Source organism: Paenibacillus sp. FSL E2-0201 (genome assembly GCF_037963325.1).
In the GTDB taxonomy this organism is placed as follows: domain Bacteria; phylum Bacillota; class Bacilli; order Paenibacillales; family Paenibacillaceae; genus Paenibacillus_AQ.
Window position 1 is genome coordinate 922,742 of the sequence record NZ_CP150154.1, and the last position, 57,671, is coordinate 980,412.

General features: G+C 44.1%; 47 protein-coding genes (2 of these 47 running past the window's edge). 29 read left to right on the plus strand and 18 right to left on the minus strand.

All coding sequences use genetic code 11. The annotated features are described in order from the left end of the window. The 3 genes from NSU15_RS04095 to NSU15_RS04105 all read left to right on the plus strand — a co-directional run. Nucleotides 1-1,415 carry the 3' portion of a DUF3502 domain-containing protein gene (locus NSU15_RS04095; protein ID WP_339268871.1) on the plus strand. It extends 166 nt beyond the left edge of the window, so the window shows 1,415 of its 1,581 coding nt (coding positions 167-1,581); the start codon falls outside the window, past its left edge; its stop codon occupies nt 1,413-1,415. 68 nt (nt 1,416-1,483) lie between these two features. Then, nucleotides 1,484-2,512, plus strand: a complete 1,029-nt coding sequence (locus NSU15_RS04100) for a LacI family DNA-binding transcriptional regulator (RefSeq protein ID WP_197069744.1) — start codon at nt 1,484-1,486, stop codon at nt 2,510-2,512. Between the two features lie 38 nt (nt 2,513-2,550). Next, entirely contained in the window at nt 2,551-3,438 is an 888-nt protein-coding gene (locus tag NSU15_RS04105; protein WP_076121418.1) for a sugar phosphate isomerase/epimerase, read from the plus strand. A gap of 81 nt (nt 3,439-3,519) precedes the next feature. Here NSU15_RS04105 and NSU15_RS04110 read toward each other — a convergent pair whose 3' ends face one another. The 6 genes from NSU15_RS04110 to NSU15_RS04135 form a co-directional block, all read right to left on the minus strand. Beyond that, complete coding sequence (locus tag NSU15_RS04110) at nt 3,520-4,260, minus strand: fused MFS/spermidine synthase (protein WP_231574043.1); 741 nt, start codon at nt 4,258-4,260, stop codon at nt 3,520-3,522. A gap of 13 nt (nt 4,261-4,273) precedes the next feature. Beyond that, the gene (locus NSU15_RS04115) at nt 4,274-5,773 is read right to left on the minus strand and encodes a response regulator (protein ID WP_339289300.1); all 1,500 of its coding nucleotides are present in this window, start codon (nt 5,771-5,773) and stop codon (nt 4,274-4,276) included. Further along, nucleotides 5,774-7,627, minus strand: a complete 1,854-nt coding sequence (locus NSU15_RS04120) for a sensor histidine kinase (RefSeq protein ID WP_339289301.1) — start codon at nt 7,625-7,627, stop codon at nt 5,774-5,776. Between the two features lie 30 nt (nt 7,628-7,657). Further along, the gene (locus NSU15_RS04125; protein ID WP_042124279.1) at nt 7,658-8,491 is read right to left on the minus strand and encodes a carbohydrate ABC transporter permease; all 834 of its coding nucleotides are present in this window, start codon (nt 8,489-8,491) and stop codon (nt 7,658-7,660) included. A 2-nt stretch (nt 8,492-8,493) separates the two neighbouring features. Further along, on the minus strand, nt 8,494-9,387 hold the full coding sequence (locus tag NSU15_RS04130) for a sugar ABC transporter permease (protein ID WP_042124281.1): 894 nt from the start codon (nt 9,385-9,387) through the stop codon (nt 8,494-8,496). Nucleotides 9,388-9,505: 118 nt separating this feature from the next. Then, nucleotides 9,506-10,858 (minus strand): extracellular solute-binding protein, encoded by a 1,353-nt coding sequence (locus NSU15_RS04135; protein ID WP_042124283.1) that lies wholly within the window; start codon nt 10,856-10,858, stop codon nt 9,506-9,508. Nucleotides 10,859-11,238: 380 nt separating this feature from the next. On the opposite strand from NSU15_RS04135, the gene NSU15_RS04140 reads away from it, so the two are divergent. The 3 genes from NSU15_RS04140 to NSU15_RS04150 all read left to right on the plus strand — a co-directional run bounded on the left by NSU15_RS04140 (nt 11,239) and on the right by NSU15_RS04150 (nt 17,149). Continuing rightward, nucleotides 11,239-13,791: a glycoside hydrolase family 2 protein gene (locus NSU15_RS04140; RefSeq protein ID WP_339289304.1), complete on the plus strand. Its 2,553-nt coding sequence runs from the start codon at nt 11,239-11,241 to the stop codon at nt 13,789-13,791. Between the two features lie 25 nt (nt 13,792-13,816). Beyond that, the gene (locus tag NSU15_RS04145) at nt 13,817-15,970 is read left to right on the plus strand and encodes an alpha-galactosidase (RefSeq protein WP_339289305.1); all 2,154 of its coding nucleotides are present in this window, start codon (nt 13,817-13,819) and stop codon (nt 15,968-15,970) included. A 201-nt stretch (nt 15,971-16,171) separates the two neighbouring features. Further along, on the plus strand, nt 16,172-17,149 hold the full coding sequence (locus tag NSU15_RS04150) for an alpha/beta hydrolase (RefSeq protein ID WP_339291239.1): 978 nt from the start codon (nt 16,172-16,174) through the stop codon (nt 17,147-17,149). Between the two features lie 76 nt (nt 17,150-17,225). Here the strand turns inward: NSU15_RS04150 and NSU15_RS04155 are convergent, their stop codons facing one another. Next, nucleotides 17,226-18,059 carry an AraC family transcriptional regulator gene (locus tag NSU15_RS04155; protein WP_052414455.1) on the minus strand — a complete coding sequence of 278 codons (834 nt, stop codon included), beginning with the start codon at nt 18,057-18,059 and terminating at the stop codon, nt 17,226-17,228. Nucleotides 18,060-18,229: 170 nt separating this feature from the next. On the opposite strand from NSU15_RS04155, the gene NSU15_RS04160 reads away from it, so the two are divergent. From NSU15_RS04160 to NSU15_RS04175, 4 genes are all read left to right on the plus strand, one after another. Further along, the gene (locus NSU15_RS04160) at nt 18,230-20,281 is read left to right on the plus strand and encodes a beta-galactosidase (protein WP_339289307.1); all 2,052 of its coding nucleotides are present in this window, start codon (nt 18,230-18,232) and stop codon (nt 20,279-20,281) included. A gap of 180 nt (nt 20,282-20,461) precedes the next feature. After that, nucleotides 20,462-21,436, plus strand: coding sequence for a phosphotransferase (locus NSU15_RS04165; protein ID WP_339289308.1), 975 nt, complete (start codon nt 20,462-20,464; stop codon nt 21,434-21,436). A gap of 90 nt (nt 21,437-21,526) precedes the next feature. Then, nucleotides 21,527-22,075: a GNAT family protein gene (locus NSU15_RS04170; RefSeq protein WP_339289310.1), complete on the plus strand. Its 549-nt coding sequence runs from the start codon at nt 21,527-21,529 to the stop codon at nt 22,073-22,075. A gap of 97 nt (nt 22,076-22,172) precedes the next feature. Next, nucleotides 22,173-23,159, plus strand: a complete 987-nt coding sequence (locus NSU15_RS04175; RefSeq protein ID WP_339289311.1) for a phosphotransferase — start codon at nt 22,173-22,175, stop codon at nt 23,157-23,159. Here the strand turns inward: NSU15_RS04175 and NSU15_RS04180 are convergent. Then, nucleotides 23,145-23,333, minus strand: coding sequence for a hypothetical protein (locus NSU15_RS04180; protein WP_339289313.1), 189 nt, complete (start codon nt 23,331-23,333; stop codon nt 23,145-23,147). The two genes, NSU15_RS04175 and NSU15_RS04180, sit on opposite strands and share 15 nt — an antisense overlap. Before the next feature lie 112 nt (nt 23,334-23,445). Between NSU15_RS04180 and NSU15_RS04185 the strand changes: the two genes are divergently transcribed. From NSU15_RS04185 to NSU15_RS04205, 5 genes are all read left to right on the plus strand, one after another. After that, nucleotides 23,446-23,949: a CYTH domain-containing protein gene (locus NSU15_RS04185; RefSeq protein ID WP_042124295.1), complete on the plus strand. Its 504-nt coding sequence runs from the start codon at nt 23,446-23,448 to the stop codon at nt 23,947-23,949. Nucleotides 23,950-24,052: 103 nt separating this feature from the next. Then, on the plus strand, nt 24,053-25,441 hold the full coding sequence (gene thrC / locus NSU15_RS04190; protein ID WP_076119813.1) for a threonine synthase: 1,389 nt from the start codon (nt 24,053-24,055) through the stop codon (nt 25,439-25,441). Nucleotides 25,442-25,702: 261 nt separating this feature from the next. Next, entirely contained in the window at nt 25,703-26,689 is a 987-nt protein-coding gene (locus NSU15_RS04195; protein WP_042124299.1) for a Gfo/Idh/MocA family oxidoreductase, read from the plus strand. 19 nt (nt 26,690-26,708) lie between these two features. Further along, nucleotides 26,709-27,584 carry a radical SAM/SPASM domain-containing protein gene (locus NSU15_RS04200; protein ID WP_339289316.1) on the plus strand — a complete coding sequence of 292 codons (876 nt, stop codon included), beginning with the start codon at nt 26,709-26,711 and terminating at the stop codon, nt 27,582-27,584. Nucleotides 27,585-27,711: 127 nt separating this feature from the next. Continuing rightward, entirely contained in the window at nt 27,712-29,781 is a 2,070-nt protein-coding gene (locus NSU15_RS04205; protein WP_339289317.1) for a class I SAM-dependent methyltransferase, read from the plus strand. 99 nt (nt 29,782-29,880) lie between these two features. Here NSU15_RS04205 and NSU15_RS04210 read toward each other — a convergent pair whose 3' ends face one another. Together NSU15_RS04210 and NSU15_RS04215 are read right to left on the minus strand one after the other, a co-directional pair. Then, nucleotides 29,881-30,639, minus strand: a complete 759-nt coding sequence (locus tag NSU15_RS04210; protein WP_076119815.1) for a hypothetical protein — start codon at nt 30,637-30,639, stop codon at nt 29,881-29,883. 124 nt (nt 30,640-30,763) lie between these two features. Then, on the minus strand, nt 30,764-31,654 hold the full coding sequence (locus NSU15_RS04215; protein WP_339289318.1) for an AraC family transcriptional regulator: 891 nt from the start codon (nt 31,652-31,654) through the stop codon (nt 30,764-30,766). Nucleotides 31,655-31,781: 127 nt separating this feature from the next. On the opposite strand from NSU15_RS04215, the gene yicI reads away from it, so the two are divergent. Both yicI and NSU15_RS04225 read left to right on the plus strand, forming a co-directional pair. Beyond that, on the plus strand, nt 31,782-34,103 hold the full coding sequence (yicI, locus tag NSU15_RS04220; RefSeq protein WP_339289320.1) for an alpha-xylosidase: 2,322 nt from the start codon (nt 31,782-31,784) through the stop codon (nt 34,101-34,103). 123 nt (nt 34,104-34,226) lie between these two features. Beyond that, nucleotides 34,227-35,393: a GDSL-type esterase/lipase family protein gene (locus NSU15_RS04225; protein WP_339289321.1), complete on the plus strand. Its 1,167-nt coding sequence runs from the start codon at nt 34,227-34,229 to the stop codon at nt 35,391-35,393. Nucleotides 35,394-35,496: 103 nt separating this feature from the next. On the opposite strand, the gene NSU15_RS04230 is transcribed toward NSU15_RS04225, so the two are convergent. Both NSU15_RS04230 and NSU15_RS04235 read right to left on the minus strand, forming a co-directional pair. Continuing rightward, nucleotides 35,497-37,158, minus strand: a complete 1,662-nt coding sequence (locus tag NSU15_RS04230; RefSeq protein WP_339289323.1) for a helix-turn-helix domain-containing protein — start codon at nt 37,156-37,158, stop codon at nt 35,497-35,499. Continuing rightward, a complete protein-coding gene (locus NSU15_RS04235) occupies nt 37,155-38,975 on the minus strand; it encodes a histidine kinase (RefSeq protein ID WP_339289325.1) in 1,821 nt (606 codons plus the stop codon). The genes NSU15_RS04230 and NSU15_RS04235 overlap by 4 nt, the downstream gene beginning before the upstream one ends. Nucleotides 38,976-39,110: 135 nt before the next feature. Here NSU15_RS04235 and NSU15_RS04240 point away from each other — a divergent pair, with 135 nt between their 5' ends. The 4 genes from NSU15_RS04240 to NSU15_RS04255 all read left to right on the plus strand — a co-directional run bounded on the left by NSU15_RS04240 (nt 39,111) and on the right by NSU15_RS04255 (nt 44,306). Further along, nucleotides 39,111-39,992 (plus strand): sugar ABC transporter permease, encoded by an 882-nt coding sequence (locus NSU15_RS04240; protein ID WP_042124318.1) that lies wholly within the window; start codon nt 39,111-39,113, stop codon nt 39,990-39,992. Further along, on the plus strand, nt 39,992-40,825 hold the full coding sequence (locus NSU15_RS04245; RefSeq protein WP_042124320.1) for a carbohydrate ABC transporter permease: 834 nt from the start codon (nt 39,992-39,994) through the stop codon (nt 40,823-40,825). Before NSU15_RS04240 ends, NSU15_RS04245 begins: the two co-directional genes overlap by 1 nt. Before the next feature lie 61 nt (nt 40,826-40,886). Further along, on the plus strand, nt 40,887-42,188 hold the full coding sequence (locus NSU15_RS04250) for an ABC transporter substrate-binding protein (protein WP_042124322.1): 1,302 nt from the start codon (nt 40,887-40,889) through the stop codon (nt 42,186-42,188). A gap of 126 nt (nt 42,189-42,314) precedes the next feature. Continuing rightward, a complete protein-coding gene (locus tag NSU15_RS04255; RefSeq protein WP_076119820.1) occupies nt 42,315-44,306 on the plus strand; it encodes a beta-galactosidase in 1,992 nt (663 codons plus the stop codon). A gap of 667 nt (nt 44,307-44,973) precedes the next feature. Here the strand turns inward: NSU15_RS04255 and NSU15_RS04260 are convergent. Beyond that, entirely contained in the window at nt 44,974-45,807 is an 834-nt protein-coding gene (locus NSU15_RS04260; protein ID WP_249923561.1) for an AraC family transcriptional regulator, read from the minus strand. 118 nt (nt 45,808-45,925) lie between these two features. Here NSU15_RS04260 and NSU15_RS04265 point away from each other — a divergent pair, with 118 nt between their 5' ends. Continuing rightward, a complete protein-coding gene (locus NSU15_RS04265) occupies nt 45,926-47,956 on the plus strand; it encodes a beta-galactosidase (RefSeq protein WP_076119823.1) in 2,031 nt (676 codons plus the stop codon). Nucleotides 47,957-48,028: 72 nt separating this feature from the next. Here the strand turns inward: NSU15_RS04265 and NSU15_RS04270 are convergent, their stop codons facing one another. Continuing rightward, nucleotides 48,029-48,694 (minus strand): hypothetical protein, encoded by a 666-nt coding sequence (locus NSU15_RS04270; RefSeq protein WP_042124331.1) that lies wholly within the window; start codon nt 48,692-48,694, stop codon nt 48,029-48,031. A 176-nt stretch (nt 48,695-48,870) separates the two neighbouring features. Here NSU15_RS04270 and NSU15_RS04275 point away from each other — a divergent pair, with 176 nt between their 5' ends. Further along, complete coding sequence (locus NSU15_RS04275; protein WP_042124333.1) at nt 48,871-49,428, plus strand: DUF1273 domain-containing protein; 558 nt, start codon at nt 48,871-48,873, stop codon at nt 49,426-49,428. A gap of 86 nt (nt 49,429-49,514) precedes the next feature. Here the strand turns inward: NSU15_RS04275 and NSU15_RS04280 are convergent, their stop codons facing one another. Beyond that, nucleotides 49,515-50,972, minus strand: a complete 1,458-nt coding sequence (locus NSU15_RS04280) for an amidase family protein (RefSeq protein ID WP_339289327.1) — start codon at nt 50,970-50,972, stop codon at nt 49,515-49,517. Nucleotides 50,973-51,137: 165 nt separating this feature from the next. Between NSU15_RS04280 and NSU15_RS04285 the strand changes: the two genes are divergently transcribed. Continuing rightward, nucleotides 51,138-52,265, plus strand: a complete 1,128-nt coding sequence (locus NSU15_RS04285; protein WP_339289328.1) for a copper amine oxidase N-terminal domain-containing protein — start codon at nt 51,138-51,140, stop codon at nt 52,263-52,265. A 91-nt stretch (nt 52,266-52,356) separates the two neighbouring features. Here the strand turns inward: NSU15_RS04285 and NSU15_RS04290 are convergent, their stop codons facing one another. From NSU15_RS04290 to NSU15_RS04300, 3 genes are all read right to left on the minus strand, one after another. After that, nucleotides 52,357-52,851, minus strand: coding sequence for a hypothetical protein (locus tag NSU15_RS04290; protein WP_042124337.1), 495 nt, complete (start codon nt 52,849-52,851; stop codon nt 52,357-52,359). 69 nt (nt 52,852-52,920) lie between these two features. Next, the gene (locus tag NSU15_RS04295; RefSeq protein ID WP_339289329.1) at nt 52,921-54,336 is read right to left on the minus strand and encodes an ATP-binding protein; all 1,416 of its coding nucleotides are present in this window, start codon (nt 54,334-54,336) and stop codon (nt 52,921-52,923) included. Next, nucleotides 54,324-55,004, minus strand: coding sequence for a response regulator transcription factor (locus NSU15_RS04300; RefSeq protein WP_339291241.1), 681 nt, complete (start codon nt 55,002-55,004; stop codon nt 54,324-54,326). Before NSU15_RS04300 ends, NSU15_RS04295 begins: the two co-directional genes overlap by 13 nt. Before the next feature lie 149 nt (nt 55,005-55,153). On the opposite strand from NSU15_RS04300, the gene NSU15_RS04305 reads away from it, so the two are divergent. The 5 genes from NSU15_RS04305 to NSU15_RS04325 form a co-directional block, all read left to right on the plus strand. Next, the gene (locus NSU15_RS04305) at nt 55,154-55,867 is read left to right on the plus strand and encodes a YceI family protein (protein WP_339289330.1); all 714 of its coding nucleotides are present in this window, start codon (nt 55,154-55,156) and stop codon (nt 55,865-55,867) included. Nucleotides 55,868-56,032: 165 nt separating this feature from the next. Next, entirely contained in the window at nt 56,033-56,428 is a 396-nt protein-coding gene (locus NSU15_RS04310; RefSeq protein ID WP_339289331.1) for a (deoxy)nucleoside triphosphate pyrophosphohydrolase, read from the plus strand. A 39-nt stretch (nt 56,429-56,467) separates the two neighbouring features. Then, complete coding sequence (locus NSU15_RS04315) at nt 56,468-56,794, plus strand: nucleoside triphosphate pyrophosphohydrolase (RefSeq protein ID WP_339291243.1); 327 nt, start codon at nt 56,468-56,470, stop codon at nt 56,792-56,794. 38 nt (nt 56,795-56,832) lie between these two features. Next, nucleotides 56,833-57,183: a DUF1648 domain-containing protein gene (locus NSU15_RS04320; RefSeq protein ID WP_052414457.1), complete on the plus strand. Its 351-nt coding sequence runs from the start codon at nt 56,833-56,835 to the stop codon at nt 57,181-57,183. Between the two features lie 43 nt (nt 57,184-57,226). Then, a protein-coding gene (locus NSU15_RS04325; protein ID WP_339289333.1) for a Gfo/Idh/MocA family oxidoreductase crosses the window boundary here: on the plus strand, nt 57,227-57,671 show its 5' end (the start). It continues 554 nt past the right edge of the window; 445 of the gene's 999 nt are visible here — the first part of the coding sequence; the start codon lies at nt 57,227-57,229; its stop codon lies off the right edge, out of view.

A 57,671-nucleotide genomic window follows, 5' to 3' on the forward strand; every position in this document is an offset into this window, starting at 1 on the left:
AAGCTAAGCTGACGTACTACTTGTGGGGCAGTGAAGGTGTTCAAAATAAGGCGATTCTAGCTGAGATTAACAAAAAACTCAAGGCAGATATCAATACAACTTTAGAAATTAAATATATCGACTGGCCAGATATTGCAACGAAATATCCATTGCTATTTGCTTCTGGTGAAACATTTGATTTGTCACATGCTTCTCCTGGAGCACCGGTAAACTACTATACATTAGCAAGTGAAGGTGCATTGGTAGACATTACTGACATGCTCGACAAAGTTGCTCCTAAGCTGAAGGCAGAAATTCCAGCAAGTGTGTGGGAAAATACGAAGGTCAAAGGTAAAATCTATGGTGTTCCGAGTCTTTATAGCGAATATACACCAAGCGGTTATGCTTATCGTGTAGACTTGCTGAAAAAATACGGCATGGAAAAAATTGCATCTATCGACGATATGGTTAAATACATGGACAATGTAGTTGCCAATGAATCATTCCCACCTATTAATGGTAAAGCTGAAGATGCACAAAATATGTTCAGAATGCTCGTAGATACTACTGGTCAGTGGCTTAATGCACCAGGGATCTCAACAAATGAAATCAATTTAGTGACTAAGAGCGCAGAGGACTACAAAACAGTGTTCTCTCCAGCCTACACCCAAGAATTCGAAGATTGGGCTGTGAAGATGCGTGAATGGGCAGACAAGGGATACTGGGGCAAAGATGTACTGTCCTCATCACTTGGAAGCAAGGATAACTTCAGAGCAGCAAACTCCGCGGGTTACTTGACGCATACTCAGGACTGGCTCGGTCAATATGGCGGGGATAAGACTGCACTACCAGGGGTAGAAACTGATTTCTATACTTTTGCAGAAGCTAACAAGAAGATTAAACGTAAAATGGGTGTTGATAACTCTACCGTAATTAGTGTCAACTCTGAGAATCCAGAGCGTTCTTTGATGGTAATCGAGAAGTTCATGACTGACGAAAGCTACTACAACCTCATCCAAAACGGTATTGAAGGTAAGCAATATGTCATGGAAAATGGAGTTAAAAAGCAGCCTGCAGGCTTTAACGAAAAAACAGACGGCGGAGGTTTCGCTGCTTGGTCACTTCGTAATGACAAATTCGTAGTTCCTACGGACACAGAGAACCCAATCCGTAACTCTCTGTTCGCAGAGTGGGATAAAGTGGCTATCAATGATCCATACAACGGCTTTACTTTCGATCCAGCGAATGTAACTACAGAAATTGCTTCCATCTCCAACGTGAATTCCCAGCTTGGTATTCAATTGATGCTTGGTAAAACAAGCAAAGATCCTAAAGCTGCTGTAGCGGATTACCGTGAGCAACTGAAAAAAGCAGGAATTGACAAGGTTATTGCCGAAGTAGAAAAGCAATTGGCTGAGTTTGTTCCGGTGAACTAAAGAACGTTAAAAGGTGTGAGGGAGCTATAGTTTCATATAGCTCCCTTATTCATAAGTGGGGGAGTATAGTGGACGTAAATATCAAGGATATCGCGCGGATTTCCGGTGTGGGCATCTCGACGGTTTCCAGGGTCATCAACAACAAGGGGCTGGTGAGCAAGGCTACACGGGAAAAGGTTCTAAATGTTGTAAAGGAATATAATTACATTCCCAATTCGAATGCAAGAAATTTAAAAACTACGGAGTCTAAGAACATTGCACTTATGGTCAAGGGGATTACGAATCCGTTCTTCTCCAATATGATCAAAGAAATCGAGCGCCAGGCTAATCTGCGAGGTTATCCTTTCCTTATTCATCAGGTAGAGGACGGTACGGATGAAATCAATGCGGCGATTCAGCTGATCAAAGAAAAAAATCTATGCGGGATCATCTTCATGGGGGGAACCTACAATCATTCCGAAGAGAAATTCAAGCAGCTGACGGTTCCGTTTGTACTGACGACGATCACCTCCACGCAAGAGGTAGACCCGGATATCTTTTCTAGTGTCACCATTAATGAATTGAAAGAAGCATATAAAGCCACAAATTATTTGATCTCACTTGGGCATGAGAATATTGGTTTTCTAGCCAAATCCCCACTGCTGGATGAAACTACAGGGAACCGGCGATATTTGGGCTACAAAAAAGCACTGGAAGAACATAATCTGCCTTATGATCCACAGCTGGTAGAGGATTGTGAATACAGTCCTAGCTCGGGATTTGATGCAGCACGAAGACTGCTTAAAAGGAATAAGGGAGTAACCGCAATATTTGCGGCTTCTGACACGATTGCTATCGGTGCTGCCAAAGCTGTACTTACCGCGGGGTTGTCTATCCCGGATGATATTTCAATCATTGGCTTTGACGGAATTGAGATGGCTGAATATTTTCATCCTTCACTCGATACGATCAGCCAACCGGGTACAGAAATGGCCTTATCTAGCGTGGGCGTCCTGTTTGATCTTATTTCTGGACGATCAGGCCATCAGCATATTGTCTACGATGCGGTATTGCTCAAACGAGGCTCTTGCAAGATGCTCAAAACACTTAAGGTATAATACTGACTATAAACGCTATCATTGGAGTGGTAACCCAAATGCAAGACACATTAAGAATAGGTACTCTAGTTCGTGGCGGGGAGGCCGTCGCCGTTATTCCGCAAATTGTTCAGCATGGGTTTGAGTCCTTTAACTTGAACTTTTGGCAGACCACCGGTGAAACCAATCTTGTAGAAACAGCTGCACGACTTAGGGAACTGGCTGCTGAACATGATTTTGTCATCTCTTCTGTTGGGATTTATGGCAATCCACTATCAGGAACAGGCGACAACGCTGACACACTCGCCAGCTGGGAGCGGCTGATTGATCATGCGCATTTATTCGGCACAGATATTATCGGCGGATTCACCGGACGTCTTCCAGGTTCTTCGATTGACGAGTCGATTCCGAGATTTGCAGAGGTGTTTAGTGAATTGTCCAAAAGAGCAGCCGATCGAGGCTTAAGAATTGCTTTTGAAAATTGCTCTATGGGTGGAAATTGGCAGGCCGGAGAGTGGAACATTGCTCATAATCCTTCAGCCTGGGAGAAGATGTTCAATGCGGTTCCAGCAGATAATTTAGGTCTGGAATGGGAACCGTGCCACCAGCTGATCGGTCTGATTGATCCGATTCCGCAGCTACGAAAATGGGTGGATAAGGTATTCCACGTACATGGCAAGGATGCCACCATTGCTTGGGATATCGTCAAGGAATATGGGATTCACGGACCTAAGTCTTATGTGTGGGATCGGACACCTGGCTTTGGAGATACGAATTGGGTGGATATCATCACGATTCTGCGCCAAGCCGGCTATAAGGGAACTATTGATATTGAAGGCTGGCATGATCCTGTCTATCAAGGTGAGTTAGAAATGACTGGACAAGTGCATGCGCTAAATTATCTGAAGTATTGCCGAGGTGGCAGTTTTGTCCCTAATCCGGTGTAAAGGATATCAGATAGTAACAGCCCAAAAATGACCTCAACATCCACAATGAAGTGGAGGACGAGGTCATTTTTAATATATACTTTAATCCCGAATAAGATATCCTTGCCCAAGCTGGATTTCATTAAAGCCTGCCATGTGGCGAGCTTGAAAGCGAATCGGCTTAAATCCACCTATAATAATGATGTTTTTGATATCCGCAGCCCCTTCTGAAGCCAGCGCAAAGGATTTGATGTAGGTGAATTCTTCCGCAAGCGTGGTATGAATCGCGTTAATGTGAGGGTCATTTTCTCCTTTTCCCATAAGATTCATAAGGAGATACCCTTCGGCATTCAGTTTTGAATACGCGATGCTGAAAAATTCACTGGAGATTAAATGTCTCGGTGTACCTGCGGCGGTGAAAGCGTCCAAGATGATGTAATCATATTTCTGGTGTTCCTCACCTTCAAGGATCTGACGTCCGTCACCGATCACTACGTTATCTTGTGTGTATCCGAAATAGCGGCGGCTTAATTCGACTACTTCACTGTCCACCTCAGCTACTTTGAATCTTTTGTCTAGAAAATACCCAGCAATCGTTCCAATCCCATGACCAATAAGAAAGGCATCCTCGAAAAAGGGAGCGTTAATTTCCATCAAGTGAATAATGGCTCGCGGATATTCAAACACAACTCGTTCCGGGTGATTGAGATCCATTGCACCTTGAATGGCCTGATTGGAAAACTGCATGACGCGGAACATACCTTTTTCACCATATAGTTCTGTTGTGTCATAGACGGTGATTGTTTCATGATTATCGCTACTCGTGTGAAGCTGTGACTGCAAGTGATCAATCTCCTTATACGATAGAAATTCGTTTATATTCATTGGGTGTAACACCGACTACACGTTTAAAAAGCTTATTGAAGTAGGCTGGATCGCCATATCCAACTTCTGCACCAATCTCGTGAATCTTTAGATCAGGGGCATTCTTAAGCAGATGCTTGGCTTTACGTAGCCGAATTTCCGTGATGTAGTCCGTTAAAGTAAGTCCAGTCTCTTGTTTGAACAGCTTACTTAGATAGCTTGGTGTCAAAAAAACCATATTCGCCAAGGTATTTAGATCGGCATGTTGATTATAGTTGGCTGATATCCAGCGCTTTATGGTTTCTACAGCTGTACCGGACATCTCTAGGCGATGGGCTCTGATCTCAAACAGAATGCTAGAGAATTGGTCGGTGAAACCACGCTCAATTTCACTGAAGCTCATACTGGACGCGATGCTTTCATCCAGCCCGAAAGTGCGAGCATCTTTGTAGAGGGTCTCGAATTCTTGCAGTTCTTTCTGCGCAGATTCAATAACCCATCCACAGACACGGAGAATTTGATCGGGCGCAGCTTGTTGTGATCTCAGTACTGAGAATAAGCTATGCACACGTTCTAAGGCACCCTCCATATTTAGAATCTGCAGATCATGGATTAAGGGTTCCTTGATCGCATTAAAAGGCTCTAGAATATTTATCTCAGGCTGTCGAATGTCCTGAATATTCACATAATGCAGTCGATCTGGATTATAAATACCGACACTGCAGGCTAACTTAGCATCTAGATATGCTTGTCTAAGCTTGGTGGTATCATTATATGAACGGCTAGCACCTATATGCAATATCATACCATTGGCAGAGATACGGATCCTGTCACCCATGTCATTCCAATCGCTGTTTGAGAGTGGCTTCGTAGAATACAGGATACAGACGTGCAGACCATTCTGAATCTCTAAGCTGTCGATGCTAAATGTCCTCTCTTGCCTCAGACTGTCTACACAGAAACAGACGGTCTCTCGGGGTCTTCCTTTGAACACAAAGACCGAGAAATAAGGCTGGGGCAAGATAAGACTCGACAACAGCAAGGGGGAAGGGGGCTCATCGACTTGAAGTAGGGTCAGCAAGAGACCAGAACGGTGACGTACCTCCTTGTCACGAGAGAACTGTTGCTCTTCCTCCAATTGATAAAGCAGCTCGAATAGTTGCTCCTTATCGATCGGCTTTAATAAGTAGTCTACTGCAGAGCTGCGTATGGCTTCTCTGGCATAATTAAATTCAACAAATCCACTCATCAGAATGGAGCGGATTTGAGGGTGACTGGTTTTTAACTGTTTAATTAATTCCAAGCCGTTGATTTGCGGCATACGAATATCAGTAATCACAACATCAAGTTGAAGTGAAGGTAACTCGTCAAGCAAGTGTTTCCCATCGGAGTAGGTGCCGATGACCAGGAATTCAGTGTTTTCTTTGCTGATCATTCGGGCTAGACCTTCGCGGATCAGGATTTCATCGTCAACAATTGCAATTCGCAGCAATCAGAGCATCTCCTCTCCGTAATTCATGTCATCTTCACTATGCGTAGTGAAGGTAATGTCCTCAATGCGTAGCGTAACACGAGTACCCACTCCGAGCGTACTCTCTACAAGGAGCCCGAATGAGCTGCCGTAATGCAGGCGGATTCTCTCATTCACATTTCGTAGACCAATTCCGAACATTTCACTTTCAGTCCCATTTTGCAGACTATTATTTAAGGATCGAAGGGTAGCTTCATCCATCCCGATCCCATCATCTTCTACACAGAATACGACTTTTCCATGCTCACTCCATGCGGTGATGCGCAAGGTGCCGAGCCCTACTTTTTGATCCAAGCCATGAAAGACCGCGTTCTCCACAATCGGCTGAAAGACAAGCTTGATTACAGGAAGATGTAAAAATTTCTCGGGCACATCAATGTCTAGACTAAACTTATCTGGGAACCGGATTTGCAGCAGATGATAATAATTTCGTACATGATCCAGCTCTTGTCTGATCGTAACGTCTTCTTCGCTTCGGACAATACTGTAACGCATCTGAAGTCCAAGCAAATAGGTAAGCTTCGCTACACGTGGGTCATCATTACTCTCTGCCAGCATACGGATAGACTCCAGCGTATTATAAATAAAATGTGGATTGATCTGGTTCTGAAGTGCTCTCATATCAGCCTTCTGCTTACGCTTCTCGGTGAGGGATACTTCCTGCAGCAGATCCTTGACCCTTATGATCATTCGATTAAAATGACTGCCGAGCATACCGATCTCATCATTGTATTTGGAGTGCTGCCAGACATCCAGATTACCGTGCTGTACCCGTTTCATTAGACGGACTAAAGATTTAAGAGGTTTGGTCAGCGCATGTGAGATAATCGTCGCAACACAAAGTGCAAAAGCAATAATGATCAGTGTAGTCAATATAAGAGCATTGCGATTCTTTTGTACAGGTGACAGGATACGGGCCAAAGGAATCGTAACCATTGTCGTCCAACCTGTCTGTTTCGAAACGGTATACACTGCAAGATAAGACTGGCCATTGATTTCTATTTGAAAATGATCCTGTTGCTGATTCACATGCTGCAGCAAAAGCTGCGTGTTCAGACTTTGCTCCTCGCCAGCTTGCATCGAGTCTGCGGACTCTTCACCTGCATAGATCAGTTCTCCGTTATTATCTACAATTAGTGTATTGCCTTGCGTTACCGCATTTACGGGATCGATGATCCCCTTAAACAAGTTGATGTCTACATCAAATACGAGAATTCCTATATTATCTAGCGTGCTTACAGAATTAATGGTACGAAGTACACTGATAACCTCTCTATGGAGATTGGAGTTTACACGAATCGTATGTTTGCCTTGAATGACAGGAGCGGCCCCAGCTTCTTCACTTAAGGTCCTCCACTCAGCTAATCGTTCCTCAGGATATAGCTCGTGGATTCCTGGGACTCTATCATAAAAAACAGAACCGTATTGATCCACCATGTACACGGCGATGATCTCTTCCTTCGTATGCTTCAAGTAGCTCAGGAACATCGCCATGCCAGTATTTTTATCCCAGTCGGTATTTTGCTGAGTAAGGTAGAATTGTACATCGGTATTATACAGCGGCAGCGCAGTATATCTTTTTAGATCGGCGACATAACGGTCAATGGTATCAGAGGCGTTCGATGTCATTTGGTTCGCGCTTTCCGTTGCATTCACAAGAACAGAATTGAACATGGAGCGGGAGGACAAATAACTAACATAAGTGATTGGAAGCGAGATCAAAAAGATAAATACGACGATCAGTTTCCGCTCCATCGGAAGATTGGCAAGGAACAACCACATTTTACGTAAGACTAGCCGGATGAATGATACCATTTGCGTTGTCCTTTCTTAAAGTGAGCTGCCTTATTTAACTGCACCGCTGGTTACGCCTTCAAAGATATAACGTTGTAGGAAGAAATATAGAATTATTGTTGGAAGTAAGATAAGTAGAATGGCCGCACAGATCAAATTCCACTCTCCTGAATTGACCCCCTGAAAACGCATCAGTATCGTCGTAACTACGCCCAGGCTTTGTTTTGGCATATATAGATAAGGGATGTACATGTCATTATAAATACTAATCGTCTTCAAGATAATCAAAGTAGCTGTAGCCGGCGTCAATAATGGGAAAATAATCGAGCGATAGATTTTGAAAAGAGATGCGCCTTCAACCATCGCATTCTCATCGAGATCTACGGGAATATTACGGATAAATTGCAAATAAAGAATAATTTGAATCACATCTGCTCCGATGTAGAGCACGATAGGTGCGCCGAGCGTGTTATAAAGCCCCATGCTTTTGATGATACCAAAAGTCGCTACTTGTGTCGTGATGCTTGGAATAATAGTGGCTATTAAATAAGCACCGAAGACAACAGGTTTTAATTTAAAAGAGAAGCGTCCCAGTACAAATGCTACCATAGTTCCAAATAGAATGTTCAGAATTAAAGTAATAGCAATAATAATTAACACGTTACCAAAGCCGTTAAGTAGACCCCCACGCTGGAAGACTGCAATGAAATTATCAAAGTTTAAAAAGCTTGTCGGCAACGCCATGGAGCTACTGCTGTTGAATTCATCAGTTGATTTGAAGGCGTTTACGATAACAACATAAGGAGGAAAGAGTACGACAAATACGCCGATTATTAGCGAGAAGTATTTAATGAAGTCTGTGAAGCGAAACTTGGAGTGTGTCATGTCTATTTGTCTCCTCCCCGGCTAAGAACTAGTTGTTGAATTAACAGTACGATAACGACAAAGAAGAGCAGGATAATACTCATGGCAGAAGCGAGACCATAGTTGTTGTAAGCAAATGCAGTATCTACAACTTTCTGAACGTAAGTTTCGCTGGCACCTGCAGGGCCGCCCTTGGTCAGTACGAAGGGGAGATCGAATACTTCCAGTGCCCCGGTGACGGTGAGAAATAAGTTAAGCTGGATGACTGGCTTCATATTGGGTAAAGTGATTCTCCAAAGCGTCTGAAAAGGTCCGGCACCATCGATCTTTGAGGCTTCATAGATATCGTTTGGTATGGCCTGCAAAGAGGCGATGTAGATGACCATGTTATAGCCCATGAAACGCCAAAATCCTGTGGACGCCAGAGAGTAGTTGACCAGACCTTCTGTTCCGAGCCAGCTGGTCTGTCCTAGTCCGGTTAGACCGATGCTATTCAGGAACATGTTCAATGAGCCGTTAGTAGTGTCAAAGACATAACCAAACATAAAAGCAACGGCAACCCCGTTCATGATGTAAGGAAGGAAAAGTAAGATTCGGAATGCATTTTTACCTTTGAGTTTACTATTCAAAACAACTGCAAAATAAATGGCGACAATGTTCTGAATAATTCCCATAGCGAAATAAGCAAAGTTATGTGTAAATACTTTGAAAATATCAGGATTAGAGAAGACCTCGCGGTAATTAGCAAGACCAACCCAAGGTTTCTCAGGGCTATAGCCATCCCAGTTGGTAAAGCTGTAATAGATCAGCTTAAGCGCTGGATAATACGTAAACGTCGCAAGGAGCAACAATGGGATCGTGAGGAATGATACGATGATTATCATTTTCTGTTTGTTATAGGAAAGTGTTCCGAACATCGCTAGCCCTTCTTTCATAAAAGCTTGATATGGAAAGGCAAAATGGATTATCCGTAAGGGCGATAATCCATTTTGCGCCGTAGTGTACTTCTATTTCATGAGTGAAAAGATGCCTTAATTAATAGCCGAGGTCTTTCTTGGCTTTTGCCCAAGCCTTGTTCCACTTGTCTATTACAGATTGTGGGTCCTTAGCAAGCACGAATTCTTGAACTACTGCTGGAAGATCCAGCTGTGCCTTATTGCCGATCTCTGTAACCTTCGCATCATCGACAGTTCCTTCTATAAGCTCTACTCCAGTAGCCTGGAATTCTTTTAGCTGAGCCAGATTAGACTCTTTTCCTTTTAATGGAGAGATAAAGCCCGCGAAATCCTCATATCCCGAATCCTCAATCATCCATTTTACAAAAGCTTTTGCTGCCTCTAAGTTTTTACTGTTTTTGGCGACAGCATAGAAGAAGTCAGGGCTGAGGGTAGCAGATGGTTTGCCCGAATTATCATAAGGCAACGGGAAGAAGCCAACATTGTCTGAAGGAGCTCCGACTCCAATAACTTGGTTAATAACCCAGTTTCCGAGATAGTACATGGCGAACTTGCCGGAAGCGATGTCTTTTTTCGATTGCTCCCAGTTAGTAGAGTTGATGTCTTTTTCCAGATAGCCTTTTTCGTTAAGCTCTCTCAGCAGACTAAAGGCTTTCCCATAGCCGTTATCCATCGTGAATGGTGTTTCTGTGTTCAATTTCTCGTTAGGGAAGTCAGGATTACCTGCAATCAGGCGGGGTGTATCATAAGCCCATGTACCAAGCGGCCATTTATCTTTGAAGTTAGAAGCCAGTGGAATGACACCTTTTTCTTTCAGCTTCTCGCAGGCAGCCAAAAATTCATCCCAAGTCTTTGGTGTTTCTGTGATACCGGCATCGGCAAATGCTTTTTTGTTATAAACAATCCCGGATGTAGAGTTCCCTGTGGTAATTCCGTACAGCTTGCCATCAAAGGATTTAAAGTCTTTAAAGGTGATTTGATCGTTCAGACCAAGATCATCCAGTGAAGCGAAGTATTTCGGCAGGTCGGAGTTAGGGATGGTAGGCACGAACATAACGTCTGGAAGCTCGCCGCTGGCCATTCTGACTTTAGCTTGTTGATTATAGTCGGTCTGAGAAGCTTCGAATTCGACTTTAATATTCGGGTATTTCTCATTAAAGCGCTTTAAATATTCGTCGTATTCTTTACCAATCATGTCTGTTCTGTTGGTCAGGAAGGTGATTTTTCCGCTAATATCAGCTCCCGCTGCAGGCTCAGCTGTTGCGGTGTTTGTTGAATCACCACTTGTATTTTCTGTATTCGTTGCTGCGGGCTTATCTGTTGCGGAAGCCCCGTTATTTGTACTGTTGCCGTTGTTCGAGCCGCAGCCAGCAAGCGTTGATGATAAAACCATGATCATAACAAAAGATAACGAAAATAACTTATTTCTCATAACTTAATCCCCTTTTCATTATTTTGTTAGCGTTTACATGAACATTATAGCTTTAAATAAAGCGTTTAGAAATGTATTGTATTATTATTTATTGTCTTTATTTGTTTTGTTTGAGCGATTATAATTAGTGCATTCCTAACGAATGGATAACAAAATACAAAGAATATCAATTGACTTCAATGAAATGCTAGAAGAGGTATGCTATTTTGAAAGATGAATAGGCTTACAAAACTTAAGCTGCTGCTTTCGAAGCGAGTTTTGTACGAAGTCGTTCAAAGAAGCATATGCTCTACAAAACTTTAAGCAAATGCTTTCGAAGTGAGTTTTGTATGAAGTCGTTCAAAGAAGCATATGCTCTACAAAACTTTTAGGAGGATAAAATGAAACAGCTAGAGATGAAGCTTGCAAAGTGGGAATTTAGAGGTTGCGGAGATGAGGAGTGGCTTCCAGCTACTGTGCCAGGCACGGTCCATACGGATTTACTGAAGAACGGAAAAATTGAGGATCCCTTCTATGGAATGAATGAACATAATCTACAGTGGATTGATAAGAAGGATTGGGAATATCAAACGACTTTGCAGCTTGGTGAAGAGTGGTCGGGGCTTTCTTGCAAGGAGCTGATCTTTGAAGGTCTTGATACCTATGCTGATGTTTATGTGAATAATGTACATGTACTCGCTGCAGATAATATGTTTTTGGCGTGGAGAGTGGATGTCAAAGATCAGCTGAAGATTGGTGAGAACAATATTAGAGTGAGGTTCCGCTCTGTAGTCAAAGAGGATTTGCCTAAACTAGCAAAGCTGGGGTATACGTTGCCTGCACCGAATGATCAATCCGAGCTTGGGGGGCTGGATGAACAGCGGATTAGTGTTTTTGCCCGCAAAGCTCCTTATCATTACGGCTGGGACTGGGGCCCGCGTTTCTTGACCAGTGGCATATGGCGTGAAGCCTCCCTTGAGGGACGTGACGAAGTTCAAATCACAGATCTCTATATCCGTCAAAATGTGATCACCAAGGAAGAAGCTCGACTGACCGCAATTATTGAAGTGGATGCTCCTACTGCTTGGCAGGGAATGCTGCGTATAAGCGCCGATGGCTTAGAATGGATGCGAACAGTTACATTAGAGGGTGGCAAACAGCAAGTAGAGATGGATATCGTGATAGATCAGCCGCAGCTCTGGTGGTGTAGAGGGCTAGGCGAACCTCATTTATATACTTTCCAAGCCGATTTGGTGCAGGGTAAGGAAGCTATAATTAGCAAAAGTGTAAGAACCGGACTGCGCAGTATTCAATTGATTCGGGAACGCGATGCCAAGGGAACTTCATTTTCTTTCGCGCTGAATGGTGTGCCGGTCTTTGCTAAAGGTGCCAACCATATTCCGAATGACAGCTTCATCACAGAAGTTACCGAGGAGCGGTATCGGCATGAAATTGTCACGGCGGTAGAATCAAACATGAATATGCTGCGCGTATGGGGCGGCGGTTTTTATGAAGAGGAGATTTTTTATAAGCTTTGTGATGAATATGGTCTGCTGGTCTGGCAGGATTTTATGTTTGCTTGCAGCATGTATCCGGGGGACGAGGCGTTCCTTGCAAATGTGAAGAAAGAAGCGGAGTATAACGTCAAAAGATTGCGCAATCATCCCTGCATCGCCTTATGGTGTGGCAATAACGAGATTGATTCGGCCTGGTCACAGTTCGAGGAAAATATGGGCTGGGGCTGGAAAGAAAAAATCGATGCTGAACATAGAGCGAGCATGTGGGCTGATTATGAGAAAATATTCCACCATATTCTGCCGGAGGCTGTTACCGCTTTCCATCCAGGAGTAGACTATTGGCCGTCTTCGCCGCTGCGGGATCTGACGGGCAATATGGATCAGCATGCGACGCGGATGGCGGGGGATGGGGATGTTCATTACTGGGGCGTGTGGCACGGAATTGAGCCTTTTGAGAATTATAATACAAAGGTTGGCCGCTTTATGAGTGAGTATGGCTTCCAGTCGTTCCCGGAACTGAAAACCGTAATGAGTTATGCCGAAGAGCAGGATTTGGAGCTTACTTCAAAGGTGATGCTGGCTCATCAGAAGAATGGCCGCGGTAATCTGCTGATCAAAGAATATATGGATATGTATCTGCCGCAGCCGAAGGATTTCAAAGCATTTCTATATATGAGTCAAATTTTGCAAGCTGAAGCGATCCGAATTGCGATTGAAAGTCACAGAAGAAATAAACCTTATTGTATGGGCACTATATATTGGCAGATGAATGATTGCTGGCCGGTTGCTTCTTGGGCGGGTATGGATTACAACGGGCGCTGGAAAGCTTTGCAATATACCGTACGCTCAAGCTTCAAGGATGTCTTGTTGTCTATTGATGGTACAGACCGTGAGCGGATTGACGTTCATGTCGTTTCTGACTTAAGAAGAGCAATAACTTCTGAGCTGATGCTTAGGCTGTATAAGTTTGACGGCTCGGTGCTACGAGAGTGGACACATCCGGTTGAGCTCGGAGCCGATTCTACGGCTATTGTATTCTCGTCTCCTGTGGTGGAATTGCTAGAAGGTCATGGATCAGACGAGGCAGTGTTAGAGATTAACTTGCAGGCTGATGGACAGGTGATAGACCGCAAGGTGCATTATTTTGTCCCGGAAACAGAAATTCCGTTGCAGCATTCAGTGATTAAGATAGAGGAAACTCCGGATAGCGGTGGTTTAAGCTTCACTGTGACAAGTAATGTATTGGCTAGAGGCGTATACCTGATCTCAGAGGATGAAGGTATATTCTCCGACAACTTCTTTGATCTTCTCCCAGGACAGTCCAAGACGATAGTATTCTCTCAGCGGGGCAAGGATGGAAGAGATTGGATTCCGGCCGTTCCTAAGGGGCTAAAGGTTAAATCTATGGTTGATTTTGTTAGCGAAGATTTACTGTAAATCTTAAGGAGAGAAGGACTAGCGCATGGGGATTTTAATTCAGGAAGATCAGGGGCTTTTCCATTTACAAAGTGCAGGAATGAGTTATATTCTTCAGCTTATCAATGATTATCCGGCACATGTGTATTGGGGCAAGAAGCTACGGAGTGACAGTAATTTGGAAGGGCTGTTGAATCTGGGAGGAAATACGGGGCTTGACCGACTCCCGCAGGAATACCCACAATATGGAACGGGAGATTTCAGAACACCTGCTTATCAAGTTCGGCTTGAAGATGGCACTCGTATCACGGAATTGAAATACAGTGGGTACCGGGTCACGGAGGGGAAACCAGCACTTGCTGGGCTGCCTTCAGTATATGTGGAGTCCGACCAAGAAGCACAGACGCTGGAGCTTACGCTCAAGGATGATTATGCCAAGCTAACTGTTATTTTACGATATACCATATATGAGGACTCTAACGTGATTACCCGCTCTGTGGAGTTCACAAATGGTGGAGATGCCCAGCTCCAATTACAACGTGCACTGAGTGCCAGTGTCGATTTCTCGTCTGGCGAAATGGATATGATCTATTTGGCAGGGGCCTGGTCAAGAGAAGGTAATCTGACTCGCAGACGTCTGGTGCAAGGGGGTACGACCATTGGGAGCCGCAGAGGGATGAGCAGTCATCAGTTAAATCCATTTGCAGCGCTGGTGAAACCTGAAACGGATGAAAATCATGGAGAGGCCTACGGCTTCAGTCTTGTATATAGCGGAGGCTTTGAAGCCGAGGCAGAGGTCGATTCTTTCGGGATGACAAGATTTACGATGGGGCTGAACGCTTTTGATTTCTCATGGCTACTGGAGCCGGGAGAACAATTCCAGACCCCAGAAGTAGTTATGGTGTATTCATCTGAGGGGATCGGGGAAATGTCGAGAACCTATCACCGTTTGTACCGGACCCGTTTATGCAGAGGGGTATTTAGAGATAAGGAACGGCCTATTCTGGTCAACAATTGGGAAGCTACCTATTTTAACTTCAATGCGGACAAACTGGAGTCCATTGCGGCCGAAGGCGCGAAGCTTGGGATCGAGCTATTCGTGCTGGATGATGGCTGGTTTGGCAAAAGAGACGCTGACAATTCCTCTCTCGGAGACTGGGTGGAGGATCTACGCAAGCTTCCAGGCGGATTGTCTGATGTTGCCCAGCGCGTGAACCATCTAGGTTTACAGTTCGGACTCTGGTTCGAGCCAGAAATGATCTCGCCAGATAGCGACCTCTATCGTAAGCATCCCGACTGGTGTCTGCATGTGCCGGGACGCCGCCGCAGCGAAGCCCGCTGGCAATTGGTGCTGGACTATACACGGGAAGATGTGCGCCAGTACATTTATGAGTCATTATCCCGAATTTTCTCGACGGTGCCCATTAGCTATGTGAAATGGGATATGAACCGTTGTTTAACGGAGATTGGCTCTGCAGAGTTACCCCCTGAACGCCAAGGGGAGACTGCACATCGTTATGTCCTTGGTCTGTATGAGCTATTGGAGCGAATCACTTCAGAGTTTCCACATATCCTGTTCGAGAGCTGCTGTAGTGGTGGTGGACGCTTCGACCCGGGTATGCTGCATTACATGCCGCAGACCTGGACCAGTGATGATACCGATGCTGTGGAACGGCTAAAGATTCAATATGGAACAAGTCTGGTATATCCGGTTAGTTCGATAGGCGCGCATGTGTCTGCCGTACCGAATCATCAGGTAGGACGGATCACCCCGCTTTCCTTCCGTGGAGATGTAGCTATGTCCGGTAATTTTGGTTATGAGCTGGATCTTACCAAGTTTACTGACGAAGAGAAGGAGCTTGTGAGGGAGCAGATTGCGAACTATAAACAGATCCGCAGTCTTGTACAGCAGGGCAATCTGTACCGTCTGCAAAGCCCGTTCGAGGGGAATGAGACGGCATGGATGTTCGTCTCAGACGATCAACATGAGGCACTAATTTATTACTTCCGGGTAATGGCTGTGCCGCACCCGCCACGCCGCAGCCTGAAGCTGAATGGCTTGAATCCGGAGCTGAATTATACTCTGGAGGCAAGTGGTGAGGTTTACGGCGGTGACCGGCTAATGCAGGTCGGACTGGCTCTGCCGGATATCCAGCAGGATTTTGTCAGCGGATGCTTTAAATTGAAGGTGCAGGAATAGGGAGTTTATTTCAAAAGGAAGCAAGCCATGAGCCCGGCTCTTGGCTTGCTTTTTGTGTGGGTATATAAGTATTTTTTTGTCTGTTCATATTCTGTTCATGATGACGTCATGGGGAGTACATCTTCATTGGTTAGCCTTAGCTTAACAGTGGTTTAGGGCAGTCCAATACACAGAGGATGACAGGAGAAGATACGAGTGAAAATAAGAGAAGCCATAACAACGAAGGCAGGCGCGAGAACAAGCAAGATACTAAATATTCTAGTTAAAATATTAGGAGCAATAATCATAGCCATCGTGCTGTTTCTCGCCATTGTGTATACCGTTAATCTGATCAGCAACAAATCGGAACAAAGAAGAATAGAACCTTATGGTCAGCTAGTACCTGTAGATGGGAAGAACATGAATGTTTTGATTCAAGGGGATGGCGAAGAAACAGTCGTGCTTCTACCAGGCTATGGCACAGCAGCACCAGCTCTTGATTTTAAAGCATTAATAGATGAGCTATCCCCGTTTTACAAAGTTGTCGTGATTGAGCCTTTTGGGTATGGATTAAGTGATCTGACCAAAAAGGAGCGCAGCACAGAGAATATTGTAAGTGAAATTCATGAAGCTCTACAGGGTCTTCATATTGACCGTTATATTCTAATGGGTCACTCCATTTCTGGCCTTTACGGAATAGATTATGTTAACAAATATGAAAATGAAGTGAGTGCATTTGTCGGGCTCGATAGCAGCGTTCCATCGCTAAGTGAGCGGAAGATTGAAGCCTCGGCATTGAGAGCTTTAAATCTACTCAAAAAATCAGGTCTCATCAGATTACAAATGAAACTAAGTGCTGACCCCATTGCTGAACTGCCATTTGATGATACAACAAAAGAACAAATGAGATTGATTAATCGCCAAAACATATATAATCCTACCCAATTAAATGAAGCCGGAAGTATGTATTCTAATTTTAAAGGAGCTGAAAATTTATCGTTTCCCAAAAATCTTCCTCTAATCTTATTTGTACAAGCGAATCATCCAGTAACGGATAGATGGTTACCAGAGCATGTAAAGCAAGTGAAAGACTCTGTAAATGGAAAAGTGATAACCTTTGAAGAAGGACATTATTTATATCGTACGAAAGCAAAAGAGATCGTAGAAAACTTCAGATCATTTATGAAAGAGATTAAATAAATATACCGTTGCACCGAACGTACTTCAGGATTATCTCTGATTGTCGTTCGGTTTTTTCTTGTTCATCGTTTAAGCATTATGATCCAAAAGCCTGTCGGTACTTTACGGGAGACATTCCCTCAAACGTTCTGAACACTTTAATAAAATAGCTGGACTGGGAAAAGCCGGATTGTATCGCAACCTGAGCAATGGAGAGTCCGGTAGAAACCAGTAGAAGCTTTGCTCTGGCCAGTCGACAATCCGTTAAATAACGGTTTGGGGTTTTCCCCATAACCATCCGGAACAGCCGAAGAAAATGATAGCTACTATACCCTGTTAGTCTTGCCATCGACTCGAGTGACCAAGGGCGGGCACATTCGACGTGTATGATATCTGCGGCACTGCGGATAGACTGCCTGACCTCGTGGGGGACGGAGCCGTGAAGCGGTTCCGAGTTCTGCAGCAATTTCACTAGAAGCTCATAGAGTAGCGCGGATAGTCTTGGCTCACTACGTGTTACATAGGAAGCGCTCAGCAAGTACATTTCCTCGAACAGCTCGTCCAGTTTGGCCTCTAAATCAAAAGTGAACAGGTATGCACGTGACTGGTCCACTTCTTCTAATAAGGGGAGTACAATTTCAGTACTAAAATGAACCCAACGAACATCCCAAGGCTCTCCGGGATCAGACCCATACTGCTGATAAGCACCTTTAGGGTAAAGAAAACCTCGTCCTCTGCTCATCGGAATACGTTCACCCTCATGGAATACATAACCTTCCCCACCAAAGATTAAATGCAGGTTATAGCTTCCAAGAAACCCTTCACTTCTTCTCTCAGTATGCTGTGGAAAGTGAGTGTAGTGCCCCAAAAATTCAGGATAACAGACATATTTTGAAAAAGCCGGTGTCGGCAAATACCATTGTTTCTTCATGATTGACAGCACCCGTTTCTATCGCGCTGCAGAGCGCTAGTTGGATTAAGGTAATTAACGCAAGATTGTTATACGATCGCAATATTTTGTTATATAAGCCTTCTTATTACTGATACTACAATAGAATTATAAAATACTGAAAGCATATTTTTAATACTTTGGAGGTAATCATGAAGAAACCTGTCGCAACAGAAAAATTCGAGCTTGGCGTCTGTTATTATCCGGAACACTGGTCTGAAAGCCTGTGGGAGGACGATTATCGCCGGATGCGGGAACTGGGCTTCACGATCATTCGGATGGGGGAATTTGCTTGGTCAATTTTTGAACCTGCTGAGGGTGAATTCCAGTTCGGACTCTTTGATCGGGCGATTGATTTAGCTCATAAAAATGGTCTGCAGGTTGTTCTCGGAACCCCGACGGCAACCCCTCCAGCTTGGCTGACCCATAAGTATCCAGAAGTATTGAACGTGACGTATGAAGGTGTTACCCTTCAGCATGGCATGCGTCGTCATTATAATTACAGTAGCCCCATATATCGGGAGCTGTGTGCAAGGATTACGGAACAGATGGTTAAACATTACGGCAATCATCCAGGTGTAGTCGGCTGGCAAATTGATAATGAGCTCAACTGCGAAATTAGTGAATTTTACTCCGAGAGTGACCATAAGGCTTTTCGGGAATGGCTGCAGCAGAAATATGTTACGCTTGAGCATTTGAACGAGGCTTGGGGAGCTGTTTTTTGGAATCAAAGCTACAGTGACTGGTCTCAGGTCTATCTTCCACGGCCTACTCCAGTATCTAAGCAGCCTAATCCCCATCAGGCTTTGGATGAAAAACGGTTTATATCGGACAATACGATCTCTTTTGCCAAAAACCAAGCGGATATCATTCGTAAACATGCTCCAAAACAATGGGTAACCACGAATGGTCTGTTCGGGCATCTCGATAGCCATGAAATGACGGATGAGCTGCTGGATTTCTTCAGCTATGATTCTTATCCGCAGTTCTCTACTATTTCTAATGACCCGAATGAGCGGAATCCGCTGAATGATAGAGGCTGGGGGCTGTCGTTATCTGTTGTCCGTTCGATTTCTCCGAATTTCTGTATTATGGAGCAGCAATCGGGGCCGGGTGGCTGGGTGAACCGGATGGATATGCCTTCTCCGAAGCCGGGACAGATGCGGTTATGGACTTATCAATCGATCGCTCATGGCGCCGATATGGTGCTGTATTTCCGCTGGCGGACAGCCACGATGGGTAATGAAATCTATTGGCATGGCATTAACGACTATCATAATCAGCCGAACCGAAGAGTACGGGAAGCGGGACAGATCGGACAAGAGCTGGCGGCGGCAGGTCAAGCACTTATCGGCACTCGTAATCAGGCTAACGTTGCTATTGTTCGTGATTATGATAATGAGTGGGATGGAGAATACGATGTGTGGCATGGTCCGTTTATGTGGAAGAGCAACAAGGAGTGGTACAAAGCTCTCCAGCGGAAGCATATCCCGAATGACGTATTCTATTTACGCAAAAAGACAACGCTGGAAGAACTCGCACGATATGATGTGCTTATCTATCCTCACCCAGCGATCATGACAGATGAGACAGCGTCACTACTGGATGAATATGTTCAGCAAGGTGGAAAACTGATCTTCGGATGTAGAACCGGTTATAAGGATGAACGCGGTCAATGTTATATGCGTCCGTTCCCAGGTGCTGCCAGGGATCTATGCGGGATCACAGTCGAAGAATTCACAATGGTTAAAGGCAGTCGTCAACCAACAACGATTAGCTGGTCAGGTGCGACCGAAGTGGTCACTGGGGCAGATGATTTTAATGATATTCTCCGAATTGAGGATGATTCGGCCGAAGTCATGGCGGTTTATGCCTCGGACTATTACGCGGGAAAACCGGCGGTTACGAGAAATCATCGCGGCAAAGGCGAAGTTTGGTATCACGGAGCAGTCTTTAATGAACAAGCAGCGTCTATAATCATTGATCAAATCGGTCTGCAGTCGCCAGCAGAGTGGATCGAGCTTCCAGCAGAAGTAGAGCTGCAAATTCGTAGCGCGGCTAATTCCAGTTATACTTTTTTACTTAACTATAGTGAGACGCCTGCCACCATACATCTACATGAGACCAAAACGGATTTACTAAGCGGAACAACATTATCGGGTGAGGTTACTTTGGAAGGGTTTGGTGTATTGATTTTGCATTAGTGCAATGAATAAAAGCTAATGTAATAAATAGAGTTACGTATTAGGGAACTAATATGTAACTCTATTTTTTTATAAGAGTCATCAAAGAGATAGTTTAAATATAGTTATTTATTCCAACAAAATACAACGAACAACAGGTACAATATAAAGGAAATTCTAGATTCAGAGGAGGGAAGTCTTGTGATTATTGAAGCTGAGAAAGTATTGTTGCAGTATTCGTTTATCGATCCAATCATTGAATTCATTAGACATAATGAGAATATTACATTTAAAGTGACCAACCAGCTGGATAACAAGAAGTACTTATTACGTATACATAAACCAATATCGGAAGGGTTCTCAGGCTTACAACATACTCGAGATGGATTGCAGTCCGAAATGTTTTTTCTGCGGGAAATCGATCAGAAGAACATATTGAAAGTTCAAAGACCGGTTGTAAATCAGAAGGGGCAGCTGGTTACTGAATATAGTTCGGAGCGATTCGGTACCAGTTTGGCAACGCTTTTAGAATGGATTGAAGGCTTTACGCTTACCCAAGATGAAGACAACATTGAACAGATTGTTTATAGATTAGGTAGAAATGTTGCCAGTTTACATGAATTCTCACGAACGCTAATGCCTTTGGAGTTACATAGACCTGTATATAACGTCACAAAGATTGATGAAACTTTAATAGAACTTGGAAAGGGAGCAGACAATGGAGCCCTTAATCAGGAGGATTACGATGTTATTCGTAGCGTTCTACTCGTAGTAAAAGAACAGTTAGCAGAACTAGACGCTAGGGAGAACTCATGGGGATTCATTCATGCTGATTTTCAGCTGGGGAATGTCGTTGTGTCAGAACAAAACCCGATCTTAATAGATTATTGCTTATTTGGTTATGGATATTATTTGTTTGATTTGGGCTCTGCATCTTCTATGCTGAAAAGTGAGCTCCGCAAAACGCTTTTGGAGGGTTATGCTTCTAAATCTAGCTTTTCACTTAATGAGATTCGGTACATTGAAGGACAAATATTTATGGATATTTTTATTAGTTACGTATTTTTTATTCATGATTCTGAGAGGAACGGCTGGATCAAAGAGCACGCCTCCAAAATATGCAGCACCTTATGTCAGGATTTTCTTAAGGGGAAAGAGGTATATTATTCGTTTTAGAGATGATGTGATACTCTAATGGGGAATGATAAATGAAGGGACTGAACTATGCGCAGAGATCATTATTTTTAAACCAACTATTAAAATTTAATGGAGGTAAAAATAATGTTAACTACAGAGTTACACACAGAACGATTACATTTAAGAAAAATGAAAGTGTCGGATTCACCTAGTTTGTTTAAAGTTTGGTCTGATCCAGAGGTTACCAAGTTCATGAATGTTGATTGCTTTACTGATGAAAGTCAGGTAAAAGAGATGATACTACTGCTTGATGAATTTTCTCAAGATAACAAAGCTATTCGTTTCTCCGTAATTGAAAAGGAATCCAATGAAATCATAGGTTCTTGTGGGTATAATTTCTTAGATTTTGAAAATGAAAAAGCAGAGATTGGATATGATATTGCTAGAGCCTTTTGGGGAAGAGGATATGCTTCAGAAGCTATAAGTGCTTTGTTAGAATACGCATTCTCAACTTTGAAGCTGAATCGAATCGAAGCAAAAGTGGAACCCGAAAACGTGAATTCAATAAAAGTCTTACAAAAGCTGAACTTTATGTTTGAGGGAACCTTAAGAAGGTATGAAAAAGTAAACGGGAAGTTTATAGATCTCAATATGTATTCCAAATTAATAACAGACTAATTAGGTTCTATTTATAAAACTTAGATTTATCCAAAAGGTTATATAGGTCTCCATAAGGAATAAAAACTTATACACTCTAAATATAGGAGTTGACCCAATGGAGACTATATTCACAGAGGAAATGATCCTGGAAGACCTAATAAAAACATTTCATCAAAGTTTCGGTCTGAATGTAATAGAGACTACTTCAATAAAACGAGGCTGGTTAAATTTAAAGTGGAAAGTTACGACGGATGCAGGGGGATTTTTATTTAAACAATATAACAAAGAAAGATATAAATTATATAACCCAGAGGAGCTATTGTTAGCACTCTCTCAACAGATTAGATTATATGATCAAGGTCTAGCATGCCCACAAGTGTTAACACAGAATGAAAATATTTTTCTTGAATCTGGTAATGGAGAACGTTTCATAGTGATGGCATATTGCCAAGGAAAAATAATGTCACCAGGTAAAACTAATATCCATCAAATATACGATTTAGGTCGAGCAACAGGAAAAATGCATCGATTGTTAAATGACGGGACACTTGGTATGAATAACAGTCCGCAATTTAATCCCCCCAGCCGGGAGGCGCGTTTAGCACATTGGAATGTAGTTTGGCATGAGTGTAAGGGAATTGGTAAACCTCTGCTACTTGCTGATATAGAAGCTCAAATAAAAGCTACTGAAGAAATGAATATAGAACTACTCGAACTACTTCAAACAGGATGGGCACATCGTGACCTTTGGGTAGATAATCTTTTATTTAATGATAATGGACTATCTGCAATTCTAGATTTTGATCGACTAAAATATGACTATCCGCAGCTTGATGTAGCTCGTGCTGTTATGTCTTGTGCTTTAGATGATGATTTAGATGTCTCTCTGGCTTCAGCGTTTATGGAAGGGTACAGTGAGGAACGTGAAGTGATAGAGGGCTATTTAACACATTCATTACAGTTGTTGTGGTATATGGAAAGCACATGGTGGATTAATGCTAACATGGATCAACATAGTATACCGCCAGCTCGCTTTGCGAAGGAAATGATTTGGCTCGCAGAAAATCAAAAAAATATGTCCTCTTTGTTAGGAAATATTTAAAATGTCCATAATTAGCAGCGACAGTCTAGGGCTTGCTTTTTCACGTCCATGACCGTCGCTGTTTCTATTATTATCCGCGCTGCCTTCTGGGTCCGGATAGCTAGACAATGAGGCCCCCCCGACAATCGTAGATACTGAACCTGGACAGTCACAGGCTGATCGTAACAGTTTCATTTTTTGATAAAAGCATAACCTATTTCTCTGTAATCTACATTGACTTGGGTTTGTCTCACCCCTATGATGATTAGTAATATAAAATAAATGGCACATTGAGGAGCGAAACATCATGGCTTTGGAGATCGAACGCAAGTTTCTGCTGCCGGAATTTCCGGAGCGGCTTATTCAAGAAGGCGAATTGAAGATTATTACCCGGCATAATATCGATCAGACGTATTTGGCGATAGATGGGGGCCAAGAGCTGCGTGTGCGTAAAATTACGGATCTGGACTCAGGCGAAGTAACCTACACGCATACGTTTAAGGACGGCAAAGGGATCAAACGTGAAGAAATCGAATATTTTATCTCAGAGGGTTTATATAATCAGATGATTGAGGCAGTAAATGCGGTAGCCTTGGTCAAAGAGCGGATTACTGCAGTGTGGAAGGGCACAACGGTTGAGATCGACGTGTATTCTCAGCTGAAATTGTCCGTTCTGGAGGTTGAATTTGAATCTTTAGAGGAAGCGGAGAGCTTCAAGGCACCGGAATGGTTCGGTAAGGATGTCAGTACAGAACGGCAATACAGCAACAAAACTGTCTGGAAAGAGCTACAAAATAAGACAAAGAATTAACGGACTTTAGCGCGTAAACGTGGTAGTATATAGGGAAAACAAGCAGCTATAAAGTGAAACTTATAATTTATATATATTTATAGAGGGGTTCAGGAGGATGAGCATGAAGTATATAAGCACAAGAGGCAATGTGGAACCTAAAGGCTTTATCGATACGGTGTTGATGGGACTTGCGGATGATGGCGGATTAATGGTCCCAGCCGAGATTCCTGTCGTTTCAGCAGCTACTTTGGAAGAGTGGAGAAGTCTTAGCTACCAGGAGCTGTTCCTGAAGATCTTCGCTTATTACACTAATGATGAGATTCCTTACGAGGATTTACAGGACATGGTCAACACTAGTTATGGCAATTTCCGCACGCCGGAAGTAACGCCTATTCACCAAGTGAATGATTCCTTATATGTCTTGGAATTGTTTCATGGCCCTACTTTTGCCTTCAAGGATGTAGCGCTGCAGTTTATGGGTGAGCTGTATTCTTATATTTCCAAAAAGCAGAACAAGATCATCCACATCCTCGGAGCAACCTCAGGGGATACCGGGGCGGCTGCCATTCAGGGCGTTCGCGGTAAAGAAGGCATCAAGATCTGTATTCTGCATCCGCATGGGAAGGTAAGTAAAGTGCAGGAGCTGCAGATGACTACGGTAGATGATAGCAATGTACTGAACCTGTCTGTGCACGGTAACTTTGATGATTGCCAGAAGGTAATTAAAGATCTGTTCGCGGATCTCGACTTTAAGGGTCGCTATCATCTGCGTGCAATCAACTCCATTAACTTTGTGCGTATTCTGGCGCAGACCGTCTACTATTTCTATGCGTATCTACATGTCGATGGCAGCAGTGAGAAGAAGATTAACATTAGCGTGCCTTCCGGCAACTTCGGTAATATTTTCTCCGGATATTTGGCGAAGCAAATGGGATTGCCGATTAACAAACTGATTATTGCCACGAATGAAAATAACATCTTGGAGCGTTTCGTGAACACCGGGGAATACAAACCGGGCAGCTTCACAAGCACATACAGTCCTTCAATGGATATCCAAGTGGCGAGCAATTTTGAGCGTTATCTATATTATTTGGTAGGCGAGGATTCCGAGAAACTATCCGCGTATATGTCCAAGCTCCAAACTGAAGGTAAGATTACGGTTGAAGGCGATGCGCTTCAGCAGGTGCAGAAGGATTTTGCAGCGCTGGGTGTGAAGAATGACCAATGCTTGAATACAATCGCTAAGTATCAAAAAGAATATAACTATCTGCTTGATCCGCATACTGCATGTGGAATCGCGGCTTACGAGGCTTTTAATGGCTCGGACGAGATTGGAATTACCTTTGCGACGGCACATCCAGCTAAATTTGATGAGGCGATAACCCTGATCGATATTAAGCAGGAATTCCCGGCACAAATTAAAGCGTTGTTCGAGATGCCACAGCATCAAACCGTAGTGGATCATGACAAGGATGAAATTGTGCGTCAATTACAGGCTTTTTATAAATAAGCAGTAACTCTATATGGCTCATAAGGCTCCTGTTCTTAAGTTAAGAATGGGAGCCTTTTTACTGCATCCTTCGACAAATCATGTCGCAGTCTACCAGGAATAGTTTCTTATCGACAAAAGATGAAGGAGTGGTGCTTTTTTTCACAAGGTAGATCTATCAGAATTTGTCGGAAATTTGTCCTGAAAAGTAGACATTACTACCCAGAGAGTGAGAAAATAGCATATAGAGATTTAGTAAGAACTAAAAAGGACGGGATTATCATGACAATTCGTTTCGGGGTCATTGGAACAAACTTTATTACAGACCGCTTCGTGCAAGCCGGCTTGGAGAATGAGGAGTTTATCCTGACAGCCGTGTACTCCCGCACAATGGAGAAAGGTCAGGCCTTTGCTGCAAAATATGCTGGAGCTACAATTTATACGAATTTGGAAGATATGGTTTCCAGTAAAGATGTCGATGCTATATACATTGCAAGCCCGAACTCCATGCATGCCGAGCAGGCGATTATGTGCTTAAATCATGGCAAGCACGTGCTCTGTGAGAAACCAGCTGCCTCAAACAGTGCGGAGCTAAGAGCAATGATTGAAGCTGCGAAGAACAATGATGTGTTGTTGGTAGAAGCAATGAAATCGACATTCATGCCGAATTTCGGAGTGATCAGAGACAATTTGTATAAAATCGGCCAAGTTCGCCGTTATTTCGCGAGTTATTGTCAATACTCATCGAGATATGATGCTTATCGGCAGGGAACGGTGTTAAATGCTTTTAATCCGGCCTTCTCTAACGGCTCGCTCATGGATCTTGGTGTTTATTGCTTGTATCCTATGGTAGTGTTGTTCGGGAAACCGAATTCTGTACAGGCTGTGGGTCTTATGCTATCTTCTGGTGTGGATGGTGAAGGAAGTATTGTTATGCAATACGATGATATGGACGCAGTTGTGATGCATTCCAAGATCGCTGATTCCTATCTACCAGCCGAGATTCAAGGGGAAAGTGGTACCATGGTGATCGATAAGATCAACCAGCCTTACCAAGTGAAGATTCAGTATCGCGATGGAACCGTCGAGGAGCTTACGCAGCCTCAGGTGTTCGAGTCTATGTATTATGAGGTTGAGGAATTTATTAACTTAATTAAGAACGGTGACCGGGAAAGCAGAATTAACACGCATGCAAATTCCTTGGCGGTAGCAGAGGTTATGGAGGAAGCCAGAGCACAAATCGGCCTCCGCTATGCCGCAGATCTATAAATAGAATGGGGAGCAGCACTTGAAGACTTTTAAAAAGGTATACATTGAGATAACAAGCGTCTGCAACCTGGCCTGCAGCTTTTGTCCACCAACCGCCCGAACGAAGAACTTTATGAAGCTCGATACTTTTAATACGATATTAGATGAAATTAAGCCACATAGTAATCATATTTACCTTCACGTAAAAGGTGAGCCATTGCTGCATCCCAAGATTGGTGAGCTGCTGGATGCGGCACATGCCAAAGGGTTCAAGGTCAATATTACTACCAATGGTACGTTAATTCATAAGGCTGGCCCTAAGATTCTAGGCAAACCTGCACTACGACAGATGAACTTCTCTCTGCATAGCTTTGATGGACATGAAGGATCTGAGAACCGCGAAGGGTATTTGTCGGAGATTATTTCTTTTGTACGGGAAGCCTCTGCGCAAGGGGTGATTATATCCTTCCGATTGTGGAATTTGACGGAGGATAATCTGACCAATCTAGAGAAAAATCGGAACCGTGAGACCCTTGCTGTGCTGGAGGAAGCCTTTAACCTTGATTTCAAGATCGAAGAAAAGGTTATACCTGGCAGCGGCGTCAAGGTTGCCCCACGGGTATATCTCAATCAGGACCATGAGTTCCGTTGGCCTGCACTGAACGAACCGGAAGATGACGGAAAAGGGTTCTGTCATGCGCTGCGCAGCCAAGCGGCGATCCTTGTGGATGGTACCGTTGTACCGTGCTGTCTGGATGGTGAAGGAGTCATTAACCTCGGAAACATTCATGAGACTCCTTTCTCAGAAATCGTAGAGGGTGAGCGAGCGAACAATCTGTTCTACGGGTTCTCTCGTAGAGAGGCGGTAGAGGAGCTGTGCCGCAAGTGCGGATATCGGCAACGGTTCGGAACTTGAGGATTGAAATATAAACAGAACCGGGACATGGCTATTTCATGAATCCTGGTTCTGTTTTTTAATTAACGGGAGTGTATATATAATAATAAGTCTTTATAGTCTCCACTTTGGAGCGAAGGAGGAATATATGCTGAAATCGTTGGAAGCCATCACCTTATACCATGCAGGAATACAAGATCATTTGGAGGATAACCTCTGGCTGAAGCTTATTGTCCAAGCCGAGGAGCAGATTGTAAATATGGAGCGAGTGGAATCTCTGAAGGAGTTGGATCGCAGGAATCCTGTGCTGGATTATGTGGAACGCAGTTTGCAGCTGCTAGACCAGCTTCCCCGTTCAATTTGGATCAAGGAGCTTGTGGAAGAAACATTAATTTGGTCAGAAGCAGCTAAGGGTGGCACATTGAAGGAGCGGTTACTTTGGCAGGAGGAAGGCATTAACTGTTTTGTACATAACATTGGCTCCGCACAGTTATACGGGAAACATTTGAGCGGTACGGTCTCTGACAAAAGTGCACTGGTTCATCGGCTTATTGAAACCCATGGACTGATAGGACAGCAAATCCGTGGGGAGGTGCCTCCGGAAGTAAATAAGCCGCTTCGTGATCTTGTGGAGGAACAGTTACTGACTTCCGAGGAACTTGAACGCTTGCTAACCGTACTTAATTATTGCATCATCGGAGCTGTATCCCCCGAGCTATGGCTGAATGTGGAGCATGAAGTGAAACAGCTTATTACTCTGATTGCATCCGGTGAACTTGCTAGTCCAATGCCGATGAAAGAAAGACTGCGCAGAATGCGGCTAGGTCCGATCTCTAGAGGAGAGGATTTCACTACGGAATGGGCAAAGCTGACACAGGAAGGCTTCCATGGGGAACGGTTGGAGCCTTTAAGTAACACTATCTTCTGGTATGTGGAATCTGCAATGCAAACCTTCTCGTTGGAGCAATTTCTGAAGGTGATGTTGCTTGCTGCCCAAAGGGCTCAGAATGAGCCCCTACGCCATATCAGCTTCGAGCAGGTTATGAACAGCATTTACTATGATTACAAGGGTGTTAAGAAGATCAATGTTTATAAGAAGCGGATTATAGAAAAATATTTATCAGAGCTTACATGGGAGGATATCGAAAAAGCGACTTTACCTGATGAGAATCCTCATCTAATCCTTCGTACATATGCTAAGAAACATCTGCCAGACACGCTGTTTTTTCAGTTCCAATTCTCGGCAGCGGCAGAGAAGCTGATCGAATTCTGTATGGAAGCTGAAAAATCGCCCTTGTATGAACGTGCTGTATTGCTGTTATTCGACTTGTTCGAGCTGCGCAGAGACGCCTTCGACCGTTTTCATAATGAAGATACCTACTTAAGTCAAATGAATAATACAGCAGATTATAAGGCTGTGATTCTGGAGCATGTCATTGGGGAAAAAGTACTGGATATCGGCCCGGGCGGCGGTGTGCTGCTGGATTTGCTGGAAGAGCGTATGCCAGAGGTCACCCCTATCGGCATTGATATATCGAGCAATGTAGTTGAAGCTCTGCGGCAGCGCAAGCAGCGGGAAGGTCGTCAGTGGGAGGTCCTGCAGGGAGATGCGTTGAACCTTAAAGATTTCGTGGTGGCTGGAACAGTGGACACGGTAATCTTCTCTTCCATCTTGCATGAGCTATATTCTTATGTGCCGTTTAATGGTAAAAAGTTCAATCATGACACCGTCTCCGCCGCCCTGCGAAGTGCTTTTGATGTATTGTCAGTGGGCGGGGTTATCATTATCCGCGATGGGATAATGACCGAACCCGCAGCATTGCTGAGGAGAGTTCGCTTTCTGGAGGAGGATGGTCTGGTGTGGCTGGAGCGTTATGCGAAGGATTTTGCCGGACGTCAGATTCAGTATCAAAGATTAGGGGAGCAAGAAGTTCTTATGCCCGTTAATGATGCCATGGAATTTTTATATACGTATACTTGGGGCGAAGAAGCTTACATTCATGAGGTCCAAGAACAGTTTGGATACTTTACCCCTACGGAGTTCGCCTCATTTATTGAGCAGAATTTAGGAAAGCAGGCAAAGATTGAAGTCTTCTGGCATTACTTGCAAGAAGGGTATACCGAAGCGCTGCGCGATAGAGTAAGGTTCATGGATGAGAGCGGACAGGAAGTGGCGCTGCCGGACAGCACCTGCTTTATCGTGATTCGGAAGGAATAGCCGTAGAATAACATCATCTGCATTTAAAAAAGCAATCGGCACAACCTCTGATGCGGAGGAGGTCCGATTGCTTTTTCTATATAGAGAAGTCTGCCCTTGTTAGATTAGTATTTCTAGTTGCGACTTCTCAGAATCTTCGGCTAAACGCTGGATTTCTTGGTAGGTGGCTAATTTCTCTGTCCGTTCCTGATCTTTAATTTTATCTCCGGTTTCTTTTATAGTGTCGCCTAACGTTTCGTTCATTTCCGATATTCTATCTTCGATTTTGGATAACTGCTCACGTTTGGCTGTTGCGGAATGCGTAGAACGAGCTTCATCCAGTTCGATTTCCTTGGTCAGAACTTTTGCCTCGCCATGCATCTTAGTGTGGGTAGAAGAAACTACCTCCATTTGTGAAACATCTTGGCTTATAGAAACAATCGTATTCAATCTTTCATTTTGTATCTCTTGCTCGGTTTTAGGCTCATCCGCTGGATCTTCTTTTTGAGCTTTTTCTAGGTTCTTTTGTTGCTCTTCAAAGGTGTACTTCGCAATTTGTTGGTCAATCGTTTGGAGCTGTTTATCGAATTCTTTAAGTTGATCTTGAATAGAATCAAGCTTATATGAGTTTTTGGTGGTTCTTTCAATCAGGCTGTTTTTGCTATCGATGATACTCTGTTTTTGTTTAAGTAGAGAATCAACCATTCCGCTCATTTTTGATTGATTTTGAAAAGCTGCTTTTGCAGATTTGCTTATCGATAAGTGGTCTCCGCTACCACTTGTCTTGCTGTTTGAATTGATGGTTTTATCATTAGTTTGGTGACTAACAGCTATATTAAGTCTCGTTCCCACAGATGAGGTCATATTCGTTATATGCATAGCTCATTCTCCTCCTACGACGATAAGATCTATCTATAATATATCGGTAGATGAACAGGAAGAATTAATAAAGAGAGCCGTTGGCTTCAGAACGACCGATGAATAGAAGTCGAACAACAAGATGTCAACGGGACCCCTTCCTAAACTCCGAAGGCGAGCATTTCATCGCTCTGCGAAACACTTTAATAAAATAGCTTACATTATCAAATCCGACTTCGAACGCGATGTCGGATATTTTTCTGTCGCTTTGTTGCAGAAGATCGGCAGCTTGGCGAATGCGATAAGAGTTAATGTAATCCACTGGAGTCTTTCGGGTCATCTCTTTGAAAAAACGGCAGAACTGTCCTTCACTCATGGGAATCAGCTCAGAGAGGTCTCGAGTTCGAATCGGCTCCTGATAGTTATCCTGAATATAGAGAATAATCTTCTTAAGACGATTGATCTTAGTAGTATCAGCGTCATCCAGCTGGCTGCGGTTAACAAAACGATCTTCTGGAGCAATCTGGGAGAGCATGATGAGAAGTGTGCCTTTAATAAAAGCTTCAAAACCGGGGGGTTTTGTAGCGTAGGCGTCCATCATACGTTCTAAGTGTTGCAGAAGTTCTTGTTGCCATTGCACAGCTGGTGTAAGGTGGCGAGGAAAGCTCTGTCTTTTCTCCTGAAGGGGTAAAATGGCATTTTGCTGGATCGCATCATATTGAGCGCTAGCCAACAGATCAGGGAGAAACACAAGTGCGCAGAATCTGCAGGGAGTATCTTCATTCAGAACATAGGCGGCATGAATATCACCGGACTCGATAAATACAGCCTCGCCGGCCTTAAGAGGGAAATATTCGGTGTCTACCTGAAACAGAATCTCTCCTTCTAGCAGCATAAAAAACTCCGCTTCTTCATGCCAATGGGTATCGAGTACATGTGTTCCTGCAGGTAATTCGATCCAATAAGCTGCAAGCGGAAACATGCTATCGCCATGCACTCTGTCTTCTTTTAGCAAACTCTGGGTTGTACGGTCCATAAATGTCACTCCTTTCGGATAAAACATCAAAATAGTGTTATAAATGAGCTATATAGTATTAGTTTTGTGTATTTTTTATCGGTATAATGCAACTATAAACACCAAATTGAAAGGTGGCAAGTACACAATGAAATTTACTGATGGTCTCTGGCTGGTGCGTGATGGTATCACGATTAACGGCGCAGTTCAAAATTATGTTGTAGAAAAGACTCCAGAAGGATTAACAGCAATTACTCAAACGACTCCAATCACAGGACGTTCAGCAACGCTGAATTCAACCCTGCTTACTGTAAAATTTCATTCCCCGCTTCCAGGTGTGGTAGGGGTTAAGATTATTCATCATGATGGCGTACAAGAACGCGGTCCAGTCTTCGAACTTACGAAAGGTACTGGAGATCACGTTAAGATTGAAGAAAACGATTCCGAGACTGTGCTGATCAGCGGAGGACTTCGGGTAGTGATTCGCAAAGGCCAGCAATGGGCTGTGGATTTCTATCGTGGAGACGAGAGAATTACAGGCAGCGGTTTCAAGTCCATGGCTTATATCACGGATCAAGACGGCAACACGTATATGCGTGAAGAGCTGGATCTCGGTGTAGGTGAATTCGTATATGGTTTGGGTGAGCGCTTTACCGCTTTTGTAAAGAATGGACAGACCGTAGATCTTTGGAACAAAGACGGTGGTACTAGCTCCGAGCAAGCTTATAAGAATGTTCCTTTCTATGTAAGCAGCAAAGGCTACGGCGTATTTGTTAACCATCCTGAGCTGGTTTCTTATGAAATCGCTTCGGAAAAAGTGAAAAAAGCGCAATTCAGCGTATCTGGAGAAAGCCTAGAATACTTCGTGATTGATGGTCCTACCATTAAGGAAGTTATCAGCAACTATACATCACTCACTGGCAAGCCTGCACTTCCGCCAGCATGGACATTCGGCCTGTGGCTGACGACTTCTTTCACTACCGACTACGATGAAGCAACCGTAAACTCCTTCGTAGATGGTATGGCAGAGCGCGATTTGCCGCTGAGCGTATTCCACTTCGACTGCTTCTGGATGCGTGAATATCAATGGACCGATTTCCAGTGGGATGAGCGCGTATTCCCTGATCCAGTAGGTATGCTGAAACGCCTGAAAGATAAAGGCCTGAAAATTTGCGTATGGATCAACTCTTATATCGGGCAACGTTCCCGCTTGTTTGAAGAAGGTAAGAAGAACGGTTATCTGCTCAAAAAACCTAACGGCGACGTTTATCAATGTGATTTGTGGCAAGCGGGCATGGCGCTGGTGGACTTCACTAACCCTGCAGCTTGTGAATGGTATGCCGGCTACCTGCGTGATTTGGTAGATATGGGCGTAGACAGCTTCAAAACAGACTTCGGCGAACGTATTCCTACAGATGTAGTGTACTTTGACGGATCTGATCCGATGAAAATGCACAACTATTACACTCAACTGTACAACAAGGTTGTATTTGAAGTGTTAGAAGAGAAGCTTGGTAAGAATGAAGCGGCATTGTTCGCACGTTCTGCAACTGCCGGTGGCCAACAGTTCCCAGTTCACTGGGGCGGTGACTGCTACGCAGATTATGAATCCATGGCAGAGAGCCTTCGCGGTGGATTGTCCCTAGGCTTGTCCGGTTTCGGCTTCTGGAGTCATGATATCGGCGGCTTTGAGAACACTGCTCCTGCGCATGTATTCAAACGCTGGCTGGCGTTTGGGCTATTGTCCAGCCACAGCCGTCTGCATGGTAGTACTTCGTACCGTGTGCCTTGGGCTTATGATGATGAAGCTTGTGATGTTACCCGTTTCTTCACGAAACTCAAATGCAGCTTGATGCCTTATCTGTATGATGTAGCAGGACAGGCTCATGAACATGGCTGGGCTTCTATGCGGGCTATGGTTATGGAATTCCCGGAAGATCCTACTTGCGAAGTGTTGGATCGTCAATACATGCTAGGTGAATCCTTGCTTGTAGCTCCTATCTTCCAAGAAAACGGAGAAGTGAAATACTACTTGCCGGCTGGTCGTTGGACGCATCTGCTTAGTGGTGAAACTGTACAAGGCGGATCATGGCGTAAAGAGAAATATGATTTCTTCAGTCTGCCACTATTCGTTCGCCAGAATTCCTTGCTGGCAATCGGCAGTGTGGATAACAAACCGGATTACGATTATGCGAATGGCGTTAAATTTGGCCTGTATTCGCTTGAAGATGGCACTAGCACTACTGCAACGGTTCGCGATCTTAAAGGTACTCCTGAATTGACTGTGAAGGCTGACCGTAAAGGCAGTATCGTAACAGTTACTGCAGAAGGCAGCGGTAAAGAATTCTCGCTTTCTCTTAAAGATCTCGGAACGATCGCTGCTGTAGAAGGTGCAGAGCAAGTAGATGAAACTACAGTAAAAGTAAACGCAGGTGCGAAATCCGTATCGTTTACAATTACACTGAAATAAGCTCGTTTCTCAAAGCATATTGATATAGCCATAACCTCTCTTGTAAACTGGGTGGACGATCCGTTCCCTGGTTTATAAGAGAGGTTTTAGTGTTACAATCTGATTGAATGACGGGGGAACATTATGAATGCTAATTTAACTAAGGGAAGTGGAGTATTGAACCAGACGGATTATACCTCAGCTACGGTTCTTTCAACCGCAGCGAATTTTATAATGAATAGGCAAGAACCGTTTACACATACCTTCAGGACATATATTCGTTTGAGGGAAAATGGTTCGTTGAAGCTAAAATTCTGGCACAGTAACGCGGTAGATTCTACATGGGATCAAGGGCAAGAAGCTGTAGGCAGTGAACCTGGAGGTGACTGGGTGATCGAGACAGCTTATATCGCTGACGGTGGAACCGTACCAGACGGAACGATTACAGAAAAGACACAACATGCGCTTACTTTTGAAGGTAATGTCTCTAAAGCCGTTGCCGCTGGGGAATGCTTCTGGAGTGATGAGGCAAGCATTGATCTGCCGGAGGGTCATTACTTAGCGTTTACGTGGACGATTAAGACGCTCACTGGGGGTAAATCGATTCCTTTCAATGTAGAAGGGATGCTGGCAACAGCCTATGACGCGCCCGGAAATCTTGCTGCGCAGGAATCAGCGGAACGTTTCACAGAATCTGATAAGCTGTTAGTTCTGCCAAGTTTTATCGGATATGAGAAATCTGTTAACAAGAGACTAGTATTCTTGGGTGATTCAATTACTCAAGGTGTGCGGACATTAAAGGATGAGTACGAATATTGGGTCGCAAGAATTGCAGATGGTCTTGGTACAGACATCGGTGTATGGAATATCGGCTCGGGCTGGGCTAGAGCTTATGATGTTGCCGCGGATGGTTCATGGCTTAACAAGGCTAAACAGAGTGATGAAGTAATGATCGTGCTCGGAGTAAATGATATTGATATTGGCTGCCGTTCGGCGGATGAGCTTCTTGGTGATTTGACGACTATTATTTCTAAGATCAAGGCTGAAAATGCAGAAGCAAGTATTATTCTAAGTACAGTACCACCGTTTAATTTTCAGGGTGAAAGAGAAGAGACTTGGCGCAAGGTGAATCAAGAGATCTTGACCAATCCGCCTATAGGCGTGAGCCGTGTGTTTGATATAGCAAGCCTATTGTCGTTACCTGCACCAGATGATCACCGGATCAGACCGGAATATATGAGCGGAACAGACGACCCGCATCCGAACGGCTTAGCCGGTAAGACAGTTGCAGACGCCTTTTTGAAAATATAAGTAAGAATAAGTTTCACGCTATACATTATCCTTATACTTACTTCTACGAGAAACGGTTGTCTTCCATAAAGGATGACAACCGTTTCCTGTAGAGTGATATGAATCAAATCTTAATCTGGTTTCGGTAGTCCTTGGGTGAAGTACCAACCTGTTTCTTGAATACCTTGCTAAAGTATTTCACATCATGAAATCCGACCATTTCAGAAATTTGCGACAGCTTCAAACGAGGGTTCTGCAGCAGCAATTTAGCTTTATCTATCCGCATATTAACGATGAAATCGGAAAAATTAATGCCGTATTCCTGTTTGAACCGACGCGAAATATATTCGCGGCTAACAAAGAACTTTCCGGCTATCTCCTGTAAGGAGAGATCAGAGGCGTAATTGAGTTCGATATATTTCACGATATCATGCATAGGATTGTTTTCTTTAGCCTGTTTAACGGCAATCACTTCTGACATACGCTGCATCAGGTCAAATGACCAGTCACGCCAGGCAAATAAGGAGAACGAGTAACCGTTCGTATAAGGAGCCGGGTGAAGCTGATCTGCCTGTTCTAGCTCAGCTAGTGCGCTATCGGCATCAGGGCCTAACGTTTCCCTTACCAACTGGGAACGGAATAAGAGTGCATCATTCTTCCACGAGTTTAGGATCTCCGGTGTAACCATTCCGCTTCGGCTAAGCTCGTCCACCCAGTGCTGCGCTGCCGAGGACAATACATCAGGACTTCCACTGATGACAGCCATTTTCCAATCTTCCTTCACATGAGCAAAGATCGTAGGCGATGCATTTCCGTGAATTTCTGTCTTCGTGGTTTCATTTCGCTCTTTAAACTCTTCGGAGGAAGTGGAAAAATGGCAGTAATCCTCATGTATTAATAAATTTCGACGCTGTAAGGCTTCGGCTACTTCTGCACGCTGATAAGGTAATTGCTTAGGCAGGTTGCCGATGCAGCTAATCCCGAAATGCATTCTTACCTGCAGAGTAGCGTAGATACCTTGATTAATTCTACCTATAAGCTCAGCAACGGTCGTTTGGATATCCCACAGAATAATAGCAATTTCCGAAGGGCCTCCCCAGTAACGAAAAGCCACACCCTTATACTGTCCTTGTAAAAATTCATTGCAAATATTTACGATAGCGTAGTTCATGAGCCCGGTGTCTCCTCCAAAACGTTTTAGCAGGAGACTATTTCCTGTGTCAGTCTGCACCAGTATTAGGCGTGAATAGTGGACATTTTCCGGGATAATGCCATCGCTACGCAATCTTCGGAGAGATGTTTCCGAGTTGATCGGATCATCGATTAGTGCGGATAGCAGCTTTTCTCCATAGATGGGCTTGAACTCATTAAGCTGGATGCTCTGCTTCTGGCGTTCGCTACGGTCAGCTTCCTCTGAACGCCAGGCTGCCACTGCCTTAGCGACTGCTACATTAATTGCTTCTGCCTCAATGGGCTTAAGGATATAATCGATTCCGCCATGACGTACGGTCTGGCGCACGAACTCGAAATCATTATGTCCGCTGACCACAATGAATTTGATATTGCCGGCGAACTCGTTAACCCATGTCATTAGCTCTACACCATTACCGGATTCCATCATCATGTCCATAATGACTAAGGCTGGCTTAATTTGCCGAATAATCTCAATGGCTTCATTTCCATTTCCGGCTTCCAGAATCTCATCTATTTGATGTGCGTCCCATTCGACAAGAAGTCTAACTGCCTTTCTAACTCTTGCTTCATCATCAACAATCAACGCCTTCATATCGTTTCACGCTCCACAATTATGTCTATTTCCAGTCTTACGATTACTCCACCTGCTCTGAGGTTGTCCACTGTCAAGATGGCACTATCTCCGCATACTAGCTTAAGCCGTGCGAGAACGTTCGGCAGACCAATACCCGATCCTGTGGCTTCCTTGTCTTGCTCTGTATTTCTTAATAAATCTATGTCTGTTCTAGTGGAGTGTTGAAGCTTCTGCCGCAGAATATCCAGTTTCGCTGAAGGAATGGTATTTCCGTTATTTTGAATACAAATTTCCATCCGCTTGTCACCCACTCTTGCTGCGGTGATCTCAATGAGTCCATCTGTGCGGGAAAGATTAAAGCCATGTTTGAAATAATTCTCTACAATGGGCTGAAGAATCATCTTAGGCATAAATGTCTCTAAAAGAGATTCCTCCATATCGTAACGGAAACTGAATTTATTTTCAAAACGCTCCTTCTGTAGTTCGACGTAAGCTTTGACATGGTCTAATTCGTCTTTAACCGTGACGATCTTCTCCTCATTGTACATGCTGTAGCGCATCATTTTTGCTAGAGCCGAAAGAAGAGAATAGATTTGGGGCACTTTAAGCTCCAAGGCAAGTGTACCGATGATCTGTAAGGTGTTGTTGAGAAAATGCGGGTTGATCTGTGCTTGCAAAGCCCGCAGTTCATTCGTTTTATTATTTAATTCCAGCTTGTACTCTCTCAGGATCAGATTATTGATCGTATCCATCATACTGCGGAAGCGTTCTGTAACGACACCGATCTCATCTTTGCCCATGGGGCGGATATCGATATCAAGTTTCCCGGTTTGGACCTGATTCATATAGCGGGTCAACTGCTTAATCGGGGCGGTGATACGAAAAGAGATTAGGATCGTTAGCGTTGTAATTGTAATCAGCAGCAGGACCATCAGTGCTATATTGATCGTTGCCGCCTCATTGGCTTCTCGGAAAAGATAAGATACGGGAATCTGCTTCACCAGCGTCCAATTTAACCCTGGACCCTCGATATTCTGGTAAATAAACATAGCTTGGTCCTCTTCAAAGTATCCTTGTGAGCTTTGCTTGTCCCTAATATTCGTATCGTACCAAGCTGCATTTAGTTTTTTGCCGTATTCTTCACTATTGTCCCCGTAGACAATGTTTCCGTTGCCATCCAGCAGCCAGATTTTCTCCTGCTTCTGATCATATAACTGACTGATGATGTCGGTTAGAGCCGTTAGCTTGACATCAATCGACAGGTAGCCAAGCGCTTTTGTGGTAGGGACTCTTTCGATTCTTCTGTGCAAGGTAAACACTGTCTCCGGTATGAATTGCGGGATCGGTGCCGTTAGGCCGTAGCTATGACTTAAATGCGTACTCTGTAAGGATACCGCAGAATCGGTAGTGATCTTGGAGTCAGGATAAGGTGGAACACCCTGCCAACGTTTCGGTGTATTCTGGGTGAGCAGAGTGGCTTTGCTGTCCTTGACGCCGTATAAATAGACCTGAGATATGTCAGGCATAGATGATGAAATGTAATTCAGAGAAGAATAAATTCGTGCATTTGCTAGCATATCCTCGTATCCAGCTTCGAGTGATCTATAGAATTCTGAGTCTGAATAGACGATAAGGGAGAGTCGATTGATTTCCTGAATCAGACTTTCGATATTTTTAGTGCCCTGAAAGAGAAGATTCGTATTCTCATCTACTGCTCTTGTTCGTAAGGACTGGGTACTAAAGTGATAACTTATAAACATCGTGGTCATAATACAGATTAACGTTGGGAGTAGGATAAAAACGATCATTTTTGTGCGAATCGTGTTCCATTTCATCGAAATTTGTCACATCCGATCAATATTTTACACCTGAAAGATCACTTCCGTAGGTGTGAGGTGCGCTCAAAAAAACAGATAATATGTGTATAAAGCATAAACAAGTAAGTGAGCAAAAGAAAGGGGGGGCAATAAATGCGCGGCACTAAGTTGTCCCAGTTAGGTCAACAGGTATTCTTCGTTGGTCCTGCAGTCTTGTTTTTTACCTTAATAACGATTATCCCATTTATCATGGGGATGTATTACTCCTTCACAGACTGGAACGGTGTATCAGGTAATGTAAGCTGGGTCGGATTTCAAAACTTCTCCACTATATTTACAAATGACCCCGACTTCTGGTCTTCCTTTTGGTTTACAGTAAGATTTACTGTGTTAGGTGTAATTTTGACTAACGTGGTAGGATTTTTCCTTGCTTATCTGTTAACGAAACCATTAAAGACACGTAACATGCTTCGGACGATTTTCTTTATGCCGAACGTTATTGGGGGATTGTTGCTCGGGTTTATCTGGCAATTTATCTTCATCAAAGGGTTCGCAACCATGGGAGAACTCACAGGCTGGTCGTTCTTTAATCTTCCTTGGCTGGGTGATGCAACAACCGGCTTCTGGGCGATTGTAATGGTTTTTGTATGGCAGTCTTCCGGTTATCTAATGGTTATCTACATCGCTTCTCTCAGTAACGTATCGAAAGAAGTATTGGAAGCGGCTGATATTGATGGTGCCTCCCGTTGGCAGGTACTACGCAGCATTGTAGTTCCATTGATTATGCCTGCTGTAACTATCGGCTTGTTCTTGGCTATCTCTTGGTCCTTCAAAATGTTCGACCTTAACCTTTCATTGACGAAAGGCGGACCATTCAAATCTACAGAATCAGTTGCAATGAATATTTACAATGAAGCCTTCCTGAACAACCGTTACGGTCTGGGTACTGCTAAAGCGCTGCTGTTCTTCGTTATCGTAGCGATTATCACCCTGATTCAGGTCCGTATTACGAAGAGCAAGGAGGTAGAAGCTTAATGAACGCTAAGTCAAAAAGCAGATGGAATATCGGCGTAGAAGTGTTGATGATTCTTCTTGCCCTTCTCTTCCTCTCTCCATTTTATTTCTTGCTAGCGAACTCAGTGAAATCTTTCGGTGAAATTCTGAGTGATGCCGCAAGCTGGCCGCAGGCATTCATGTGGTCGAACTATACAAATGCTTGGAAATTAGCACGTTTCGGTGAAGCTTTCCGAAATTCGGTAATCATCACAGTGATCAGTGTTATTCTAATCTCTCTGTTTAGTGCGATGGCTTCCTATCGTATGGTTCGGGCGAATACGAAATTCAATCAGATTTTGCTGCTATTGTTCGTAGCCGCAATGGTTGTTCCGTTTCAAACGATCATGATTCCTATCTTGAAGGTCGTAAATGTACTTGGAGTAAATAATTCCTTCCTGGGTTTGATTATTACGAATCTAGGAATCAGTGTTCCAATGGCAATCTTCCTTTTCCACGGCTTTATCAAATCCGTTCCTCTTGAAATTGAAGAGGCGGCAACAGTTGATGGATGTAATCCAATTACCGTATTCTTCCGCATAGTACTTCCTTTGCTGAAGCCAATGGTAATGACAACGATCGTGCTTAATGCACTTGGGATATGGAATGACTATCTGCTGCCATCTTTGATTCTTCAGGCACCAGAACTTCGTACCATTCCGCTGGCGACCTTCTCCTTCTTTGGTCAATACACCAAACAATGGGATATGGCGCTTCCGGCTCTCGTAATCGGGATTGCTCCAATTATCATTTTCTATCTGTTCATGCAGCGTTACATTGTTGAGGGAATAGCGGCTGGCTCGGTGAAAGGTTAACACCGAGCCCTCCGTTCCAAATATTTTAATAGTAGTCCACTATCTTAAGGGGGAAAATATAATGAATAAGAAACGTTCAGCAATTGCTCTTTCGGCAGTCATGGCGATGAGTTTAGCATTAACAGCATGTGGTGGAGGCAATAACGCTTCTAGTAACTCACAAAATGGAAGCGCTGGCACAGATAAGGGTGAAGTAAAGACAGTTAAGATTTTTCAATTCAAAACTGAAATCGTTGAAGGTCTTAATGAGCTTAAGGTTGAATTTGAAAAAGAATACCCTAACATCAAGCTGGATATCCAAACCGTTGGTGGTGGTGCCGACTATGCTGCAGCACTGAAGACTAAATTTGCTTCCGGCGACGCACCTGACATTTTCTCAAATGGTGGATATGCTGAAATGGAGCTTTGGGGAGATAAGATGGAAGATCTGTCTGATCAACCTTGGGTGAAAGATCTGATTCCTATGGCAGCAGAGCCAATGACTAAAGATGGTAAAGTATACGGTATGCCAATGAACCTTGAAGGAATTGGTTTTGTATATAACAAAGACTTGTTTGAAAAAGCAGGCATCACAGAAACGCCAAAAACATTGTCACAACTAGAAGAAGCAGCTAAAAAATTGCAAGCGATCGGCGTAACTCCTTTTGGTAATGCATATCAAGAATGGTGGCTCCTTGGTAACCAAGGGATCAGCGTAGCCTTTGCACAACAAGATGATGTAAATGGCTTCATTAAGAGCTTGAATGATGGTACGGGTACAATCGTAGGTAATAAAGTGTTTGAAGATTGGAGCAACCTGCTCAACTTGACTTTGAAATACGGACAAAAAAACCCTTTGACTACAGATGCTAACACTCACTTGGCTATGTTTGCTAAAGGTGAAACTGCAATGATGCAAGAAGGTAACTGGGCACAAACCCTTGTTGATAACATCACACCTGACATGAACATCGGTATGTTCCCAATGCCAATCAATGAAGATGCTGAGAAAAACGACAAAATGACAGTAGGTATTCCTGCTAACCTTGTTATCAACAAAGATTCCGGATCTAAAGAAGAAGCTAAAACATTCTTGAACTGGTTGGTAACTTCTGATATGGGTAAAGAGTACATCGTTAAAAAATGGAAATTCATCCCTGCTTTGTCCACCATCGAAGCAACTCCTGAAGATATCGGTAAACTTGGATCTGACGTATGGAACTATGTAAAAGAAGACAAAGTATATGGTTTGCAATCCTCTAAATTCCCTGATGGTGTAACTCAAGAATTTGCTAGTGTTATTCAACAGATGATTGCTGGCAAAGTGGATGTGAATGGCTGGATGACTGGCATGCAAGCAGCTTGGGACAAGCTTAAGAAATAAGTAAAGCTCGTTCATAAAGATTAAAATGGACTAGTGGTTAACAAAGGCGTTCTCCGTATACCTCATCATTATGAGACGGGGAGCGCCTTTTATTTGGATGATAACAAGATAGGGGAGAGGGCGCCGATGAAACAATATGATCTTGTTCAGATGGGTGTGGACTATTACCCGGAGCATTGGGATGAATCCATGTGGGAACCGGATATCAGATTAATGAAAGAAACAGGTGTCAAGGTTGTTCGAGTTGCCGAGTTTGCATGGAGCCGGTTAGAGATAGCGGAGGGCAATTACCAATTCGGGTGGCTGGACCGCGCGCTGGATCTTTTTCACAAGTATGAACTGCAGGTCGTGATTGGTACACCGACGGCTACACCTCCTAGATGGTTAACTACGAAATTTCCGGACGTACTGCCGGTATTTGCGAATGGAGAGACCTTTCACCCGGGGGTTCGCGGACATCGCTGCTATAATAGTTCATCTTTGCGCGAATACGGAAACCGTATTACTCAGCGTCTTGCGGAGCATTATAGTGAACATCCAGCTGTTATTGGCTGGCAGACGGATAATGAATTCGGCATGTTAGATTGTCATTGTGATGCCTGTAATATAGCGTTTCGTACTTGGGTAAAAGCCAAATATGTCACGCTCGATCGGGTGAATGCAGAATGGGGAACGGTTGTGTGGAGCGGGGAATACAGCGATTGGAATGAGCTTACGGTTCCACTGGGCGGATCGCCCCATCAGAATCCATCGTTTCTACTGGATTATCAACGGTTTCAGTGGGATTCAGTGGTAGCATTTCAGAAGATGCAGATTAATATTTTGCGTACGGTTTGTCCGCAGCATTTTATTACTCATAACTTTCATAGTTATCCGCAGCGTTTGGATATGTATGCAGTTGGTGCTGATCTGGATGTCGCTGCATTTGACTATTATCCGAATACTTCGCCAACCAAGCAAGGGACAACACCGTATAGCGGGGCACTTTCACTAGACGTAACCCGTGGCATTAAACGTCAAAATTTCTGGATCATGGAGCAGCTGAGCGGCTCACCGGGTTGTTGGATGCCGATGTGGAGAACGCCGTATCCTGGGATGATTCGTGCTTATGCCTGGCAGACGATTGCAAGAGGCGCGGATACCGTCGTTCATTTCCGCTGGCGTAGTGCAGTTGCAGGGGCAGAACAATTCTGGCACGGACTGATTGATCACAGCAATGTCCCTGGACGCAGATTTGCGGAGTTCACTCAGTTATGCCGGGAAGTTAATACGCTTGGGGAGAAGCTGAAGGGAACGACGCTAAAGAATGAAGTGGCGATTCTTCATTCTCATGAAGAGAAAGCAGCACTGGATATTCAGCCTCAGGCCGAGGGATTTGATTATTATGAGAACATTAAACAGATTCATCGCGCCGTGACGAAGCTTGGCATGGGCTGCGATGTGATAGACCTTAGGCAGCCACTGGACGGATATAAAGTAGTGATTGCTCCGAATTTATATTTGCTGGATGAGGAAATCGTACGTAGTTTGGAGGATTTTGCACTGACTGGCGGAACCTTGCTTGTTACCAACCGAAGTGGCGTCAAAAATACTAATAACATCGCAGTCATGCAGCCATTGCCGGGGCTGCTTAGCTATTGCACAGGGGTTGAGGTGCTGGAGTATGATCCGATTGGTGCTGAAGCCCATAAGGTAGTTGATGCTGAGGGTAACCAATATGAATGCACGCAGTGGTGCGATATCCTAAGACCTGTTGTGGCATGGCCGATTGCTTGGTATGGCGATGATTTCTATAGTGGAACGCCGGCTGTAACCGTGAATGCCTTCGGAAAAGGTCAGGTTTATTATTTTGGGACTCATATGGAAGAGAGATTCTGGTCCGTATTATTGGACCGCCTATCTAAGCAGCAGGGGTTGTTTAGATTTGAGGGATTACCGGATGGAGTACAGGCCTCTGTGCGATCAGGTGATCAGGGCAGCTTCTTATTCTTGCTTAATTTGAGCCGGGAGCCGGTGACGGTCCCGTTGCCACGGGAGTATAGCAGTCTGCTGGATCACTCACTTCGTTCAGGAGAGCTGCAGCTTGAGCCGTATGGTGTAGAAATTCTGGAGATGTAGGGATTCTAAGTAACCGTTGATGGGAAGGGCATTCTTATCTCCTTCGGTGTATGATCGAATCCTTGTGCTTGTGAATGTGAATGTGATTGCACTCTGTGCAATAGAATTCCTTTTTGGGTGGGGGGATTTGAGATCTGTTGCAGATTGTGCAATCAGATTGGCGGTAAACGTCCATTTTGATGGGTTTCACCAGATTCTAATGCACGAAGTGCAATAGAATGCTCGAAATGAGATGGAAAAGGGCATTCTAATGTATGAAGTGCAATAGAATACACTTTTTGACGGTGACTGTAGCTGTCGAGACAAGTCAGTTGGTACGATGCGGAATAGCTGAATTGGAAGGAATTGAGAGTTGGTTTGATACAGAATAGCTGTACTTTCTACACTTATTTTGTGCTCTCGGGCTATGAAATGGATTTAGTTGTATTTAGTACAGCTATAATGCGAAGTATCGCGGTTCACAGCCAAATGTCGAGAATATAACTGCACAGAATACACTTATTATGGATATTTTCTGCTGAACAGGCTGATTTAAGTGTACAAAATGCAGTTACTCTAACGTACATGCCCATACTAATGAGATTCGCAAAGCGATATGCTCTGTCATACGCAACATTATGTAGCATTTCACTACTCAGGAGGCGATTAAGCTGTACACCTTAGAGTATTAGTGAAGTCGTCTAAACTGCTCCGGTGTAGTCCCAGACTGCTTTCGAAAGGTGGCTACATAATGGCTGACATCACGAAAACCGACTCTCTGCGAGATGACCTTTACTGTGAGATCAGGCTGGCTAACGAGCATTTCTTTGCTTTTGCGGATACGTAACCGTACGAAATAGGCATAAGGAGATAGCCCAAAGGTTTGTATGAACAGATTGTTGAGATAACGCCCGGATACTCCGAGCTGATCGGCCAAATCGTCAAGTCCGAGATCAGGATCACCAAAATGGCTGTCCATCCATTTCAGCAGCGGCTGCAGCTTATCCACATTGCGGGAGATCGTCGTGTTGTTATGTAATTGCCCATATTTGCTTAAAGTAAGTAGAAAGCGATAAGCATCAGTGGAGGCGGTCAGACCAAACATGTCCTGTGAGGCATCATATTGATCCAGTATTTCTCTTAGCAATTCAGAGAGAGGTGCCTCTTTTTCCCAGCGGTAAAAAGAATTCATATTCATCCCCAGCGTCTCCAAAATAGACCCTGCGGAGCTGCCGCCAAACGTTAAATAAGAGGTACTCCAGTTAGCAGCCGATGCTTCATAGCGATGTGGGGTATAAGGAAGAAGTAATACACCGCTGCCTGCGGGAAGGGAGAAGGTTTTATTATCAAAATGAATCACCCCTTCACCGGACGCCGTTTGGAGCCAATGATAGGTTTCGTAGCCATCTAAACGTGATACTTTTTCCTGTTGATGATTGTGACCGATACTGTCTAATGTGATAGGTAGATGTTGTCCGCCCTCATGGGGGAACACAATTCTACGATGCACGATTCCCTTCAATGACTTCATCTCCTCTAGTTCCATATTCTTATATGCTGTGAAGATTATTTTATATTTATAGCGTGAGGTTAACCGATTACAATATATATATAATTATACTATAAAGGATGTGCGAAGTGTGATTAACGATAAATTACCTAAGATTTGGTACGGTGGAGATTACAATCCAGAGCAATGGGATGCGCCTGTATGGGCAGAGGATGAGCGTATGTTTAAGCTGGCAGGAATTGATGTTGCCACAATTAATGTATTTTCCTGGGCGCTGATTCAGCCTTCCGAAGACACTTATGATTTCTCATCACTAGATGAATTAATGGATAGACTATATAAAAATGGTACTTACGTATGTCTGGCAACAGGTACAGGAGCGCACCCAGCTTGGATGGCTCATCGTTATCCTGAAGTGACTCGTGTTGATGTGAAGGGCAGAAAACGCAAGTTCGGCGGGCGTCACAACTCGAATCCAAACAGTCCGGTTTACCACAAGTATGCAGCGAAGTTGGCAGGAAAGCTGGCTGAACGTTATAAAGATCATCCGGCACTGGTAGCTTGGCATGTTTCGAATGAGTTCAGTAACTATGATTACTCTGATCTATCTGAAGCGGCGTTCCGTGTCTGGTTGAAGGATCGTTATGGTTCTTTGGATGCATTAAACAAAGCGTGGAATACACGTTTTTGGGGCCACACCTTCTATGATTGGGAAGAAATTGTTCTGCCTAGTGAGCTGAGTGAAGAATGGGACGGCAACCGTACCAACTTCCAAGGCATTTCATTAGACTTCCGGAGATTTATGTCACATAGCCTGCTGGAATGCTACAAAATTGAGAGCGATGCAATTAAGGAGCACAGTCCTAACGTACCTGTTACCACTAACTTGATGGGCTTTTATGATGAACTGGACTATTTTGAGTGGGCTAAACATATGGACGTCATTTCTTGGGACAACTATCCTTCACTGGATACACCGGTCAGCTTCACAGCCATGACGCATGATCTCATGCGTGGACTTAAGAATGGACAACCGTTCATGCTGATGGAGCAAACACCTAGCCAGCAGAACTGGCAGCCATACAACTCGTTGAAACGTCCAGGCGTTATGCGCTTGTGGAGCTATCAGGCTGTAGCGCGTGGTGCAGACACTGTTCTGTTCTTCCAACTGCGTCGTTCGATTGGTGCATGTGAGAAGTATCATGGAGCTGTTATTGAGCATGTGGGACATGAGCATACGCGTGTATTCCGTGAATGCGCTGAGCTAGGGAAAGAGCTGGGACAGCTTGGGGATCAACTATTGGATGCGCGTAGTGCAGCAAAAATAGGGATTATGTATGACTGGGAAAATCGCTGGGCGATCAACCTTTCAAGCGGACCATCTGTTGCTTTGGATTATGTAAATGAGATTCATAAATATTATGATGCACTCTATCAGCAAAATATCGAAGCCGATATGATCGGTGTTGAAGAGAATCTGTTCAAATATGAAATTGTAATCGCACCTGTGATGTATATGGTTAAGCCAGGTTTTGCTGAGAAGGTTGAGGCCTTTGTAAAAGCAGGCGGCACATTCATTACAACTTATTTCAGCGGTATTGTTAATGAGAACGATCTCGTAACCGTAGGCGGCTACCCTGGGGAACTGCGTAAGGTACTTGGTATCTGGGCAGAGGAAATTGATGCACTGCTGCCAGGGATGAGCAACGAGATTGTGATGGACAAAGCATGGGGTGATTTGAGTGGTTCTTACAAATGTGATCTGCTCTGCGATCTGATTCATGCCGAGGGTGCTGAGGTTTTGGCAGAGTACGGATCTGATTTCTATAAAGGAATGCCTGCTTTGACTGTGAATACCTTTGGTGAAGGTAAAGCTTACTACGTGGCTACCAGCCCAGAAGCTGAATTCCTGAAGGGATTCTTAGCCAACCTGTGTGCCGAAAAGAACATTCAGCCGCTAGTAACTGCACCGGAAGGTATCGAATCTGTGCAACGTGTGAAGGAAGGCGTATCCTACCTATTCTTGCTGAACCACACCACTGGTGATTTGAGTGCGGATATTGGTGCTGCTGAGCGTACGGATCTTCTGACTGGCAATAAGGTTAGCGGTTCTGCAGTTGTGCCAGCCCGTGGAGTATTAATTTTGTCGGATAAGAAATAATTTGATGTATATAAAAGATCTCCGGGGAACCAGCTTGTCCCCGGAGATCTTTTTTTTGTGTGCAGCATTTCATTAGCTGCTGCTGTTGCTCGTGCTGCCATCTGGAGCGGTTCCTCCGGGATTACCATTACTTAAAGTAATGCTCTCCGCCACGGTGGAATCTGATTTAAGCGTATATTGGATGATATCATCGGCTTTCAGCTCTGATAAGGTGATCGCATTTTCTTGACGCGTGCCATTATCGAAGGTAACCGCTACGATTTTCGTGTCCGCATCAATCGTAATGTCTATAGTTTCATCGGAGAAGCTTTGCTGCATTCTGCCTCCCTGTCCACGACCTTGTCCACCGCCCTCCCGCATTTCCCCCTGTGGCATCCCGCCCTCCGGCGCAGCGCCATTTCCTGTACTTTGCTCGCCATCAGGTCTTTCCGGCGGCGTGCCGCCTCGGCTGTTTTGCTCGCCACCTTCCCCAGCACCCTGTGGTGTTGTAGGCATGTCAGATGTATAAATGGTAAGCGTAGTATCGCTGACACTCTTAATCTTGCCGAAATTCATGGACATATTAGGTCCGCCATTCTGCTGATTCCTGTTAGCTTGTGTCTGCTGAGCTGATGAACCCGTGTCTGCTTGGTCATTTGCAGCAGCTGTTTCTTCAGTCTCGGAATTCGCGCTGCAGCCAGCCAATAATAGTGAAGCGAGTAGGCTTCCCGATATTAGAATAGGGACTAACTTTCTCATTTTTTATTCCTCCTTAGTAGGTTAAAGATAGATTAGAAGAAATATAACAAATGGTTCTGAAAGATTACTTAATATTAGCTGAAAGTTTGCCTAAAGAAATGAAGGATGCAAATGTTATATAATGAACCAATATATATAGTTAAAGGATAAGCCAACATTCAGGAAAGAGGCAGCACATGAAGACTTTACTAGTAACGGGGTATCGTGCGCACGAGCTCGGTATTTTTGACAATAAGCATCAAGGGATTCCTTATATCAAAAAGGCACTCGCTAATCGTTTAAAACCATTGATCGAAGAAGGCGTGGAATGGGTGATTACACCCGGACAATATGGTGTGGATCTTTGGGCTTGTGAGGTGGTAAGTGAACTCAAGACTCAATATCCTGAATTAAAATTAGGAATCATTACAGCGCATACCGGACAGGAAGAGAAGTGGAAGGAAGAGAAGCAGAACGAGTATCGACGTATTATTGCGGGTGCGGATTTTTTTGGCGCAGTCAGTAATGCTCCTTATGACGGCAGCTGGCAGTTTCGGGCCAGGGATGATTTGTTGTTCCGCAAAAGTGACGGAATATTGCTCTTTTATGATGAGGATGCGGCGGAGGGAAGTCCGAAGTTTTTTAAAGAGCGGGCGCTGAAGCTGCATGCTGAAGGGGAGTATGAGTTGTTTCTAATTCACTCCGATGAAATTCAGAATATTGCCGATGAAGAGAATCAGCGTGACTATGAGTAAGCAATCGTAGAGTATAGAAAATGAAAAAGCCCGTAAATAGTGGATGAGACAATCACTGTTTACGGGCTTTTAGAGATAAGCGGTGTTCAGATAAAGCTTTTTAGCGAAGGTGCTTTTCGTACCTTGTAATGCTGCTCATAGGCATACGCGAGCTTGATGAGGGTAGGCTCCTGATAAGCTTTCGCTGAGAAAGTTACTCCGAAGGGAGCGCCGGCTGAAGTATATCCGGAAGGCACAACGATGGACGGATAACCTGCTCTGGAGGTAATTCTGGCACCAAAATCGGCGGGGAACAGCAGGGCATCCAGATTATATTCCTTCATGGTGGCGTCGATGCCTTCTTCCTTACATAGCTTCAGGTCAGTTGCGCGGTGTCGCAAATATTTGGGTTCGGTTTGTGTGCCGGAAGAGGTGTATTCCGCATCTATTAACGTAGCTTGACCATATCTCAAGGTCTCCACAGGATGTGCATGATTAAAATCAATAATATCCTTTAAGGTTCGCATCGGTGCCCCAGGTCCCAAACGAGATAAATAAGCGTTTAGTGCTGTTTTGAATTCATTCAATACCACTGAAGAATAACTTATTTCGCGGGCGGTCTTAATATCCGCAGGATCAATGATGGTTGCTCCAAGCTCTCTCATCCTGTCTACGGAAGCGTTGAACAGTGCGAGTTGTTCATCTGTTAGCTCTTCGAAATAATAATCACGCGGGATACCTATACGGGCACCTTGCAAGCCGTTCTCGTCTAGGAATATAGTGTAATCTTCGTGGATTTTACCTACATTTGTTCCCATGGCTGCATCGTGATTATCGTTGCCCAGCATTGCATTTAGCAGCAGGACGGCATCGCGAACCGTTCTGGCCATTGGGCCAGCAGTGTCTTGCGTGTTGGAGAGCGGAAGGATTCCCGACCGACTGAGCAGTCCAACGGTTGGCTTAATCCCAATAATGGAGCCCAAGTTACCGGGGTTAAGGATTGATCCTGAGGTTTCTGTGCCCACAGAGACTGTACAGAAGTTACAGGCTACAGCTACTGCTGAGCCAGCACTGGAGCCGCCTGTGGGTGTAGATATATTGTAGGGGTTAAGGACTTGCCCGCCGCGGGAGCTGTAACCGGAGGGCATACCGTTCGTCATAAAATTGGCGAACTCAGTCATATTGGCTTTCCCCATAATGATTGCTCCGGCTTCACGCAGTTTGGTAACTATAAACGCATCTTCTTCGGCAAAAGAATTTGCCAAAGCCAGCGAACCTGCGCTAGTATGCATTTTATCCCCAGTGTTGATGTTATCCTTCAATAACACAGGTATGCCGTGCAAGGGGCCGCGGGAGCCTTTAATCGCACGTTCCACATCCAGAGATTCTGCGATAAATAATGCATCCGGGTTAATCTCCAGCACAGAGTTAATCGTCAGGCCGTTTTTGTCATGATCAGCTATGCGTTCATAATACATGAGAACTAGTTGTTTTGACGTGATATCTCCGGATTCTAATGCAGCTTGGATCTCCGGTATAGTGGCTTCTACGATTTCAAAACTCATGTGCGTTCACGCTTCTTTCCCTATAGGATATAGCTTCCTCTTCATCTAACCATAATTTGGGTTTGGTGGGTAGTTTTCTTTTTAGATTTACATTATGAATTGTCTTTTGGTATATTCAGGTTTGAAATGTAGATTTTAATCCTATAAATTGGGAGCTGACAGAACATGAATAATAACAGCTATTTTTCAAAAGTCATCATCCTTATCTTTGTGATGCTAACGTTTACTTTTTGTGCTTCCATTCCAACATATGCTGAAGACAAGGATATTCAATGTTTTTTAGATGGTAAGCTACTGCATTTTGAGGTACGCCCTATAGTGAAAGAGGGAGTTACATATGTACCGATGCGGGCGATTTTTGAAGCTCAAGGTGCAGTTATTGAATGGAATAATACCGCAAAGACGATTTCAGCCGTAAGAGGGGATATTCACGTTTTTTATATGATTAAGGAAGGTAAGGTATTTGTTAACGGCAAGGAGAATGCACAAGTAATGAAGGCGGTCAGCCTTCAAAATAATACACTCGTTCCCCTGAGATTTATTAGCGAAGTTTTGGGCAGCAAGGTCTCATGGGATGAAGGAGCGCATTCAGTTTACATTACATCACCAGTTGTTGAAGAAAAAGTCGTTCCGCCAGTGAATAGAACAATTACATTGGGAGCCCAAGAAGTTTCAAAAACACTGACGGATGAAAGAAATCGATTTGATATCATAGTAAAACATTATGGAATCAAAAATAATCAGCTGTATAGCTTGATAGAGTTCTCTAATATGGACAATAAAGAGATTTCTATAAATTTAATGTCCGGCGATAAAAAGTTAATAAGAACGATCACAAAAGAAAAAGACCCCATGCCCATTCAAAAGCTAGAAAATTGTTCGGAAGCCACCAACAAAGTAATAATCGATAATATTGGCGGGAAAATATATAATATCCCGGAGATTTCATTGAACCAGGCTTGTGTCAGCTCAAACCAAGCTCAACAAGATGCTTTTGAAGAATGGCGGAAAAATAATTCAGGCTTCTCTGTAGTAGGCAGTAACCTCGTGTCCGTTCGTAGATATGTTCAAGATTCATCGGGAGGTCTGCAAAATTTTATAATACCGGCAAATCGCACCGAGCAACTGATATTAGTAGCACCGGTTGGAGGAGAAGCTAGATTAGCTGTGGAGGGAAGTTATTCCGTTAGTGGCATTATAAATAAAACTATAGAGTTTAAATTAGATTATGAAGTGGTTTCTGAGCTTGATTTAGGAATTTATAGCTTTTTTTATACTCAACCTGTTTATTAAGGACGCCTTACCATTGAAAAAGAGGTGCCCGAATCGCCACGAAAAATGGCTGTTAGGGCACCTCCTTTTATTTTTTGTCAGATCGAAGTTATTATAACTCCTGCGCTGTAAATCCCTCTTCGGCTAAATATTCTTTAGCTTCCTCATGCGTTTCAAAGGCCATTTCCAGATTGAGGTCGGCATAGACATACCATAAATCATCCTCAAGCTTAAGTGTCAGCGTGTGTCCCTCATCATTAGTCCAGATTGAATCGGCAGCAGCTGCAGTCTTTTTCTTTCTTTTACTGACTACAGGAGCTTCTGGAATGTAAATAGACAGTGAGGTGATGGAGGCATCCAGCAGACTCCGCAGCTCGGATTCCGAGTAATCGCGAATGTTCACAAAGCCCTTATCATCTGTTTCATAGCCGCGCAGTAATCCTGCGAATACATAACCATTCCCATTTGGATGCAGGTGGTAAACAACAGTTTTCTTATCATGCTGGCTTTCCTCGTAGTGATAGTTCACGCGCCCAAGGGATACATTTTTACGCTCCAGTTGGGGGTAAGAGTCGAGAATCGCTAATTTTTGTTCAAAAGTAAGCATATACAGCCTCCGGTTTTCGGTGTGATTGTGCACATGATTATACCATGACGATGGCCCGCAGACTATTTTTTAGTGATCAAGCGGCAGAGACAGTACGAAGATACAGCCTTCCTCGGAGTGCTTCTCAAGCACAAGGCTCCCATTCATAGATTCCGCCAGCAGACGGCTGAAGGTGAGACCAAGTCCCAGACCACGTAGTGTGCTCTGTTTGTCGCTACCTCGGAAAAAAGCCTCGAAGATATGCTCACTATGATTCGATGAGATGCCAAGGCCATTATCTTGAACACGGATTTCGGCCAACCCATGGCTATGCTGTTCAAGCAATTCTACCGTAAGCTGTACTTTTCGATCTGGAGCTTTTGCTTGTACACTATTATTAAGCAAATTAACGATAATTTGTTGAATCCGAAGCGAGTCTCCACGCAAAAACAAGGGATTTCTCGGCATATGGAGCACAGGCTCAGCAACTGTTTCCTCTTGTGTCAGCTTCCATTGATACACGATTTCTGATAACAGTGGCACGGCATCCAGTCGATCGTGACGGACAGAAACCATTCCTGCAGTCAGTGCGTTGTAATCAAGAAGATCCGCCACCATCCGCTGCAATCGTCCAGCTTCCTGCAAGGCAATATCTAGAAATTCCACAGCCTCATCGTCTTCGACAACCCCTTCACGGACGGCATGGATTAGACCCTTTATAGAGGTTACTGGTGTCTTTAATTCATGGGATACTCCGGCTAACATAATAGCACGGGAATGCTCAAATTGTTGTAACTTGCCCGCCATCTCTTCAAAAGACAACATCAACTCATGAATTTCTCGTTCCTTCGCATTCTTATCAAGTACGATATCATATCGACCATGGCTGATTTGTGCCGCCGCGGCCGCCACCTTCTGAATCGGTTTTGCCAGTTTACGCGACAGGAGGTAAATGGTTAACCAACTTAATATGATTAGAAATAGCAGCAGAACGGAGAAGAAAATGATTTCCTCCTGCGGAATATGCCGCAGCGATTTCTTGGATTGAAGGACAATCACCTGTCCCAGTGTTTCGTTATCTGAACTAATTGGGGCAACTGCGGCTTTGAATTCCGGACTACGTGAATCGTTCAAGCTATCATTAAGTTTATGCCTCATTTCATCGTCAGTTAGAGGCGGCATAGAGAACAACATCTGGCCTTGTTGATCCGTAATAATTACACACATCTCTACAGTTAGCTTGAAGAAACGTTTTCGATCTTCAATGAGCTTTCCAAGATTTTGGCTGATCTCGATTGAACCCTCATGATTTACGCTCCGGTCGGCAATCTCCTGTGCTAATAATCCGGTAGTCTGCATCCGGTTGCTCATAGCTTCTTGTTGGATCCACCAGAACGTAGTTAGCGCAGTTAGCAGGAGACCGACACTGATGATGAGCAAGTAACGAACCGTCCAGTAGGAGAGGATGGAGGTACGTTTGGGGCTGCTTTTCTTTAAGTTGTCCATAATTGATATCCAGTGCCTCTCAAGGTACGGATCTCCCCTTCATCTACTGGCCAGTGCGACAGCGCTTGGCGAAGTCTTTTAATAGACAAATCCACTGCTCGGTCACTTCCTTCGTAATCCATCTCCCAGACATGCTCTATTAATTGTTCACGAGTACATATTTGATTTGGCCTTTCGGCTAAAAATAACATGACCGACATATCGCGTGGACTAAGGTTCAGCTCAGCCCCGTTCAAAAAGACAGCACGCGCTGTAAAGTCGATAAACAAACTGCCATAATGCCGTTTCTGGCTACCATCAGACCACTGCGAGGGACGGCGTAATACAGCGTTCACACGTGCCACCACTTCCTCTGGAATAAAGGGCTTAGACATGTAATCATCCGCACCGCCGTCGAGACCGGCTAGTCGGTCATTGATCCCGTCTCTTGCTGTGAGCATGATCACGGGGCAGCTGCTTTTTTTACGGATGAGCTTGAGGAGTTCAAAGCCGTTCATGTTTGGCAGCATGATGTCGAGTAATACTAATGATGGAGGTGATATAGCAAAAGACTCCAGCGCAGCGCGTCCATCGGCTACACGGGTGACATGAAAGCCTGCTTTTTTCAGATAAGCACTGAGGACCCTGGAGATAGCTTCCTCATCTTCAACAATTAGAATGGATTTCATCATGTGGTTGGGCCTCCAGTCTATAAAATTACGACAATTTTAACACATCATAGCTCGTTCTGCTCTGACTTCTTCCCGACATATTGCTTTGTTAGAATGAGGGACGAGCTTAAAAATATACAGAATATTTGAATATTGGAGGGAACAGGATGAAGAGAAAAAGAATAGCCTTGATCGCGGCCGGAGTTATTATCGTAGGAGTAGTCACGGGTTATACATTGCTGGATAAATCACTGGGCAATAATGTTGAGATCGAGTCCGTGATTCCAGGGCAAGCCACCACAGCAGGTAATGGAGAGAGCACAAATAACACTGGAGCATCAGCAGGTGCGACGGTTACAGCCGAACAATTAAACGGTGACTGGACAGTTGCAGACGCTTCTAAAGTATATTGGTCAGTAACAACCTCTAAAGAAACAGTCAACTTCGTGGATAACAAAGTTCAAGGTACCTGGAAAGTTAATATAGAAGATTCTACTTCGATGGCGGGGGAAGGAAGCGTGGATATGAGCGCTCTGGACTCTGGCAATGGTCAAAGAGATGAGCATGTAAAAGGAGAAGACTTCCTTTCCGTTACGGAATTTCCACAATCTACGTTTGTGGTGAAATCATTCTCGGAGCTGCCAGCGGAATGGACCGAAGGAGCAACTGTGCCGGTTGAAATGCAAGGTACGCTTACAGTGAAGGGTGTGGAAAAGGATGTCACCTTCCAGTCTCAAGCCGCGTATAGCGGGGGACAGCTGATGCTGTCGGGAACGACAACAGTTGCTTTTTCTGATTTTGGCTTAAGCAATCCACACACTGTTGTGCTGGATACGGAGAACAATTTTGAGGTTCGCCTGGAGCTTGTGTTGACGAAATAGCAGTCTTTCCGTAAGAAAGACTTTGCTGTGAACTTTATAGAGAGACTGTACGAAAGAGACTTTCCCGGGCCTAATGGCTTTTGGGAGAGTCTCTTTGGTTTGGAATGAAATGTATGTTTTAATAGAAGTATCTGTCTACTAATTGCAATAAAGGAGGTGTTCCTTGTGATCCGGGTGGCGGCAGCGATTATACATAATGAAGTAGGACAGATTCTTATTGCTCGGCGCAGGCAAGGTAAATCACAGGCAGGTCTGTGGGAATTTCCTGGCGGCAAAATAGAGCAGGATGAAAGCATCGCAGATTGTCTGCAAAGAGAGATTCAGGAGGAGATGCGGATAACAATCCTTCCCTATGAAAGCTTTGGCGTGAACGAGCACAACTATGGAAGCGTCGAGATCAGACTGTTTGCTTGGAAAGCCCGATATCAGGGAGGTGTAATTGATCTTGTCGATCATGACGAATATCAGTGGGTGCTTCCGGCTGAACTGGATCAGTTTACATTTGCTCCTGCAGATCTTCCTTTTGTAGAACGTCTAGTGATGGAATCGAAGTCAGGTTGAAGGAGATAGAATACATAGCAGAAGAAAGGAGGAACTCAAATACCTGTATATCAAAAGCTAGTGCGTGACGGAATCCCCAACTTAATCACTGCTCAAGGTGAAAAATATAGAGTAAGGACACTAGAGCCTAAAGAATACATAACTGAACTACGTAAAAAATTGAAAGAAGAGTCCGAGGAGTATTTTCAGGCAGCTAGTGATGAAGAAGCTCTTGAGGAGCTTGCCGATATGCTGGAAGTGATTCAGGCTCTGGCAGCGACGCACGGGAGTAATAGCGCAGAGCTGGAGAAGCTTCGTGCGGAGAAGGCTGAACGTCGTGGTGGATTCAAGGATCGGATATTCTTAATTGAAGTGGAAGGAGAATAACTTGGGAGATTATTTTTCCGTACAAGGAGGTTATAGCGTTGTTTAAAACCAAACTGACGATGATCTTAAGCAGTGTGGTAGCCTTGATTCCTGTGGCTATTTATCTATTTTTATATTCTAAAATGCCGGATATGGTCCCGATCCATTACGATGGGAACATGGCTGATAGATTTGTAAGTAAGTCTAGTCTGGAGGTCATTTTACAAAGCGGGCTTGGATGTTTGGGATTTATAATCATGAAACTGTTGCAGTTCCTTGTGCAAAAAGCGTTTGCTCAGAGCTCTAACGAGCATTCAGAGGCTTTGAGCAGGATATGGAATATCGCTATTTTGGTGGTGACAGTTGTGTTCGCGGGCATTAGTTCCTATACATTCATTAGAATGGTCTGATAGAATCAAACAGTAGAACCAGTAGGACGAGGAGGACAATATAATGGATAAAGACAACGCTTACAAGGTAAGATGGGGAATTCTTAGTACAGGCTGGATTGCCCATCAGTTTGTTACTGATTTAGTTCATGCCAGCAATGGTGTGGCATATGCCGTGGGTTCGCGATCTCAGGAAAGTGCGGATAAATTTGCACAAGATCATGGAGTACCGCATGCTTACGCAACCTATGAGGAATTAGTAAATGACCCGAATGTAGATGCGGTTTATATCGGAACGCCACATCCTTTTCATAAAGAAAATGCATTATTGGCACTGCGTGCAGGCAAAGCTGTCCTGTGTGAGAAGCCTTTTACCGTGAATAGCGAAGAATTGGAAGAAGTAGTGGCCTATGCGCGAGAACATAAGCTGTTCCTGATGGAGGCGATGTGGAGTCGCTATATTCCGGCGATTGTTAAGGTTAGAGAATGGATCGCAGAGGGTAGAATCG

What these genes read in the sequence shown, in the direction of transcription:
- NSU15_RS04105 (WP_076121418.1), top strand. Translation starts at nt 2,551, where the DNA reads ATGCAAGACACATTAAGAATAGGTACTCTAGTTCGTGGCGGGGAGGCC.
- NSU15_RS04120 (WP_339289301.1), bottom strand. Translation starts at nt 7,627, where the DNA reads ATGGTATCATTCATCCGGCTAGTCTTACGTAAAATGTGGTTGTTCCTT.
- NSU15_RS04125 (WP_042124279.1), bottom strand. Translation starts at nt 8,491, where the DNA reads ATGACACACTCCAAGTTTCGCTTCACAGACTTCATTAAATACTTCTCG.
- NSU15_RS04130 (WP_042124281.1), bottom strand. Translation starts at nt 9,387, where the DNA reads ATGTTCGGAACACTTTCCTATAACAAACAGAAAATGATAATCATCGTA.
- NSU15_RS04135 (WP_042124283.1), bottom strand. Translation starts at nt 10,858, where the DNA reads ATGAGAAATAAGTTATTTTCGTTATCTTTTGTTATGATCATGGTTTTA.
- NSU15_RS04140 (WP_339289304.1), top strand. Translation starts at nt 11,239, where the DNA reads ATGAAACAGCTAGAGATGAAGCTTGCAAAGTGGGAATTTAGAGGTTGC.
- NSU15_RS04145 (WP_339289305.1), top strand. Translation starts at nt 13,817, where the DNA reads ATGGGGATTTTAATTCAGGAAGATCAGGGGCTTTTCCATTTACAAAGT.
- NSU15_RS04155 (WP_052414455.1), bottom strand. Translation starts at nt 18,059, where the DNA reads ATGAAGAAACAATGGTATTTGCCGACACCGGCTTTTTCAAAATATGTC.
- NSU15_RS04160 (WP_339289307.1), top strand. Translation starts at nt 18,230, where the DNA reads ATGAAGAAACCTGTCGCAACAGAAAAATTCGAGCTTGGCGTCTGTTAT.
- NSU15_RS04170 (WP_339289310.1), top strand. Translation starts at nt 21,527, where the DNA reads ATGGAGGTAAAAATAATGTTAACTACAGAGTTACACACAGAACGATTA.
- NSU15_RS04175 (WP_339289311.1), top strand. Translation starts at nt 22,173, where the DNA reads ATGGAGACTATATTCACAGAGGAAATGATCCTGGAAGACCTAATAAAA.
- NSU15_RS04180 (WP_339289313.1), bottom strand. Translation starts at nt 23,333, where the DNA reads ATGAAACTGTTACGATCAGCCTGTGACTGTCCAGGTTCAGTATCTACG.
- NSU15_RS04185 (WP_042124295.1), top strand. Translation starts at nt 23,446, where the DNA reads ATGGCTTTGGAGATCGAACGCAAGTTTCTGCTGCCGGAATTTCCGGAG.
- thrC (WP_076119813.1), top strand. Translation starts at nt 24,053, where the DNA reads ATGAAGTATATAAGCACAAGAGGCAATGTGGAACCTAAAGGCTTTATC.
- NSU15_RS04195 (WP_042124299.1), top strand. Translation starts at nt 25,703, where the DNA reads ATGACAATTCGTTTCGGGGTCATTGGAACAAACTTTATTACAGACCGC.
- NSU15_RS04205 (WP_339289317.1), top strand. Translation starts at nt 27,712, where the DNA reads ATGCTGAAATCGTTGGAAGCCATCACCTTATACCATGCAGGAATACAA.
- NSU15_RS04210 (WP_076119815.1), bottom strand. Translation starts at nt 30,639, where the DNA reads ATGCATATAACGAATATGACCTCATCTGTGGGAACGAGACTTAATATA.
- NSU15_RS04215 (WP_339289318.1), bottom strand. Translation starts at nt 31,654, where the DNA reads ATGGACCGTACAACCCAGAGTTTGCTAAAAGAAGACAGAGTGCATGGC.
- yicI (WP_339289320.1), top strand. Translation starts at nt 31,782, where the DNA reads ATGAAATTTACTGATGGTCTCTGGCTGGTGCGTGATGGTATCACGATT.
- NSU15_RS04225 (WP_339289321.1), top strand. Translation starts at nt 34,227, where the DNA reads ATGAATGCTAATTTAACTAAGGGAAGTGGAGTATTGAACCAGACGGAT.
- NSU15_RS04230 (WP_339289323.1), bottom strand. Translation starts at nt 37,158, where the DNA reads ATGAAGGCGTTGATTGTTGATGATGAAGCAAGAGTTAGAAAGGCAGTT.
- NSU15_RS04235 (WP_339289325.1), bottom strand. Translation starts at nt 38,975, where the DNA reads ATGAAATGGAACACGATTCGCACAAAAATGATCGTTTTTATCCTACTC.
- NSU15_RS04240 (WP_042124318.1), top strand. Translation starts at nt 39,111, where the DNA reads ATGCGCGGCACTAAGTTGTCCCAGTTAGGTCAACAGGTATTCTTCGTT.
- NSU15_RS04245 (WP_042124320.1), top strand. Translation starts at nt 39,992, where the DNA reads ATGAACGCTAAGTCAAAAAGCAGATGGAATATCGGCGTAGAAGTGTTG.
- NSU15_RS04250 (WP_042124322.1), top strand. Translation starts at nt 40,887, where the DNA reads ATGAATAAGAAACGTTCAGCAATTGCTCTTTCGGCAGTCATGGCGATG.
- NSU15_RS04255 (WP_076119820.1), top strand. Translation starts at nt 42,315, where the DNA reads ATGAAACAATATGATCTTGTTCAGATGGGTGTGGACTATTACCCGGAG.
- NSU15_RS04270 (WP_042124331.1), bottom strand. Translation starts at nt 48,694, where the DNA reads ATGAGAAAGTTAGTCCCTATTCTAATATCGGGAAGCCTACTCGCTTCA.
- NSU15_RS04275 (WP_042124333.1), top strand. Translation starts at nt 48,871, where the DNA reads ATGAAGACTTTACTAGTAACGGGGTATCGTGCGCACGAGCTCGGTATT.
- NSU15_RS04280 (WP_339289327.1), bottom strand. Translation starts at nt 50,972, where the DNA reads ATGAGTTTTGAAATCGTAGAAGCCACTATACCGGAGATCCAAGCTGCA.
- NSU15_RS04285 (WP_339289328.1), top strand. Translation starts at nt 51,138, where the DNA reads ATGAATAATAACAGCTATTTTTCAAAAGTCATCATCCTTATCTTTGTG.
- NSU15_RS04290 (WP_042124337.1), bottom strand. Translation starts at nt 52,851, where the DNA reads ATGCTTACTTTTGAACAAAAATTAGCGATTCTCGACTCTTACCCCCAA.
- NSU15_RS04295 (WP_339289329.1), bottom strand. Translation starts at nt 54,336, where the DNA reads ATGGACAACTTAAAGAAAAGCAGCCCCAAACGTACCTCCATCCTCTCC.
- NSU15_RS04300 (WP_339291241.1), bottom strand. Translation starts at nt 55,004, where the DNA reads ATGAAATCCATTCTAATTGTTGAAGATGAGGAAGCTATCTCCAGGGTC.
- NSU15_RS04305 (WP_339289330.1), top strand. Translation starts at nt 55,154, where the DNA reads ATGAAGAGAAAAAGAATAGCCTTGATCGCGGCCGGAGTTATTATCGTA.